The organism is Roseovarius nitratireducens (assembly GCF_002925845.1).
Classification (GTDB): Bacteria; Pseudomonadota; Alphaproteobacteria; order Rhodobacterales; family Rhodobacteraceae; genus Roseovarius; species Roseovarius nitratireducens.
Genome location: NZ_PDNI01000036.1, coordinates 1 through 54,731 on the forward strand (window position 1 = coordinate 1; position 54,731 = coordinate 54,731).

At 65.5% G+C, this 54,731-nt stretch carries 58 protein-coding genes and 1 riboswitch (1 of these 59 running past the window's edge); of the genes, 37 read left to right on the forward strand and 21 right to left on the reverse strand.

All coding sequences use genetic code 11. The features are described 5' to 3' along the window. Positions 1 to 1,286 (forward strand): adenosylhomocysteinase (gene ahcY, locus CRJ03_RS06760; protein ID WP_104018141.1); only part of this gene is annotated, 1,286 nt, incomplete at its 5' end. Between the two features lie 132 nt (positions 1,287 to 1,418). Then, positions 1,419 to 1,760, forward strand: coding sequence for a DUF2853 family protein (locus CRJ03_RS06765; protein ID WP_104018142.1), 342 nt, complete (start codon positions 1,419 to 1,421; stop codon positions 1,758 to 1,760). Between the two features lie 55 nt (positions 1,761 to 1,815). Here CRJ03_RS06765 and CRJ03_RS06770 read toward each other — a convergent pair whose 3' ends face one another. Further along, the gene (locus tag CRJ03_RS06770) at positions 1,816 to 2,292 is read right to left on the reverse strand and encodes a MarR family winged helix-turn-helix transcriptional regulator (protein ID WP_206018326.1); all 477 of its coding nucleotides are present in this window, start codon (positions 2,290 to 2,292) and stop codon (positions 1,816 to 1,818) included. A 265-nt stretch (positions 2,293 to 2,557) separates the two neighbouring features. Here CRJ03_RS06770 and ectA point away from each other — a divergent pair, with 265 nt between their 5' ends. Genes ectA through CRJ03_RS06790 form a run of 4 tightly spaced genes read left to right on the forward strand, consistent with a single transcriptional unit; the run spans position 2,558 to position 6,267 of the window. Next, positions 2,558 to 3,055 (forward strand): diaminobutyrate acetyltransferase, encoded by a 498-nt coding sequence (gene ectA, locus CRJ03_RS06775; RefSeq protein WP_240611588.1) that lies wholly within the window; start codon positions 2,558 to 2,560, stop codon positions 3,053 to 3,055. A gap of 49 nt (positions 3,056 to 3,104) precedes the next feature. Continuing rightward, a complete protein-coding gene (ectB, locus tag CRJ03_RS06780) occupies positions 3,105 to 4,397 on the forward strand; it encodes a diaminobutyrate--2-oxoglutarate transaminase (protein ID WP_104018144.1) in 1,293 nt (430 codons plus the stop codon). A 5-nt stretch (positions 4,398 to 4,402) separates the two neighbouring features. After that, positions 4,403 to 4,795, forward strand: a complete 393-nt coding sequence (locus CRJ03_RS06785) for an ectoine synthase (protein WP_104018145.1) — start codon at positions 4,403 to 4,405, stop codon at positions 4,793 to 4,795. Between the two features lie 35 nt (positions 4,796 to 4,830). After that, entirely contained in the window at positions 4,831 to 6,267 is a 1,437-nt protein-coding gene (locus tag CRJ03_RS06790; RefSeq protein ID WP_104018146.1) for an aspartate kinase, read from the forward strand. A 209-nt stretch (positions 6,268 to 6,476) separates the two neighbouring features. Here CRJ03_RS06790 and CRJ03_RS06795 read toward each other — a convergent pair whose 3' ends face one another. Beyond that, positions 6,477 to 7,187 (reverse strand): winged helix-turn-helix domain-containing protein, encoded by a 711-nt coding sequence (locus tag CRJ03_RS06795; RefSeq protein WP_104018322.1) that lies wholly within the window; start codon positions 7,185 to 7,187, stop codon positions 6,477 to 6,479. An 18-nt stretch (positions 7,188 to 7,205) separates the two neighbouring features. Further along, positions 7,206 to 7,439: a hypothetical protein gene (locus CRJ03_RS06800; RefSeq protein ID WP_104018147.1), complete on the reverse strand. Its 234-nt coding sequence runs from the start codon at positions 7,437 to 7,439 to the stop codon at positions 7,206 to 7,208. A gap of 202 nt (positions 7,440 to 7,641) precedes the next feature. Here CRJ03_RS06800 and CRJ03_RS06805 point away from each other — a divergent pair, with 202 nt between their 5' ends. From CRJ03_RS06805 to CRJ03_RS06820, 4 genes are all read left to right on the forward strand, one after another. After that, positions 7,642 to 7,995: a hypothetical protein gene (locus CRJ03_RS06805; protein WP_104018148.1), complete on the forward strand. Its 354-nt coding sequence runs from the start codon at positions 7,642 to 7,644 to the stop codon at positions 7,993 to 7,995. Positions 7,996 to 8,049: 54 nt separating this feature from the next. Further along, positions 8,050 to 8,517, forward strand: a complete 468-nt coding sequence (locus CRJ03_RS06810) for a hypothetical protein (RefSeq protein ID WP_104018149.1) — start codon at positions 8,050 to 8,052, stop codon at positions 8,515 to 8,517. A gap of 85 nt (positions 8,518 to 8,602) precedes the next feature. Further along, positions 8,603 to 9,223 (forward strand): ribonuclease HII, encoded by a 621-nt coding sequence (rnhB, locus tag CRJ03_RS06815; protein WP_104018150.1) that lies wholly within the window; start codon positions 8,603 to 8,605, stop codon positions 9,221 to 9,223. A gap of 101 nt (positions 9,224 to 9,324) precedes the next feature. Beyond that, positions 9,325 to 10,440, forward strand: a complete 1,116-nt coding sequence (locus CRJ03_RS06820; RefSeq protein ID WP_104018151.1) for a site-specific DNA-methyltransferase — start codon at positions 9,325 to 9,327, stop codon at positions 10,438 to 10,440. Between the two features lie 84 nt (positions 10,441 to 10,524). Here CRJ03_RS06820 and CRJ03_RS06825 read toward each other — a convergent pair whose 3' ends face one another. Continuing rightward, positions 10,525 to 11,496: a D-2-hydroxyacid dehydrogenase gene (locus CRJ03_RS06825; protein ID WP_104018152.1), complete on the reverse strand. Its 972-nt coding sequence runs from the start codon at positions 11,494 to 11,496 to the stop codon at positions 10,525 to 10,527. Next, complete coding sequence (locus tag CRJ03_RS06830; protein WP_104018153.1) at positions 11,493 to 12,860, reverse strand: MmgE/PrpD family protein; 1,368 nt, start codon at positions 12,858 to 12,860, stop codon at positions 11,493 to 11,495. The genes CRJ03_RS06825 and CRJ03_RS06830 overlap by 4 nt, the downstream gene beginning before the upstream one ends. Before the next feature lie 129 nt (positions 12,861 to 12,989). Beyond that, positions 12,990 to 13,094, forward strand: a riboswitch (TPP riboswitch). Between the two features lie 46 nt (positions 13,095 to 13,140). Here CRJ03_RS06830 and thiD point away from each other — a divergent pair. The 11 genes from thiD to CRJ03_RS06885 all read left to right on the forward strand — a co-directional run bounded on the left by thiD (position 13,141) and on the right by CRJ03_RS06885 (position 23,090). Continuing rightward, positions 13,141 to 13,935: a bifunctional hydroxymethylpyrimidine kinase/phosphomethylpyrimidine kinase gene (gene thiD, locus CRJ03_RS06835; RefSeq protein WP_104018154.1), complete on the forward strand. Its 795-nt coding sequence runs from the start codon at positions 13,141 to 13,143 to the stop codon at positions 13,933 to 13,935. Then, the gene (locus tag CRJ03_RS06840) at positions 13,932 to 14,918 is read left to right on the forward strand and encodes an FAD-dependent oxidoreductase (protein WP_104018155.1); all 987 of its coding nucleotides are present in this window, start codon (positions 13,932 to 13,934) and stop codon (positions 14,916 to 14,918) included. The genes thiD and CRJ03_RS06840 overlap by 4 nt, the downstream gene beginning before the upstream one ends. Then, a complete protein-coding gene (gene thiS, locus CRJ03_RS06845; RefSeq protein ID WP_104018156.1) occupies positions 14,902 to 15,099 on the forward strand; it encodes a sulfur carrier protein ThiS in 198 nt (65 codons plus the stop codon). The genes CRJ03_RS06840 and thiS overlap by 17 nt, the downstream gene beginning before the upstream one ends. Before the next feature lies 1 nt (position 15,100). Then, entirely contained in the window at positions 15,101 to 15,871 is a 771-nt protein-coding gene (locus CRJ03_RS06850; protein ID WP_104018157.1) for a thiazole synthase, read from the forward strand. Further along, positions 15,871 to 16,467 carry a thiamine phosphate synthase gene (locus tag CRJ03_RS06855; RefSeq protein WP_104018158.1) on the forward strand — a complete coding sequence of 199 codons (597 nt, stop codon included), beginning with the start codon at positions 15,871 to 15,873 and terminating at the stop codon, positions 16,465 to 16,467. Before CRJ03_RS06850 ends, CRJ03_RS06855 begins: the two co-directional genes overlap by 1 nt. Continuing rightward, positions 16,464 to 17,441, forward strand: coding sequence for a HesA/MoeB/ThiF family protein (locus CRJ03_RS06860; RefSeq protein ID WP_104018159.1), 978 nt, complete (start codon positions 16,464 to 16,466; stop codon positions 17,439 to 17,441). Before CRJ03_RS06855 ends, CRJ03_RS06860 begins: the two co-directional genes overlap by 4 nt. Continuing rightward, on the forward strand, positions 17,438 to 18,370 hold the full coding sequence (locus CRJ03_RS06865) for an ABC transporter substrate-binding protein (protein WP_104018160.1): 933 nt from the start codon (positions 17,438 to 17,440) through the stop codon (positions 18,368 to 18,370). The genes CRJ03_RS06860 and CRJ03_RS06865 overlap by 4 nt, the downstream gene beginning before the upstream one ends. Continuing rightward, positions 18,367 to 19,053 (forward strand): thiaminase II, encoded by a 687-nt coding sequence (gene tenA, locus CRJ03_RS06870; RefSeq protein WP_104018161.1) that lies wholly within the window; start codon positions 18,367 to 18,369, stop codon positions 19,051 to 19,053. The genes CRJ03_RS06865 and tenA overlap by 4 nt, the downstream gene beginning before the upstream one ends. Positions 19,054 to 19,118: 65 nt before the next feature. After that, on the forward strand, positions 19,119 to 20,633 hold the full coding sequence (gene gatB / locus CRJ03_RS06875; protein ID WP_104018162.1) for an Asp-tRNA(Asn)/Glu-tRNA(Gln) amidotransferase subunit GatB: 1,515 nt from the start codon (positions 19,119 to 19,121) through the stop codon (positions 20,631 to 20,633). A 151-nt stretch (positions 20,634 to 20,784) separates the two neighbouring features. Then, on the forward strand, positions 20,785 to 22,089 hold the full coding sequence (locus CRJ03_RS06880) for a UDP-glucose dehydrogenase family protein (protein ID WP_104018163.1): 1,305 nt from the start codon (positions 20,785 to 20,787) through the stop codon (positions 22,087 to 22,089). Next, positions 22,089 to 23,090: an NAD-dependent epimerase/dehydratase family protein gene (locus CRJ03_RS06885; protein WP_165375274.1), complete on the forward strand. Its 1,002-nt coding sequence runs from the start codon at positions 22,089 to 22,091 to the stop codon at positions 23,088 to 23,090. Before CRJ03_RS06880 ends, CRJ03_RS06885 begins: the two co-directional genes overlap by 1 nt. 14 nt (positions 23,091 to 23,104) lie before the next feature. Here the strand turns inward: CRJ03_RS06885 and CRJ03_RS06890 are convergent, their stop codons facing one another. From CRJ03_RS06890 to CRJ03_RS06930, 9 genes are all read right to left on the reverse strand, one after another. Continuing rightward, the gene (locus CRJ03_RS06890; RefSeq protein WP_104018165.1) at positions 23,105 to 24,001 is read right to left on the reverse strand and encodes an MBL fold metallo-hydrolase; all 897 of its coding nucleotides are present in this window, start codon (positions 23,999 to 24,001) and stop codon (positions 23,105 to 23,107) included. A 27-nt stretch (positions 24,002 to 24,028) separates the two neighbouring features. Beyond that, a complete protein-coding gene (locus tag CRJ03_RS06895; RefSeq protein WP_104018166.1) occupies positions 24,029 to 24,574 on the reverse strand; it encodes a carboxymuconolactone decarboxylase family protein in 546 nt (181 codons plus the stop codon). A 52-nt stretch (positions 24,575 to 24,626) separates the two neighbouring features. Beyond that, complete coding sequence (locus CRJ03_RS06900; protein ID WP_240611589.1) at positions 24,627 to 25,835, reverse strand: ABC transporter substrate-binding protein; 1,209 nt, start codon at positions 25,833 to 25,835, stop codon at positions 24,627 to 24,629. A gap of 47 nt (positions 25,836 to 25,882) precedes the next feature. Continuing rightward, positions 25,883 to 26,785, reverse strand: a complete 903-nt coding sequence (locus CRJ03_RS06905; protein WP_104018167.1) for a branched-chain amino acid ABC transporter permease — start codon at positions 26,783 to 26,785, stop codon at positions 25,883 to 25,885. Next, positions 26,782 to 27,645 carry a branched-chain amino acid ABC transporter permease gene (locus CRJ03_RS06910; protein ID WP_104018168.1) on the reverse strand — a complete coding sequence of 288 codons (864 nt, stop codon included), beginning with the start codon at positions 27,643 to 27,645 and terminating at the stop codon, positions 26,782 to 26,784. Before CRJ03_RS06910 ends, CRJ03_RS06905 begins: the two co-directional genes overlap by 4 nt. Next, complete coding sequence (locus CRJ03_RS06915) at positions 27,642 to 28,358, reverse strand: ABC transporter ATP-binding protein (RefSeq protein ID WP_104018169.1); 717 nt, start codon at positions 28,356 to 28,358, stop codon at positions 27,642 to 27,644. Before CRJ03_RS06915 ends, CRJ03_RS06910 begins: the two co-directional genes overlap by 4 nt. Beyond that, positions 28,351 to 29,124 carry an ABC transporter ATP-binding protein gene (locus CRJ03_RS06920; protein ID WP_104018170.1) on the reverse strand — a complete coding sequence of 258 codons (774 nt, stop codon included), beginning with the start codon at positions 29,122 to 29,124 and terminating at the stop codon, positions 28,351 to 28,353. Before CRJ03_RS06920 ends, CRJ03_RS06915 begins: the two co-directional genes overlap by 8 nt. Further along, on the reverse strand, positions 29,121 to 29,774 hold the full coding sequence (locus CRJ03_RS06925) for a TetR/AcrR family transcriptional regulator (protein ID WP_165375275.1): 654 nt from the start codon (positions 29,772 to 29,774) through the stop codon (positions 29,121 to 29,123). Before CRJ03_RS06925 ends, CRJ03_RS06920 begins: the two co-directional genes overlap by 4 nt. Positions 29,775 to 29,892: 118 nt before the next feature. After that, positions 29,893 to 30,843 (reverse strand): GlxA family transcriptional regulator, encoded by a 951-nt coding sequence (locus CRJ03_RS06930; protein WP_104018172.1) that lies wholly within the window; start codon positions 30,841 to 30,843, stop codon positions 29,893 to 29,895. 127 nt (positions 30,844 to 30,970) lie between these two features. Between CRJ03_RS06930 and CRJ03_RS06935 the strand changes: the two genes are divergently transcribed. The 4 genes from CRJ03_RS06935 to CRJ03_RS06950 are packed head-to-tail and all read left to right on the forward strand — an operon-like array spanning position 30,971 to position 35,438. Beyond that, positions 30,971 to 31,675 carry a GntR family transcriptional regulator gene (locus tag CRJ03_RS06935; protein WP_104018173.1) on the forward strand — a complete coding sequence of 235 codons (705 nt, stop codon included), beginning with the start codon at positions 30,971 to 30,973 and terminating at the stop codon, positions 31,673 to 31,675. Between the two features lie 8 nt (positions 31,676 to 31,683). Continuing rightward, positions 31,684 to 32,601, forward strand: coding sequence for a dihydrodipicolinate synthase family protein (locus CRJ03_RS06940; RefSeq protein ID WP_104018174.1), 918 nt, complete (start codon positions 31,684 to 31,686; stop codon positions 32,599 to 32,601). Between the two features lie 3 nt (positions 32,602 to 32,604). Continuing rightward, on the forward strand, positions 32,605 to 34,101 hold the full coding sequence (locus CRJ03_RS06945) for an aldehyde dehydrogenase (RefSeq protein WP_104018175.1): 1,497 nt from the start codon (positions 32,605 to 32,607) through the stop codon (positions 34,099 to 34,101). Then, entirely contained in the window at positions 34,098 to 35,438 is a 1,341-nt protein-coding gene (locus CRJ03_RS06950) for an NAD(P)/FAD-dependent oxidoreductase (RefSeq protein ID WP_104018176.1), read from the forward strand. The genes CRJ03_RS06945 and CRJ03_RS06950 overlap by 4 nt, the downstream gene beginning before the upstream one ends. Before the next feature lie 114 nt (positions 35,439 to 35,552). Here CRJ03_RS06950 and CRJ03_RS06955 read toward each other — a convergent pair whose 3' ends face one another. Then, positions 35,553 to 37,106, reverse strand: coding sequence for a trimethylamine methyltransferase family protein (locus CRJ03_RS06955; protein WP_104018177.1), 1,554 nt, complete (start codon positions 37,104 to 37,106; stop codon positions 35,553 to 35,555). Positions 37,107 to 37,334: 228 nt separating this feature from the next. Here CRJ03_RS06955 and CRJ03_RS06960 point away from each other — a divergent pair, with 228 nt between their 5' ends. The 3 genes from CRJ03_RS06960 to CRJ03_RS06970 all read left to right on the forward strand — a co-directional run bounded on the left by CRJ03_RS06960 (position 37,335) and on the right by CRJ03_RS06970 (position 39,399). Beyond that, positions 37,335 to 37,760 carry a DUF1489 family protein gene (locus CRJ03_RS06960; RefSeq protein WP_240611590.1) on the forward strand — a complete coding sequence of 142 codons (426 nt, stop codon included), beginning with the start codon at positions 37,335 to 37,337 and terminating at the stop codon, positions 37,758 to 37,760. Positions 37,761 to 37,873: 113 nt separating this feature from the next. Next, positions 37,874 to 38,533 (forward strand): outer membrane protein, encoded by a 660-nt coding sequence (locus tag CRJ03_RS06965; RefSeq protein WP_104018178.1) that lies wholly within the window; start codon positions 37,874 to 37,876, stop codon positions 38,531 to 38,533. A 275-nt stretch (positions 38,534 to 38,808) separates the two neighbouring features. Next, the gene (locus CRJ03_RS06970) at positions 38,809 to 39,399 is read left to right on the forward strand and encodes an outer membrane protein (RefSeq protein WP_104018179.1); all 591 of its coding nucleotides are present in this window, start codon (positions 38,809 to 38,811) and stop codon (positions 39,397 to 39,399) included. A gap of 61 nt (positions 39,400 to 39,460) precedes the next feature. Here CRJ03_RS06970 and hisG read toward each other — a convergent pair whose 3' ends face one another. From hisG to hisS, 3 genes are read right to left on the reverse strand one after another with little or no spacing between them, the layout of a single operon-like run. Next, a complete protein-coding gene (hisG, locus tag CRJ03_RS06975) occupies positions 39,461 to 40,156 on the reverse strand; it encodes an ATP phosphoribosyltransferase (RefSeq protein ID WP_104018180.1) in 696 nt (231 codons plus the stop codon). Continuing rightward, complete coding sequence (locus CRJ03_RS06980) at positions 40,153 to 41,238, reverse strand: ATP phosphoribosyltransferase regulatory subunit (protein WP_104018181.1); 1,086 nt, start codon at positions 41,236 to 41,238, stop codon at positions 40,153 to 40,155. The genes hisG and CRJ03_RS06980 overlap by 4 nt, the downstream gene beginning before the upstream one ends. After that, on the reverse strand, positions 41,238 to 42,866 hold the full coding sequence (hisS, locus tag CRJ03_RS06985; RefSeq protein ID WP_104018182.1) for a histidine--tRNA ligase: 1,629 nt from the start codon (positions 42,864 to 42,866) through the stop codon (positions 41,238 to 41,240). The genes CRJ03_RS06980 and hisS overlap by 1 nt, the downstream gene beginning before the upstream one ends. A 100-nt stretch (positions 42,867 to 42,966) precedes the next feature. Here hisS and CRJ03_RS06990 point away from each other — a divergent pair, with 100 nt between their 5' ends. From CRJ03_RS06990 to CRJ03_RS07030, 9 genes are all read left to right on the forward strand, one after another. Beyond that, a complete protein-coding gene (locus CRJ03_RS06990; protein WP_104018183.1) occupies positions 42,967 to 43,161 on the forward strand; it encodes a SlyX family protein in 195 nt (64 codons plus the stop codon). 110 nt (positions 43,162 to 43,271) lie between these two features. Further along, positions 43,272 to 45,455: a NosR/NirI family protein gene (locus CRJ03_RS06995; RefSeq protein WP_104018184.1), complete on the forward strand. Its 2,184-nt coding sequence runs from the start codon at positions 43,272 to 43,274 to the stop codon at positions 45,453 to 45,455. Beyond that, entirely contained in the window at positions 45,455 to 47,362 is a 1,908-nt protein-coding gene (gene nosZ, locus CRJ03_RS07000) for a TAT-dependent nitrous-oxide reductase (protein ID WP_104018185.1), read from the forward strand. Before CRJ03_RS06995 ends, nosZ begins: the two co-directional genes overlap by 1 nt. 3 nt (positions 47,363 to 47,365) lie before the next feature. Further along, a complete protein-coding gene (locus tag CRJ03_RS07005; protein WP_104018186.1) occupies positions 47,366 to 48,646 on the forward strand; it encodes a nitrous oxide reductase family maturation protein NosD in 1,281 nt (426 codons plus the stop codon). Beyond that, complete coding sequence (locus CRJ03_RS07010; RefSeq protein ID WP_104018187.1) at positions 48,633 to 49,538, forward strand: ABC transporter ATP-binding protein; 906 nt, start codon at positions 48,633 to 48,635, stop codon at positions 49,536 to 49,538. The genes CRJ03_RS07005 and CRJ03_RS07010 overlap by 14 nt, the downstream gene beginning before the upstream one ends. After that, positions 49,538 to 50,359, forward strand: a complete 822-nt coding sequence (locus CRJ03_RS07015; protein ID WP_104018325.1) for an ABC transporter permease — start codon at positions 49,538 to 49,540, stop codon at positions 50,357 to 50,359. The genes CRJ03_RS07010 and CRJ03_RS07015 overlap by 1 nt, the downstream gene beginning before the upstream one ends. After that, positions 50,356 to 50,868 (forward strand): nitrous oxide reductase accessory protein NosL, encoded by a 513-nt coding sequence (locus CRJ03_RS07020; RefSeq protein ID WP_104018188.1) that lies wholly within the window; start codon positions 50,356 to 50,358, stop codon positions 50,866 to 50,868. Before CRJ03_RS07015 ends, CRJ03_RS07020 begins: the two co-directional genes overlap by 4 nt. Continuing rightward, complete coding sequence (locus CRJ03_RS07025) at positions 50,865 to 51,752, forward strand: FAD:protein FMN transferase (RefSeq protein WP_104018189.1); 888 nt, start codon at positions 50,865 to 50,867, stop codon at positions 51,750 to 51,752. The genes CRJ03_RS07020 and CRJ03_RS07025 overlap by 4 nt, the downstream gene beginning before the upstream one ends. Before the next feature lie 30 nt (positions 51,753 to 51,782). Continuing rightward, complete coding sequence (locus CRJ03_RS07030; RefSeq protein ID WP_104018190.1) at positions 51,783 to 52,160, forward strand: c-type cytochrome; 378 nt, start codon at positions 51,783 to 51,785, stop codon at positions 52,158 to 52,160. Between the two features lie 53 nt (positions 52,161 to 52,213). Here the strand turns inward: CRJ03_RS07030 and CRJ03_RS07035 are convergent, their stop codons facing one another. The 3 genes in view from CRJ03_RS07035 to nirJ are tightly spaced (at most 7 nt apart) and all read right to left on the reverse strand, a layout consistent with a single transcriptional unit that may run on beyond the window. Beyond that, positions 52,214 to 52,447, reverse strand: coding sequence for a hypothetical protein (locus CRJ03_RS07035; protein ID WP_104018191.1), 234 nt, complete (start codon positions 52,445 to 52,447; stop codon positions 52,214 to 52,216). 7 nt (positions 52,448 to 52,454) lie between these two features. Next, on the reverse strand, positions 52,455 to 54,002 hold the full coding sequence (locus CRJ03_RS07040) for a nitrite reductase (RefSeq protein WP_104018192.1): 1,548 nt from the start codon (positions 54,000 to 54,002) through the stop codon (positions 52,455 to 52,457). Continuing rightward, positions 53,977 to 54,731, reverse strand: the 3' portion of a protein-coding gene (nirJ, locus tag CRJ03_RS07045; RefSeq protein WP_104018193.1) for a heme d1 biosynthesis radical SAM protein NirJ. 463 nt of this gene lie beyond the right edge of the window; 755 of the gene's 1,218 nt are visible here — the last part of the coding sequence; the start codon falls outside the window, past its right edge; the stop codon is at positions 53,977 to 53,979. The genes CRJ03_RS07040 and nirJ overlap by 26 nt, the downstream gene beginning before the upstream one ends.

The window sequence follows — 54,731 nt, forward strand, 5'->3', positions numbered from 1 at the left end:
ACGGCGAGGACAAGCCGCTCAAGGGCGCGCGGATCGCCGGCAGCCTGCACATGACCATTCAGACCGCCGTGCTGATCGAGACGCTGGTGGAGCTGGGCGCGAGCGTGCGCTGGGCGTCGTGCAACATCTTCTCCACCCAGGATCACGCCGCGGCGGCGATCGCCGAGGGCGGCACGCCGGTCTTTGCCATCAAGGGCGAAAGCCTCGAGGAATACTGGGATTACTGCGACCGGATCTTCCGGTTTCCCGAGGGTGGCGCCAACTTGATCCTCGACGATGGCGGCGATGCCACGCTCTATATCCTGATGGGGGCCCGCGTCGAGGAGGGCGAGACCGACCTGATCGAGACGCCCACCTCGGAAGAGGAAGAGGCGCTATTCGCGCAGATTCGCAAACGCATGGCCGAAAGCCCCGGCTGGTTCGTGAAGCAGCGCCACATGATCAAGGGTGTCTCGGAAGAGACCACCACCGGCGTGCACCGGCTCTACAAGATGATGGAGAAGGGGCACCTGCCGTTCCCGGCGATCAACGTCAATGACAGCGTCACCAAGTCGAAATTCGACAACAAGTATGGCTGCAAGGAAAGCCTCGTCGACGGCATCCGCCGTGCCACCGACACGATGATGGCGGGCAAGGTTGCCGTCGTCTGCGGCTATGGCGATGTCGGCAAGGGGTCTGCCGCGAGCCTGCGCGGGGCCGGCGCGCGGGTCAAGGTGACCGAGGTCGATCCGATCTGCGCGCTTCAGGCGGCGATGGACGGCTTCGAGGTGACGGTGCTGGAAGACGTGGTCGACAGCGCCGACATCTTCATCACCACCACCGGCAACAAGGACGTGATCCGCATCGAGCACATGCGCGCGATGAAGGACATGGCGATCGTCGGCAATATTGGCCATTTCGACAATGAAATTCAGGTGGCGACGCTCAAGAACCACAAGTGGACCAACATCAAGGACCAGGTGGACATGATCGAGATGCCCTCGGGCAACCGGATCATCCTGTTGTCGGAGGGGCGGCTTCTGAACCTCGGCAACGCCACCGGGCACCCGTCCTTCGTGATGTCGGCCTCGTTCACCAACCAGGTCCTGGCGCAGATCGAGCTTTGGACCAGGGGCGAGAATTACGGCAACGAGGTCTATGTCCTGCCCAAGCACCTCGATGAAAAGGTGGCGCGCCTGCACCTGGACCGCATCGGCGTCAAACTGACCGAACTGCGCCCCGACCAGGCGGAGTATATCGGCGTGACGCCGGAAGGGCCGTTCAAGCCCGAGCATTACCGGTATTGAGACGCGCCGCCAAGCGCGGAGAACTTTCCCTTTGTGCGCGCAAGATCAGCCGCTATCGTTCGCCAAGCGCCATTTTCGGGGCTTGGTGAAACGAGGTGCCGGTGCATCGGCCGGGTATTTGGGAGATTCTTGATGGGAAAACGTGACGATCTGATTGCACGCTATGCGGACGATCTGCGCAACAAGTGCGGAATGGAGCCCGACATGGACCTGCTCACCAAGGTGACAATCGGCTGCGGCCCGGCGATCTACGACGCCGATGCCGCGACAGTGGCGGCAGGGCAGCCCGGGGAGCTCGAAACCGTGAAGAACAATTTTCTCGTCAAGAAGCTGGGCCTCTCCGACACGCCTGCGCTGATGGACGCGATCAACCAGGTGCTGGAGACCTATGGTCGCTCCGAGCGCAACAAGTATCGCGCCGTGGTCTACTACATGCTGACCAGGCATTTCGGCAGGGAATCGGTCTACGGCTGACCGGCTGTCATTTCGCGACAACGCCCGCCCTCGTGGCGGGCGTTTGCGTTTCGGCTCAGGACGCGCTGCGCAGGTCGCCGGTGTCGAGCACCGGCGAGGCGTCGATGTCATCGGCGTCGAGCATCGCCGCCACCCGTTCGAGCGACGCGACAAGCTGCGCCTGTTCCCAGTCCTCCAGCGTTTCGAACTTGCGCACGTAGCGTTGTTGCAGCGCGTCAGGCGCGAGGTTGATCGTGTCGTGCCCGCGCTCGGTGATGAGGATGTTGATCTGCCGCCGATCGGCCTGTGATTTCTCGCGGGTGACCATGCCGTGCTTGACCAGCTTGTCGACCAGCGAGGTAACGGTTGCCTGGCTCACGCGCATCCGCCGGGCGATTTCGGTCGCGGTGCTGTGGCCGCGCTCGGCCACGATCTGGAGCACGCGGAACTGCACGGCGGTGAGTCCGGCGGCATTGGCCAGCTTGCGCCCATAAATCTCGGTGGCGCGCAGGATGCGCCGGAGCGCGATGAGGCTCTGATCGGTGCGATCCATGCGGTCTCTCCCGTTGATGGACGCGATGGTTGCAAAGCTGTCACTCAATTGCAAATTCTTCCCTCCTTCATCTTTCTCGCCTAGTTAGTCAAAGAAAACTAATCGTTTCTTCTCGAATTCCTTGGCTTTATCGGCGACTTCAATTGAAAATTAACTATTTTACGGATCAAGGTTGATTTCATAGGCTAAGTATTATAGTTAGTCAATCGAAACAACAGAGGGCCAATGATCCATGCGCCATGCAAGGGAAATTTTCGGGAAAGCCATGCCGTCGCTGCGCAAGCCCGCAGCCGAGGACGGGGCCGATATCTGGAGGCTCGTTCGCGCCTGCAAGCCGCTCGACGAGAATTCCATGTATTGCAACCTCGTGCAGTGCGATCATTTCCGCGACACCTGCATCGTCGCAGAGATGGATGGCGAGATCGTGGGCTGGGTCTCGGGCTACAAGCTGCCCCATGACCCCGAGACGCTGTTCGTCTGGCAGGTCGCCGTGTCGGAAACGGCGCGCGGTACGGGCCTTGGCACGCTGATGCTGCGTGGCCTGCTGTCACGCGACATCTGCAAGGGCGTGACCCGCGTGCAGACCACGATCACCCGCGACAACGCCGCAAGCTGGGCGCTGTTCCGCAAGTTCACCGAGATGAGCGATGCCGCGCTGTCGAGCGCGCCCTACTTCTCGAAGGACGATCATTTCGACGAGCTTCACGACACCGAGTACATGGTGACGATCTCTCTCAAGGCGCGGATGAAGAAGGCGGCCTGAAACCGGCCGCCGCCCGCGCCCCATACCCAATCACATGAAGGAACACGTTATGCCGACTGACAAGTCAGCCGATCTCGAAATCTATGCGCGCCGTGAATCGCAGGCGCGCAGCTATTGCCGCAGCTTCCCCACGTCCTTTGTCAAGGCGCAGGGGTCCGAGCTGACGGATGCGACGGGTCGCACCTATATCGACTTTCTCGCCGGGTGTTCGTCGCTCAACTACGGGCACAACGACCCCGACATGAAGGCGGCGCTGATCGAGCATATCACCGCCGACGGGATCACCCACGGCCTTGACATGCACAGCGGGGCCAAGGCCGATTTCCTGGGTGCGTTCGAGGAGATCATCCTCAAGCCTCGCGACATGGACTACAAGGTGATGATGACCGGCCCCACCGGTACCAATGCCGTCGAGGCGGCGATGAAGCTGGCGCGCAAGATCACCGGTCGCCGCAACATCATCGCGTTCACCAACGGGTTCCACGGTATGACCATGGGCGCGCTGGCAGCGACCGGCAATGCCGGCAAGCGTGCCGGTGCCGGGCCTGTCTCGCTCCATGATGTCACGCACATGCCCTACGAGGGCGCGTTCGGCGATGGCATGGACAGCCTGAAGATCATCGAGGAGATGCTCGGCAATCCGTCGAGCGGCGTCGATGCGCCCGCTGCATTCATCATCGAGCCGGTGCAGGGCGAAGGCGGGCTCAACGCCGCCTCCACCGCCTTCATGCAGGGGGTGGCAAAGCTTGCGAAAGAGCATGGCGCGCTGTTCATTGTCGATGACATTCAGGCGGGCTGCGGCCGCACGGGGACGTTCTTCAGCTTCGAGGAGATGGGGATCGAGCCCGATCTCATCCCGATGGCCAAGAGCTTTTCGGGGATGGGCCTGCCCTTCGCCGCGCTGCTCATCAAGCCCGAGCACGATGTCTGGGGCCCGGCCGAGCATAACGGCACCTTCCGCGGCAACAACCATGCCTTTGTCACCGCGCGCGTGGCGCTGGAGAAATTCTGGAAGGACGACACGTTCCAGAAGGAGATCACCGCCAAGGCCGAGATGCTGCGCGACGCGCTCACCCGCATCGCAGACGGCATTCCCGGTTCCCGCCTCAAGGGGCGCGGCATGATGCAGGGCGTCGATGTCGGAAATGGCGATCTCGCGGGCGAGATTTGCGCGCGTGCCTTTGAAAAAGGTCTCATCATCGAGACATCGGGCGCGCATGATGAGGTGGTCAAGGTGCTTGCGCCGCTCACCACGCCCGAGGACACCTTTGCCCGCGGCCTCGACATCCTCGTCGAGGCCGTGCAGGACGTGACCGAGACACAGAAGATCGCAGCGGAGTGACAAACATGATCGTGAGAGATTTCAACAAGATCGTCGAGGAAGAGCGCGACCGCGTCGTCTCGGACGCGCAATGGTCGAGCGTGCGGATGCTCTTGGCCGATGACGGGATGGGGTTTTCGTTCCACATCACCTTCCTCGAGCCAGGGTCCGAGCACACGTTCGAGTACAAGAACCATTTCGAGAGCGTCTACTGCGTGCAGGGCAAGGGCTCGATCACCGATCTGGCCACCGGCGAGACGCACGAGATCAAGCCCGGCGTGATGTATGCGCTCGACAAGCACGATCGCCACATCCTGCGCGCCGAGGAAGAGCTTGTCATGGCCTGCTGCTTCAACCCGCCGGTGACCGGCAAGGAAGTCCATCAGGAAGACGGCTCCTACGCGCTGGAAGACAGCTGAGAAAGGTCTGGGGCCGCGCGCCCCGGAAAGAGAATATGAATTTTCCACAGCACACCGTCGAGAAGATCGGCGGCACATCCATGAGCCGCGTGGCCGAGTTGCTGGACACGCTATTCATCGGGAACCGCGAGGGCGCATCGCTCTATCACCGGGTCTTCGTGGTTTCGGCCTTTGGCGGGATCACCAACAAGCTGCTGGAGCACAAGAAATCCGGCACGCCCGGTGTCTATGCGCGGTTTGCGAATGACGATGACGATCACGGCTGGCTCGACGCGCTGACCGAGGTGGGCCATGCCATGCGCGAGGCGCATACCGAGATTCTCGAGCACCCTGGCGATCGCACCATGGCCGACGAGTTCGTGCGCGAGCGGATCGAGGGCGCGCGCTCGTGCCTGTTCGACCTTCAGCGGCTGTGTTCCTACGGGCATTTCCGGCTGGCCGATCACATGCTGGTCATCCGCGAATTGCTCTCGGGGCTGGGCGAGGCGCATTCCGCCTTCGTCACCACGCTGCTGTTGCAGCGCGCGGGCGTCAATGCGCGGTTCATCGACCTCAGCGGCTGGCGCGACGAGGCCGAGCACACCCTGTCTGAGCGCATCGCGCAGGGGCTGGGCGATGTGGATCTTGCCACCGAGCTGCCCATCGTCACCGGCTATGCGCAATGCACCGAGGGGCTGATGCGCGAATTCGACCGCGGCTATTCCGAGGTGACATTCGCCCGCATCGCCGCCTGGACGGGCGCATCCGAGGCGATCATCCACAAGGAATTCCATCTGTCCTCCGCCGATCCGAACCTCGTGGGCGAGGGTGCCGTGCGCAAGCTGGGGCACACCAATTACGACGTGGCCGATCAGCTCTCGAATCTCGGGATGGAGGCGATCCACCCCAAGGCAGCCAAGACCCTGCGCCAGGCCGAGGTACCGCTGCGCGTGACCAACGCCTTCGACCCCGGCGATCCCGGCACGCTGATCGACGATCAGCCAGCCGACGAGGCGAATGTCGAGATCGTGACCGGGCTCAAGGTCGTGGCGCTGGAGCTGTTCGAGCAGGACATGGTGGGCGTAAAGGGCTATGACGCGGCCATTCTCGACGCGCTCAAGCGGCACAATGTCTGGATCGTGTCCAAGACCTCCAACGCCAACACGATCACCCACTATGTGCACGCCTCGCTCAAGACGGTGCGGCGCGTGGCGCGCGATCTCGAAGAGGTGTTCCCCTCGGCCAAGGTCTCGGCGCGCACGCTGTCGGTGGTGTCACCCATCGGTCGCAACCTTCAAGGGCTCAAGGTCCTGAGCCGCGGGTTGTCGGCGCTGGAGGAAGCGGGCATCGAAGTGATCGCCGCGCACCAGACCCCGCGCGGCGTGGACGTGCAATTCGTTCTCGGCTCCAGGGACATGGAACCGGCGATCACCGCGTTGCACCGGGTGCTGATCGAGGGCGCGGTGGCGCAATTCCCTAAAAAGGCCGCCTGAGCGCGGCAACCCATCAATTTGAAACGAATGCGCGGCACTCCGGGTTTGGAGGGGCCGCGCGTTTGCGGTAAGGTCATCTTGTCAGGGCCAGGATGGCCGGGACCTTCCAAAGAGTTACACGTGTGGTGCGTAGGGAGCACGTGGGGTAGCGGGGGGTGTCGGCCAAAGGGGTAGGCGTCCCCCGTTTGGGTTGCGCCGCCGGGGGCTCGTCACTGCACCCGGATCACCGACTTGTCCACCAGCAGCACATAGCCGCGCCGCGCGATGTTCTTGACCAGCATCTCGCTCACAAGCTGATTGCCGAGCGCGTCGCGCAGCCGCTTGATCCGCGTGGCACCGGCGGCCTCTTCGCAGTCCTCGGGCCGCCGCCCCGAGATCATCGCCTCGATTTCGGCCCCGCTGAGCACATCGCCGTCGAGCCGCGCCTCGGCCAGAATGCTCAGCGTCTCGAGCGCGGCGTCGGTCAACTTGAAGCCCATGTCGTTGAGATAGACGGTCCGCTCGTCGCGGCTGATAAGCAGCGACGAGACCTGTATGCCCGTCCGCTCGATCTGTGCCATGCGGCGGTTGAGCGTGACCAGCATCACCAGGAACACCAGCGACGCCACCAGCAGCGCCGTGGAAAACACCAGCAACACAAAGATCACCATCCGGTAACTGACAAGTGTCTCGGAAAAGGCCGTGCCCGATAGCGCGAGGATCTCCAGCAGCTTGATCTCGCCCTCGCCGGTCAGCGCGTCATTCTCGACGAAGATGCGCTCGACCCGCGCGTTGAACGCGTTGGCGTCGGGCAGGCTGAGAAACAGGAACACGGCGGCAAGCGTCAGGATCGCGACAATGACAATCACGCCGATCACCACGACGCGGGTGGCCGACCGACGCATGTCTGCGGCGGATGTGCCCTGTCCGCGCGGCGTCATCATGCTCGCATGGTCACGTTATTTTTCCTTTTTCGACATGACCTTGAGCAAGGTCAGACCCTGTTTCGCCAGTTGCGCCCTCAGCGCCGCCTCGGCTGCCGGACAGGGTGCGTTGACCGTGGTTACGTCATAGAAAAGCTCGAACGGGTTTTCCCGCTTGGCCTTGTACTCGATCTGGCAGGCCGCCACCGCCGCCTCTGCAACGAGCGTGAAAGCGAGGGCCGGAGCGAGGGTGTGAATGATCCGTGTCATGGAGCCAAGATGCGCCAGCGCACACGGCTATTCAATATCCCGTGACGCGAAATGACCCTGAAAACGCGCGTTATCGGATATCATGGGGGCGATATTGTCTGTCCCTCGGGACCGGGCACATCCTTCGGGGCACGACCTGCGGTCATGGCGGTCTGACACACCTCTCGCACCGCGCTGCCACGTAAACCTGAAAGGAGACACCATGTTTCGCAAGCTTCTCGTTCTCGCCTTCGGCATGGCCCTTGGTGTTGGCGGCGCGCAGGCGGCCACCGCCACCCCGGCCTTGCAGGGCGCCCCGGCCATCGGTGCAGAGGTGATGCTCGTCGGCCACCGCGCCCACCGCGGCCATGATGCCCGCGGATACTGGCGCGGCTATCGAGACGCGCGGCCCCGCTATCGCGGGCGCGGCTACCAACGCCCCCGGCATGGATACTACCGGGCTTATCGGCACGGCTATCGCGGACGGTATCCGGTCTTTGGCCAACATGACAGCTATCGGCGCGGTCACGGATACGACGCGCGGCAGAACTACCTGCGCGACCGCTACGGCAAGTGACGGCTCCCGGGGCGCCCCGACAACTCGGTCCAAGTTAGGGAAAGGATCAAACCCATGTTCACCAAGTTCACTGCAACCCTCATGGCCGGCGCGCTAGCGCTCGCCTCTGCGGCCACCCCGACGGAGGTGCGCGCCGGGAACGACACCGGCAAGATTGTCGCGGGCATCGCCGTCGGTGCGATCATCGGTGCGGCTATCGCCAGCAACAACAAGAAGCGGAGAAACAACGACGGCTATGTCTCGCGTCGGAGCCACGACACCTATGGGCGTGTGCAGAACCGGGGCCGTCACCGCGGATACGACCGCGGATACAAGCGCCATGATGGCTACGGCCAACGGCGCGTCAACCTGCCCGGCGCTTGCCGCGTCCAAAACGGCCACCGGTCTGGCTATTCCGGGCGCTGCCTGAGCGGCTACAACTACGGCTATGCCGCGCTGCCCTCGGCCTGTGCCGTCCGTGTGGGCGGGCGTCACGGGACGATCTATCGCGACCGGTGCCTCAATCGGTACGGATACCACTGAACCGCAGGCCATCGAGCAGGCACGCGGGGAGGGGCCATTGAGCCCCTCCCTTTGCATTCGTGGGAGGCCCGTGCCATCAGGGCGCATGACAGGCCCCGATTTCACGTACGAGAGCGCCGCGCGCGCCCTCGGTCATGCCCGCATCGCCGGGGTGGACGAGGTTGGGCGCGGCCCGCTCGCCGGGCCGGTGACAGCGGCGGCGGTAATCCTCGATCCGGGGGCCATCCCGGAGGGGCTGAACGATTCCAAGAAGCTGAGTGCGGCGCGCCGCGAGGCGCTGACCGAGGCGATCCTCGCCTCGGCGCAGGTGTCGATTGCCCACGCTACCGTCGCCGAGATCGACGAGATCAACATCCTGCGCGCCGCGCATCTCGCGATGGAGCGGGCGGTCGCCGCGCTCGATCCTTCCCCCGACATGGCGCTTATCGACGGCAACATGCTGCCGCACGGCCTGGCGCTCCCGGCGCGGGCCATCGTGAGGGGCGATGCCGTCTCGCTGTCGATCGCGGCCGCGTCGATCGTGGCAAAAACCTGCCGTGATCGTCTCATGCGGGATTTGGCGCAACAGTTTCCCGGCTATGGATGGGAGCGCAACGCCGGCTATCCGTCAAAGGCGCATCGCGCCGCGCTCCTAAATCTCGGGGTCACCCCTCACCATAGGCGTTCTTTCAAACCGGTGCACAATATCTTGTATCAAGAAAAATAACTAACCCCCTGATTCAAAAAAGAAATTGACCGCGAATCGGCTTTGACTCATTCTTTTGCCAATGAGCAGAGCGCCAAAGGCGCCGGGAACAGAGGCAGAAAATGACAACCAAGACCAAGACCGGGCGCCCCGCCGCGCTCCCTCTCAACACGATTCTTGCCGGGGATTGTATCGAGGTGATGAATGGCCTGCCCGAGGCCAGCATCGACCTGATCTTTGCCGACCCGCCCTATAACCTGCAACTGCGCGGCGATCTCCACCGTCCCGACAACAGCCAGGTCGATGCGGTGGACGACGCGTGGGACAGCTTTGCCAGCTTCGCCGCCTATGACCGCTTCACGCAGCAATGGCTGGCGGCGGCGCGGCGCATCCTCAAGCCCAACGGCGCGATCTGGGTGATCGGCTCGTATCACAACATCTTTCGCGTCGGCGCCGCGTTGCAGGATGCGGGCTTCTGGATCCTCAACGACGTGGTGTGGCGCAAGTCCAACCCGATGCCGAATTTCCGCGGCAAGCGGCTGACCAACGCGCACGAGACGATGATCTGGGCCAGCCGCGAGGAGGGCGCGAAATACACCTTCAATTACGAGGCGCTGAAATCGCTCAATGACGGTATCCAGATGCGCTCTGACTGGGTGCTGCCCCTCTGCACCGGGCATGAGCGGCTCAAGGACGAGAACGGAGACAAGGCGCACCCCACGCAAAAGCCCGAGAGCTTGCTGCACCGCGTGCTCGTCGGCACCACCAGCCCCGGCGACGTGGTGCTCGACCCGTTCTTCGGCACCGGCACGACCGGGGCGGTGGCCCGGATGCTGGGCCGCGATTACATCGGGATCGAGCGCGAAGAGAGCTATCGCCGCGTGGCCGAGAAACGGCTCGCCAATATCCGCAAGTACGACCGTGACGCGCTCCAGGTTTCCACGTCCAAGCGCGCCGAGCCGCGCGTGCCCTTTGGCCAGCTTGTCGAGAGGGGGATGCTGCGCCCCGGCGAGGTCCTGACCTCGATGAACGGCAAATCCGCCGCCAAGGTGCGCGCCGACGGCACGCTGGTGGCCGACGGGATCAACGGCTCGATCCACAAGGTGGGCGCGCATCTCGAGGGCGCGCCGTCCTGCAACGGCTGGACCTACTGGTGTTTTCGCCGCGAGGGCAAGACCGTGCCCATCGACGTGCTGCGCCAGCAGATCCGCGCCGAGATGGCCGACCGCCCGAACTGACACCCATACCGCCGGTGCCCGGGGCCTGACTTGGCCGGGCGCCCTTGCCTTGCCCCGCCCCTCGTGGCGGGGCGTTTTTCGGTCTCAATAGCCGCGTTCCGGATCGACGACGTTGAAAAGCGGCTCGCCCCGCCGCCAGTGCCCGAGATTGTCAAGAAACAGCTCGAAGGACCGCATCGCCCAGCCCTCCCAGACCGCCGAGCAATGCGGTGACAGGATCACCCGGTCCAGACCCCAGAGCGGGTGATCGCCGGGCAGCGGCTCGGTCTCGAACACGTCAAGCGCGGCGCCGCGCAGATGCCCTGCGCGCATGGTATTCACGAGCGCCGCCCCGTCGAGCACGCCGCCGCGCGACACGTCCACGAGGATCGCATCCGGCTTCATCGCCATCAGCGACCGCGCGTTCACAAGGCCCCGCGTCCCGGGCACAAGCGGCACCGACAGCACCACGATATCCGCTTTGCCCCACAGATCGGGCAACGCATCGGCGGGATGTACCTCGTCCACGTTCTCCATCGGTTTCGGTCGGGCACGGGTGCCAATCACGTTGAGACCGAACGCCTTGGCCCGCGCCGCCACCGCCTGACCGGTATGGCCCAGCCCCACGATCAGGAGGGTCTTGCCCTGAAGCGGCGTCATCAGCCGCGTGCTGTCCCAGTGCCGCGCTGTGCGGTCGGCGGCCATCCCGTCGATGTCGAGCGTGAAATGCAGCACCGACCCGAATACGTATTCGGCGATCATCGGCGCGGCGACCCCGGCGGCGTTGCTGACCGTCACGGTGCCCGTGTCCCACGGCGTCAGATGATCCACCCCGGCCCCGCCCACGGCGATCCAGCGCGGCCCGCGCGGGCCGAGCAGCGCCTCGCGCGGATAACCCCCGCGCCCGTGGAAGGCGACGGAATAGGCGATATCGGGTCGGAACTCCGCCAGCACCCGATCAAGGTCCTCATAGCCATCATGTCCGCGCGCCTCGATCTCCGGGGCGACCTCGGCCAGCCGCGCCAGCATCGGGGCGGGGTCGCTGGTGTGGACGAGGATACGGGGGGCGTCGGTCATGGCCTGTCCGGTTCGGGGTATACGAGCCCGGCAAGCTGCGAGAATTTGGCACCATGGTCAAGCAGCCGCTCGTGCATTTCCCATAGAGCGCCGATCCGCGCCTCCGAGAGCGCGCCCCCGGCCATCACCGACAGCTTGGCGCGGATATCGGCCTCGGGCATCGGTGCCTCCGGCCCGCCGCGCGCGTTGCAATCGCCCGAACGGACTACGCGCCCGTCGCGCAGCCGCACGGTCACGTCAGACCAGCGCCCCTCGGGAAAGCGCGCGGAATGGCGCGGCTCCTCGCGCACGGTGATCCCGGCGTGCATTTCCGCCACGCGCGGATCGCGTAACGCGGCCCCGGTTATTTCCGTCGGGCCGAGTCGGCCATGCACGAGGTAGGCCGCCAGCGCGAAGCCCAGCGAATACTGTGCCTCGCTCGTTGTCTCCGGCATCCCGGGAAAGAGGGCCGCGGATTGCGCGAAGGTGGCGACCTCCAGTGCCTCGATCTCCTCCGGTCTGACGCCCTCCTCCTCGACCAGCATCCGCAGGCATTCCAGCGCGCCATGCGCCCAGCGGCAGATCGGGTAGGGCTTGATATAATTGCGCATCACCGTCCAGTCGTGGCCCAGATCGGCCCAGACAGGCGCCACATTCGCCCCCTCCACGGTGATCGCGGGCCCGCCGGTAAAGCCACGTTCGGCCTGTAACAGGGACGAAACTCCGACAAGGGCCCCCATGCCAGAGCCGTCATGCAGCATCGTCGGGTTGGCGATCTCGCGCATCATCTGGCTACGCGGTCCGTGATACTCGGCGATGCCGAGCGCGTGGCGCAGCACATCCGCCGTATCGCCCCGCAGATGCGCCCCCAGCGCCGCCACGCCCAGCGCGTTCCACGCGCCGGAGGTGTGATAATCGCTCACCGTGGCATGCAGTGCGACGGCGGCGCGCGCGGCCACCTCGTAGCCCATCGCCAGCGCGGTGAGCGCCTGCCGCCCGGTCAGTCCGGGGCGCGCTTCGGCAAAGGCGAAAAGCGCGGGCACCAGGGCGCAGCCGATATGCCCCTTGGTGGCATTCAGCCCGTCATGCGCATCCAGATTGTCGAGCTGCGTGGCCAGCGCCCAGGCTGCCCCCGGCATGGCACAGCGCCGCCCGTCAAAGAGGAGGGTGGCGCGGTGATCCTCGCGCGCGGCCCCGTGGAAATCGTAGACGAAATCCCGCGCGATGCGGCCTGCGTCGAGCGACGCCGCCCCCGCGGCCACTCCCAGCGTGTCGATGAGCAGCACCGCTGTTCGTGCCAGCACCTCCTCGGGGACGGGCAACGCCGCATTCAGCGCGAAGCGCGCGATGGGCGCGAATTGGTCGATATTGGCGGCATAGGACATGGGCGCATCTCCGAGGGATTGGCCATGCCCCATCCTGACCCCGGGAGCCGGCGGCGTGCGGCCGGTTTGCGACATATCCTGTCCCGCTTTCCCCCCTTGCGAGCGTCCGGCGCCACTGTTACCTCTTGGGTAGCTCCGTTGGGGTGCCCGGGATGCACGGGCTGAGAGGCGATGCGCCAACCCATCGAACCTGATCCGGATGATACCGGCGTAGGGAACGGATATAAGCAAGCCCGAGCGCGCCCTGCATCCGTTCTCCGAAAACTTGAGGGAGACGCGCATGGCGGCGACCGCATTGACAATCGCAGGCTCCGACAGCGGTGGCGGCGCGGGGATCCAGGCCGATCTCAAGACGTTCTCGGCGCTGGGCGTGTATGGCGCGAGCGTGATCACCGCCGTGACCGCGCAGAACACCTGTGCCGTGACCGATGTGCACCCGGTGCCCAACGGGACTGTGGCCGCTCAGATTGCGGCTGTTTTGGGCGATATCAGGATCGATTGCATCAAGATCGGGATGCTCGGCGATGTCGGGCTGATCGAGACGGTCGCCGAGGCGCTAGCGGGCTATGACGGCCCGATTGTGCTCGACCCGGTGATGGTCGCCAAGTCCGGGGCGCGGCTCCTGCCCGAGGCGGCGCGCACGGCGCTGATCGCGCATCTGCTGCCGCGCGCTGATTTGCTGACACCCAACCTGCCCGAGGCGGCGGCGCTGTTGGGCAGTGCCGAGGCCATGAGCGATGCAGACATGCAGGCGCAGGGCACACGGTTATGCGGGATGGGCGCGGGTGCGGTGCTGATGAAGGGCGGTCATGGGCAGGGAGAGACCTGCACCGACTGGCTGATCACCGATGAGGTGACGCGCCTCGACGCGCCCCGCATCAACACGCGCAACACCCACGGCACCGGGTGCACCCTCTCTTCGGCCATCGCGGCGGGGCTGGCGCAGGGGCTGACCCTGCGCGAGGCGGTCGCGCGGGCGCATGGCTGGCTGCATCGGGCGATCCTTGCTGCCGACGGGCTAGAGATCGGGCAGGGGCATGGCCCGGTACATCATTTTCACGAGGTCTGGACATGACCGACGCAATCACCATTCGCGGTGCGGGGATCGTGGGGCTCTGTGTGGCCACTGAACTCATGGCGCGGGGCGTCCACGTTACCCTTCGCGATCCCGCACCGGAACCCGGCGCACATGGCTGCTCGTGGTGGGCGGGTGGCATGCTTGCGCCCTTCTGCGAGGGGATGACGGCGGAAGAGCCGGTGGTCCGCCTTGGCCAACAGGTCGCCGACTGGTGGGAAGCGCAGGGTGTCGAGGTAATCCGGCGCGGCTCACTCGTTGTCACGCTGCAGCGCGACCGGCGCGAGTTGGATCAGTTCGCGCGGCGCACCACCGGGCATCGGCTGGTGAGCGGTGAGGAGTTAGCTGCGTTAGAGCCGCATCTGGCCGACCGCCACGACCGCGCGCTCTATTTTCAGGACGAGGCGCATATCGACCCGCGGGCCGCGCTCATGCACCTTCGCAAACGGCTGCAAGAGGCGGGCGCGCGCTTTGAGCAAGACGCCGCCGCCCCCGATGGCCCGGTGATCGACTGTCGTGGCCTCGCGGCGCAGGACAGCCTGTCTGATCTGCGCGGCGTCAAGGGAGAGATGGTGGTGCTGCGCTCGGCGGATGTGACCCTGAATCGGCCCATACGCCTGCTGCATCCGCGCTTTCCGCTCTACATCGTGCCGCGCGGCGATGGCGTGTTCATGCTGGGCGCGACGCAGATCGAGAGCGAGGAGCGCTGGCGCGCCTCGGCGCGCTCGGTGATGGAATTGCTCTCGGCCGCCTACGCCCTGCACCCCGCCTTCGGCGAGGCCGAGGTGATGGAGATCGGGGCCGACGCGCGCCCCGCCTTTCCCGACAACCTGCCGCGCATCACGGCCAAGGGCGAGACGATCCACGTCAACGGCCTTTTCCGGCACGGCTTTCTTCTGTCGCCCGCGGTGGCACGGATGACCGCCGGGCTGGTGATGCGCGAAAATCAGAGACCGGAGTTTTACCATGAAGATCACGGTTAATGGCACCAAGCAGGAGAGCGCGGCCACCACCCTCGACGCGCTGCTGGATGAGCTGGGCTATGGCGCGGCCAAGGTGGCGACCGCGGTGAACCAGAGCTTCGTCCCGGCAGCGATGAGGCCGGAACACAGACTAGCTGATGGCGATCAGATCGAGATCGTCGCGCCACGGCAAGGGGGCTGAGATGCCACGTTACTACGACACCGAGATCACCTCGCGCCTGATGCTCGGCACCGCGCAATACCCCTCGCCCGCGATCCTCGCCGAGGCATTCAAGCGCTCCGGTGCGGGCATCGCCACCGTCTCGGTCCGCCGCGAGGCGGGGGGCGAGCGCGCGGGACAGGCGTTCTGGGACATGATCGGCGATCTGGGCGCGCACGTCCTGCCAAACACCGCTGGCTGCCACTCGGTACGCGAGGCGGTGACAACGGCGCAGATGGCGCGCGAACTTTTCGACACCGACTGGATCAAGCTCGAGGTGATCGGTCATGCCGACACCTTGCAGCCGGACCCCTTCGGACTGGTAGAGGCGGCGCGCATCCTGACCGACGAGGGGTTCAAGGTGTTTCCCTATTGCACCGAGGATCTCGTGCTTTGCGAACGGCTGGTCGAGGCCGGGTGCCGGGTGCTGATGCCCTGGGGCGCGCCGATCGGCACCGGGCTGGGGCTCAACAATGTCTACGGACTGCGCAGCTTGCGTGCCCATTTCCCTGACCTGCCGCTGGTGATCGACGCGGGGCTGGGCCTGCCCTCTCAGGCGGCCCACGCGATGGAATTGGGCTATGACGCGGTGCTGCTCAATACCGCCGTGGCCAAGGCGGGTGATCCGGTGGCGATGGCCGAGGGTTTCGCGCGTGCGCTGGAGGCCGGGCGGCTGGGGTTCGAGGCTGACCCGATGGAGCCGCGCGACATGGCCGCGCCGTCGACGCCGGTGCTGGGGAGGGCGTTCACCTGATGGCATTGCCGCGCTTTTACCCGATCTTCGATGACGCGGACTGGCTTCGCCGCACCCTGCCGCTCGGCGTGGGGCTGGTGCAGTTGCGCATCAAGGCGCTGACCGGCGAAATGCTGAAACAGCAGATTGCGCAAGCTCAGAGCCTGTGTCGGGTGAATCGCGCAATCCTCGTGGTCAACGACCACTGGGAGGTGGCCATTCAATTGGGCTGCGACTGGGTGCATCTCGGGCAGGAGGATCTCGATACCGCCGACATCCCTGCCATCCGGCGGGCGGGGATCAAGATCGGGCTCAGCACCCATGACCATGCCGAACTGGATCGAGCCTTGTCGCACGATCCCGATTACGTCGCCCTTGGCCCCGTCTATCCCACCATCCTGAAGAAAATGAAATGGCACGAACAGGGGCTTGAGAAGCTCACCGAATGGAAGCGCCTGATCGGCGACATCCCCCTCGTCGCCATTGGCGGCATGTCGGTGGAGCGCGCGCAAGGCGCGCTCAACGCGGGTGCGGATGTGGTGTCTGCGGTGACGGATATCACGCTGAACGATGACCCCGAGGCGCGGGTACGGCAATGGATCGAGGCCACCAAGTGACCCGCTATGCCCGTCAGATCGCCCTGCCCGAGTTCGGGGCAAAGGGGCAGGCGCGGCTCGGCGCGGCGCATGTGCTGGTGATAGGTGCGGGCGGGCTTGCCGCTCCGGTGCTGCAATACTTGGTGGGCGCAGGTGTGGGGCGGATCACGCTGATGGACGGCGACCGGGTCTCCTTGAGCAACCTGCATCGGCAGACGCTCTTTCGGATGGCGGATATCGGCCACCCCAAGGCGCAGACCGCCGCCGTGCATATGGCTGCGCTCAACCCGGAATGTAAGATTTCCGCCGTGTTAGAGCCGCTTGATCCACTGAACGCCCCCGATCACGTGGCCGCGGCCGACCTGGTTCTCGATTGCGCCGACAGTTTCGCGGCGAGCTACATCCTGTCCGACACCTGCCTCGCGCTAGGCACGCCGCTGATCAGCGCCTCGGTGGTGGGCACCTCCGGCTACGTTGGCGGGTTCTGCGGTGGCGCGCCGTCTTTGCGTGCGGTGTTCCCCGACCTGCCGGACCGGCTGGGCAGTTGCGATGCCGATGGCGTGCTCGGCCCCGCTGTCGGTGTCATCGGCAGTCTTCAGGCGCAGATGGCATTGACGGTTCTGGCCGGAATAGAGCCACAGCCACTCGGCCAACTGGTCACCTTCGAGGCCATCGGCCACCGCTTCGGCGGTTTCCGCTTCGACGGCGCGCCCGAGCCCGAAAGCGGCTTCGGCTTCATCACGCCTGCGCAGATCACGGATGACGACTGGCTCGTCGATCTGCGGGCGGAGGAGGAGAGCGGTCCCGCCTTGCCTGACGCCACGCGCCACAGCGTGCCTGATTTCGACACCCTCCACCCCAAAGGTACGCGCGCCGTGTTGGCCTGCCGATCCGGCCTGCGGTCGTGGCAGGCCGCGACGCGATTGCGCGGCCATTGGGACGGAGAGATTGCATTGATCGCCCTAGGCGACGTTCAACAGGAGACAGACACATGAGATACCTGACCCTGATCCTCGCGCTTCTGGCCGCCCCGGCCACGGCGCAGGACAAGATGACCCTGATCCTCGACTGGTTCGTGAACCCAGACCACGGGCCGATCATCCTCGCCGAGGAGCTTGGCTATTTCGACGAGGCCGGGCTGGAGGTCGAGGTGGTGGCCCCCTCCGATCCCTCCGACCCGCCCAAGATGGTCGCCGCCGGAAAGGCCGACCTGGCGATCGCCTATCAGCCGCAGCTTCACCTTCAGGTCGAAGAGGGTCTGCCGCTGCGCCGGGTGGGCACGCTCATCGCGACACCGCTCAACTGCCTTCTGGTGCTGGAGGATGGCCCTGTCAAATCCACCGCCGATCTCAAGGGCCGCAAGGTGGGCTTTTCCGTCGCGGGTGTCGAGGAGGCGCTGCTGTCGGCCATCCTCGCGCAGCATGACCTGACCCTCGATGACATCGAGCTCGTCAGCGTCAACTGGTCGCTCTCGCCCTCGCTGATGTCGGGACAGGTGGACGCGGTGATCGGCGCCTACCGCAATTTCGAATTGAACCAGATGGAAATCGAGGGCGTGCCGGGGCGCTGCTTCTACGTCGAGGAAGAGGGCGTGCCCTCCTATGACGAGCTTATCTACGTGGCCAATCCCGAGACGATGAACGCGGACATGATCCGCCGCTTCCTGCACGCCACCGAGCGCGCGACGCAATACATCATGAACCATCCACAGGAAAGCTGGGAGATGTTCGCGGGCACCTCGACCGAGTTGCAGGACGAGCTGAACGAAAAAGCCTGGGCCGATACCTATCCGCGCTTTGCCACCCGCCCCGCAGCGCTCGATCACGCGCGCTATCGCCGCTTCGAGCGCTTTCTGCTCGACGCAGGGATGATCGAGACCGACACGCCCGTTTCGGGCCTCGCGCTGGACCTGAACGCGCGATGACCGAGGGCTACGGCACGACCTTCCCCCGCCTGCGCGACGCGGCGGGGGCGGTCTGGCGCGACTACACAGGCCACGCCTTTGTCGAGCGGCTGCGCGAAGCGAGCCTGCCGCGCGCGGCGTTTCTCGGCTACCTCGTGCAGGACTACATATTCCTCGTCCATTTCGCGCGGGCCTGGGCGCTGGCCGTGACCAAGGCCGAAACGGTGGACGAGATGCGCACCTGCGCGGCCACCGTCGATGCGCTGGTCAATACCGAGATCGGCCTGCATGTCCGCACCTGCGCCGAAGCGGGGTTGTCGGAGGCCGACCTGTTCGAGACCGCGGAACACCCCGCCAACCTCGCCTATACCCGCTACGTGCTCGATGCCGGGCATTCGGGTGATTTTCTCGATCTGCTGGCGGCGCTGGCACCTTGCGTCATGGGCTATGGCGAGATCGGCGCGCGGCTGGGGCAGGACGTGGCCGACGGTCACCCTTATGCCGACTGGATCGCCACCTATGGTGGCAAGGAGTATCAACAGGTTTGCCGCGAGGTGGGGGCGCTCTTTGACGGGGCGGTGGCGCGCCGTCTTGGCCCGGCGCCCGAGACCACGCCGGGTTGGGACAGGCTTTGCCACCGCTTCACCACCGCGACCCGGCTGGAGGTCGGCTTCTGGGACATGGGGCTGTCCTTCGCGCGCTAGGCCCTCTTGCCCCGCCGCGGCCCGCCGCGTAGAACGCAGGCCGAGCCAAGACACGGAGCCCGAGCATGCTGGATCTCACCTATGACGCGCCGAAACCCAAGGTGATCGCCGGGGCCAAGCACGATTGGGAGCTGGTCATCGGCATGGAGGTGCACGCGCAGGTGGCCTCGCGCGCCAAGCTGTTTTCCGGCGCCTCCACCCAATTCGGGGCCGAGCCCAATTCCTGCGTCTCCTTCGTGGATGCGGCGATGCCCGGCATGCTGCCCGTCATCAACGAGTTCTGCGTCGAGCAGGCGGTGCGCACCGGGCTGGGGCTGAAGGCAAAGATCAACCTCTGGTCAGCCTTCGACCGCAAGAACTATTTCTACCCCGACCTGCCGCAGGGCTACCAGATCAGCCAGCTTTACCACCCGCTCGTGGGCGAGGGCGAGATCCTCGTGGACATGGAGCCGGGGATCGCGCGGCTTGTGCGGATCGAGCGCATCCACATGGAACAGGACGCGGGCAAGTCGATCCACGACATGGACCCGGCGATGTCCTTCGTCGATCTCAACCGCACCGGCGTCTGCCTGATGGAGATCGTCAGCCGCCCCGACATCCGCGGCCCCGAAGAGGCCGCCGCCTATGTCACCAAGCTGCGCCAGATTCTGCGCTACCTGGGCACCTGCGACGGAAACATGCAGAACGGCAACCTCCGGGCGGACGTCAACGTGTCCGTCTGTCGTCCGGGGCAGTATGAGAAATACCAGGAGACACAGGACTTCGCGCACCTCGGCACGCGCTGCGAGATCAAGAACATGAACTCCATGCGCTTTATCCAGATGGCCATCGACTACGAGGCGCGCCGCCAGATCGCGATTCTGGAATCGGGCGGCGAGGTGGTGCAGGAAACCCGTCTCTACGACCCGGACCGCAACGAGACCCGCTCCATGCGCTCCAAGGAAGAGGCGCATGATTACCGCTATTTCCCCGATCCCGACCTGCTGCCGCTGGAAATCGAGCAGGCTTGGGTGGACGAGATCGAGGCCAACCTGCCCGAATTGCCGGATGCCAAGAAGGCGCGGTTCGTGCTGGAGTTTGGGCTTTCGGAATACGACGCCAGCGTGCTGACCGCCGATCTCGCCAATGCCGGGTATTTCGAGGCGGTGGCGGCGGGCGCGGGCGATGGCAAGCTGGCCGCGAATTGGGTCATCAACGAACTCTTTGGCAGGCTCAAGAAAGAGGATCATTCCATCGAGGAGAGCCCCGTCAGCCCGGCGCAACTCGCGGCCATCGTGCGGCTCATCAAGTCCGACGCCATTTCCGGCAAGATCGCCAAGGACCTCTTCGAGATCGTCTATACCGAGGGCGGTGACCCCGAAGAGATCGTCGAGGTGCGCGGCCTTCGCCAAGTGACGGATACCGGTGCCATCGAGCAGGCGGTGGACGAGATCATCGCCGCCAACCCCGCGCAGGTGGAAAAGGCACAAGCCAACCCCAAGCTTGCGGGCTGGTTCGTAGGCCAGGTGATGAAGGCGACCGGCGGCAAGGCCAACCCCAAGGCAGTGAACCAGATCGTGACGGCAAAGCTCGGTCTCTGATACGCCCCCGGGGCGCTTGGCGACCGCATTTGTCTCGGTCCGCACCGCCTCCTGCCTTCTCAAGCCCGAAGCGGATGTGTAAGACACGGGGGTACGAGCGATAGTGTAGCGGGCCTTACCGGGCAGGTGCGGACATCGGGGAGACAGGATTGTGAGAATCGCGATGATCGGCACGGGCTATGTCGGGCTCGTCTCCGGGGTGTGTTTTTCGGATTTCGGGCATGACGTGATCTGCGTCGACAAGCAGCCCGAAAAGATCGCGATGCTCGAACGCGGCGAGGTGCCGATCTACGAGCCGGGGCTCGACGCGCTGATGGCCCGGAATGTCGAGGCGGGGCGGCTCTCCTTCACCACCGACCTCGCGGCGGCGGTGGACGGGGCCGACGCGGTCTTCATCGCGGTGGGCACGCCCACGCGCCGCGGCGACGGGCACGCCGATCTTACCTACGTCATGTCCGCCGCCGAAGAGGTGGCCCGCGCGCTGACCGGTTATGCCGTGATCGTCACGAAATCGACCGTTCCCGTGGGTACCAACCGCAAGGTCAAGCAGGCGGTGGCCAAGGCCAACCCGAAGGCCGAGTTCGACGTGGCGTCGAACCCCGAGTTCCTGCGCGAGGGTGCGGCGATCGAGGATTTCATGAAGCCCGACCGCGTGGTGGTGGGCGTGCAATCGAGCCGCGCGCAGGAGGTGATGGCCGATGTCTACCGCCCGCTGTTCCTGCGCGAGTTTCCCATCGTCTACACCGATCTGGAATCGGCGGAGATGATCAAGTACGCGGCCAACGCCTTCCTCGCCACCAAGGTCAGCTTCGTCAACGAGATCGCCGCGCTGTGCGAGCGGGTGGGCGCGGATGTCAAGGAAGTGGCGAGAGGCATGGGCCTCGACGGGCGCATCGGCAACAAGTTCCTGCACGCGGGCCCCGGCTATGGCGGATCGTGCTTTCCCAAGGACACCTCGGCGCTCGCGCGCATCGGGCAGGAGCACGCGGTGCCGCAAACCATCGTCGAGACGGTGATCCGCGTCAACGCGGGCGTCAAGGCGCGGATGATCGAGAAGCTGCGCGACCTCGTCGATGACAGCTTCAACGGCAAGGTGGTCGCCGTGCTGGGCGTGACCTTCAAGCCCAACACCGACGATATGCGCGACGCGCCCAGCCTGACCATCGTGCCCGCACTGGTGGGTGGTGGGGCCAAGGTGCGCGTGGTCGATCCACAGGGCCGCCGCGAGGGCGAGGCGCTGCTGCCCGGGGTGGTCTGGTCGGTAGATCCCTACAAGGCCGCCAACAACGCCGATCTGCTGGTGATCCTCACCGAGTGGAACGAGTTCCGCGCGCTCGACCTGAAAAAGCTGGCAAAGAAGATGGCCACGCCCCGCATGGCCGATTTTCGCAACATCTATTCCGCGCGGGATGCCCGCCGCGCCGGGTTCGAGCGGTATGAGGGGGTGGGGCGCTGATGCGCGTCTTCATCACCGGCACCGCTGGCTTCATCGGCTTTCACCTTGCCCGGCTGCTTCTGGCCGAGGGGCACCGGGTGGCCGGCTTTGACGGGATGACGGATTACTACGATGTCCGCCTGAAACAGCGTCGCCACGCGATGCTGCACCAGACCCCCGGCTTTACCGCCACCGAGGCGATGCTCGAGGACGAGGCGGCGCTCGGCGCAGCGGTTTCGGCCTTTGCCCCCGATGTGATCGTGCATCTCGCCGCGCAGGCGGGCGTGCGCTACAGCCTTGAAAACCCGCGTGCCTATGTCGATTCCAATGTCGTCGGCACGCTCAACGTGATGGAGGCCGCGCGCGTGGCAGACGTGCGGCACCTTCTGATGGCCTCGACCTCCTCGGTGTATGGTGCCAACGAGGACATGCCCTTTGACGAGCGGCAGAAGGCCGACACGCAACTTACCATCTACGCCGCCACCAAGAAGGCGAACGAATCGATGGGCCATGCCTGGGCGCATATCCACGGCCTGCCGGTCACGATGTTTCGATTCTTCACCGTTTATGGCCCCTGGGGCCGTCCCGACATGGCGCTGTTCAAGTTCACCAAGGGCATTCTCGAGGGCACGCCCATCGACATCTACAACAACGGCGAGATGTGGCGCGACTTCACCTATGTCGACGATCTCGTGCGCGCCATACGGCTGCTTGTCGATGTCGTGCCCGGCGGTCCCGAGACGGCGGTGGAGGGCGACAGCCTAAGCTCCGCCGCCCCGTTCCGCGTGATCAATATCGGCAATTCCGACACGGTGCGCCTGCTGGATTTCATCGACGCCATCGAGGCCGAAACCGGGCGCGCGGCGATCCGCAACTACATGCCCATGCAGACAGGCGACGTGCCCGCCACATGGGCCGACGCGACGCTGTTGCAAACCCTCACCGGTTACCGGCCCCAGACACCGTTTCGCGAGGGTGTGCGCCGGTTTGTCGAATGGTATCGCGACTATCACGACATCTGAGACCCGCAGCGCGGTCAGGCGCCGTCATGCCGGTCGCTCGCGCGCGCCGGATCGGGCGGGTCAAAGCTCACCCGGTCGCCGAAACACAGCGCCAGATCGGTTTGCTGCATCACCCAATCGGTTTCGAGCGTGATCTCGGCGTCGTCGGTCCAGACCGCATTGCCCTGCCGTGCCATCCATTCGCCCGGCGGTCCGAGCGTCGAGGCGCGATGCGTGACGTTCCAGATGAAGTAATGGTGCGGCACAATCACCTTGGGCTGCAGGCGCTCGCGCAGCGTCTCGATCTGCTCGTACCCCAGCACGTGCTGCGAGCCGTCGATGGGCAGAAGCGCCACATCGACATGGCCCAGCCGGTCCCATACCTCGGGCGGTGGATCAGGGCGGTTGTCGCCCCAGTGCAGGATACGCAACCCCCCCGTCTCGATCAGCAGCAGCGTGTTGTCGAACGAGCGCCAGTTATCAGGCGGCAGCGTCTCCATCGGGGTGAGCTTGCGGGTAAGCCCGGCCCAGTCCACATCCGCGTGAGAGGTGTCCGAGACGTGCTTGTCGGCAATGCCGGTGATCGCCACGTCGGCGAATTCATAGCGCCCGATGAGCCGGTCGAGAAGCGTGCTCGCGTGCAGGCGGTGCAGGCAGTCATGATCGAAATGGGCGTGTGTCGACAGGCCGATATCGACCTCTACCTCGGGAAACTCGCACAGGTACCAGTTCCACGTGCCCCAGGGCGGGTTGCGCCACGGGTCGATCATCAGCGTAAGCCCCGAGGGCGCGGTAATGCGAAAGGCCGAGCCGCCGAAATACGCCAGCCGCACCGGCCTCCCGGCGGGTGCATCGCGTTGCAGGTCGATCATGCGGTTGTTGTTCTCGCTCTGCTTCCACGCCCAGAGCCCGTCGTTCAGCCGCTCGGTCATCGCGGTCCTCCCTGTTGCCGCCGCCGTTCAGGCGAGCATCTGCTCGACGCCGTCCTCCGTTTCGATCTGGAGCGAATCGTTGACCCGGTTGAAGAACCCGCACAGCGCGATGCGCAACGTCAGCTCCACGATCTGCTCCTCGGTGAAGTGGCGCTTCAGTTCGTCGAAAATCGCGTCCTTCATGTAGTTGAAATTGCTGGTCACTTGCACGGCATAGTCGCGCACGAGGATATCGACCGCGTCGAACCCCTCGGGGCTGTCGACAAGAATATCCTCCACCGCCGCCGCGCTCAGCCCGTGCGACACGGCGCGCGGCGCGTGGTGGCCGATGCAATACTCGCAGGCGTTGATGGTCGAGACGGTCACCAGCGCGATTTCCAGGTAGCGCTTGGGCAGCACCGCCTCGTCATGCAGCTCCAGCAACAGCCCCATGATGTGCTTGACCGCCGGGGGGCGATGGGCAAACACCTTCACCTGGTTGAGAAACGGGCCGTATTCGCGCGCGTAACGCTCGTAAACGGGCCGAACCTCCTCGGGAACCTCGTCGATCCCGACATCTCTGACACGGGCCATGTTACCTCCGATCTGGCTGTGAGAGGGGGCCTTGGCCCCCTCCCGTTGGGTTTCAGAATTCGAGACGTTGCAGGACCACGTCCTGCCCGTCCCGGATTTCCGAGAGCTGGAAATCGCGCCCGAGCACCATGCCCTCCTCGTTGAATTCGAGGCTGCCGGACGCACCCGAATAGTTGATCTCCTCGCCCGCGCGCAGCGCCGCGAGCCCGTCGGCGACGTTGTAAACGGTGGTCTTGCCCTCGCCGGTGGTTACGTCCCAGATGGCCTGCGCCACGGCGGCGCTGTCGGTCGTGCCGGCCTTCTCGATGGCCAGCAAAAGCGCCGACATCTGGTCGCGTCCGGCGGTGCCGAACGGGTGCTGCACCGAGCCGGTATCCTCCAGCCCCACCTCATCCAGATATTGCTTGTAGGCGGGTGAGGAAAGTGCCGGGACCGGGAAGCCGTGAATCACCCCGTCGCCCGCCGCGCCCACGGTGTCCTTGAACTGCGTTCCCGTGGACAGCGAGGTGGTGATGACGACGCCTTCGTATCCCTGCCGGTAAAGCTCTTTATAAACGGCGGTAAAATCGCTGACATAGGACGGAATGAACACCGCCTCAGGCGATTTTTCGATCAGCTGCGTCACCTCCGAGCGGTAGGAGGATTGCCCGGCATTGTAGTAGAACGGCTCCTGCACGATCGCGTCCTGCCCCACCTTCTCGATGAAGCCGTCCATCATCGAGCGAGTGAAGTCGTTGTTGAGCGCCATCAGTGCATAACTGTCGATGCCACGGCTCAGCACCAGGTCGGCGATGGCGCGGCCCCAGATCGGCGACAGCGGCTGAAAGTTGAACACAAGCCCCTTCTCGTCGGCCACCGGGATGTCAGAGCTTGACGAGGTGCACATCTGGATCACCCCCGCGCTCTGGCACTTGGGCATGATCCCCAGCGTCACCGAGGATGACCATGTACCGATGATCCCCAGCACCCCGTTGACGTTGATGAGCTTGTCCGCGGCGCGCACCGCCGTTTCCGGGTTGGTCTCGGAGTTCTCCTGGTAGAGCCGGATCTGCCGGCCGAGAACGCCACCTGCGGCGTTCACCGCTTCGGCCACCCGCTTGTGCGAGGCGGTGATGTTGGGGCCGAACGGGCCGCCGCCGCCGGTGTTGGGCGTCAGCGATCCGATGGCGATATCGCCCTCCTGCGCGCGCAGGATCGACGGCGCGGCAAGCGTCGCCACGCCGCTGGCGAGAAGCGTGCGTCTGGTCATCAGGGTCTTCATGGCAGTCTCCTTGTTGGTTTGAGGTCGGGCGCCTTCTGTCGGGCGCTTCAGTCGGAAGGGGCCTTGAATTTCCGTTCCGGCAGCAATCCGCGCGGGCGCAGCCGTAGCGTCACGATGAGCAAGAGGCCGATGGCGATGATCCGCAGCGCCGACATCTTCTCGGCGTCGAGCGCATCGGTGAAATCACCGACGAAGCGGGTTCCTTCCAGGAACACCATCACCGCCCCCGCGCCGAGCAATATGCCGCGATTGTTGCCCGCACCGCCGACGATCACGGACATCCAGATGAACATCGCCACCACGGGCATGAACACCTCGGGGCTGATATTCTGCACGTAATGAGCATAAAGCGCCCCGGCGAGGCCCATGAAGAACCCGCCCACCGCAAAGATCTGCACCCGGTGCAACAGAACGTTCTTGCCCAGCACCTCGGCCACCACGTCATCCTCGCGGATCGCGCGCAGCGTGCGGCCCATCGGCGCGCGCCTGATCGCCTCGCAGACCGCATAAGTCAGCAGCACGCAGGCCGCGACGAGGCCGAGATAAAAGAGCGGGTAGAGGTCGGGGCCGATCATTTCGCCGAAAGGCCGCGCCTCGATCCGCAATCCGCGCGGGCCTTCGGTGATCTGATCCTCGTTGAGCACGATCAGCCGGATCACCTCGCCCACGCCCAGCGTCACGATGGCGAGGAAATCCTCGCGCAATCGCACCGACAACAGCGCCACCGCCGCCCCCATGACCAGCCCCGCAAGGCAGGCCGCCGGAATCGCGAGGCCCACCGGGACGCCCAGCTTTGCCGACAAGAGCCCCGAGGTATAGGCCCCCAGCGCATAGAACCCGGCAATGCCGAAATTGACCATCCCGGTGATCCCCCATTGCAGGTTGAGCGCCAGTGCGAGGATCATAAAGAACCCAACGAACGTGCCCATCGAGACGAGATACGCGCTCATTTCTTGATCTCCGCCGTCCCGAACAGCCCTTGCGGGCGCACCAGCAGCAGCACCGCGATGATGACGAAGCCCACCGCGATCTTGTAGGTCGAGGGCAGCACGAGGATCGTGGCCTCCTCCGCCAGACCTACCAGCAACGCGCCCAGGATCGCGCCGTAGGGCGAGCCGATGCCGCCGAGGATCGCGGCCGCGAAAATCGGGATCGTGAGGTTCCAGCCCACCAGCGGCTCGATCACCAGATCGAGCCCGGCAAACACCCCGGTCAGCCCGAACAGCGCCCCGCAGATGGCGGTGGTAAAGGCCGTGACGCGGCCTGCGTTCACCCCCCGGATCGCCGCCAGCATCGGGTTGTCCGCCACCGCCCGCATCGCCCGCCCGATGCGGGTATGCGCCAGCAGCAGGTGCAGCATGACACCGATGGCCAGGCTCCAGCCGATGATCTCCACCTGTTCGGGGGTGATGTGCGCGCCGAATACCTTCCACGGGCGTTGCAGCGGGATGTCAAAGCCGCGCACATCCGCCGAATAAAACAGCCGGATCACGTTCTCTAGGATCAGCGTCACCGCGATCGACACCACCAGAAGCGTGATCGCAGACTGTCCCTCCATCGGTCGGAACACCAGCACATGCGCACCCCAGACCACCAGCGCGGTCACCGCCATCGCCCCCGCCGCCGCCAGCGGCAAGGGCAGGCCCAGCGGGACGTTGAGCGTGAAGGCGGCAAAGGCCCCCACCGTGATGTAGCCGCCGATCGCGAAATTCGGAAAGCGCAGGATCCCGAACAGCAGCGAAAAGGCCATCGCTGGCGGCGCGATGAGGGCAGCATTGACCAGCGCGTTGACGATCATCTGAAGGCTCATGCCCGCGTCCCCAGGTAAAGTTCCGATACTTCGCTCGAGTCCAGCAGCGCCCCGGCCGTCCCTTCAAGCGCGACGCGCCCCGCTGCCATCACGATCCCGCGATGCGCGACTCGCAGCCCCTCGATGGCGTTCTGTTCCACCATCAGGATCGCCACACCGTCGGCGTTGACGCGGCGCACGATGTCGAACATATGCCGCACCATCAGCGGCGACAGCCCCGCCGACGGCTCGTCGAGCAACAGCACCCGCGGCTCCAGCATCATCGCCATGCCAAAGGCCACCATCTGCCGCTGCCCGCCTGACAGATTGCCCGCGCGCACCCGGCGCAGCGGCTTTAGATCCGGGAACATCCCGTAGACCCGCGCGCAGGCGGCCTCGGCCCGGCCCGGATCGGTCCATGCACCCATGGTCAGGTTCTCGTGCGTGGTGAGTTGGCGGAAGACGTTGGCCTCTTGCGGCACATAGGCCATACCCGATCGCGCGATGCGCGGCGCAGGAAGTCCGGCGATCTCGCGCCCGGCGATCCGAACGCTTCCCGACATGGGGCGTACCACTCCGGCAATGGTCTTGAGCAGGGTCGATTTCCCCGCGCCGTTCGGCCCGATCACGCAGGTGATCTCGCCTTCGGCCAGTGCGAGCGACACGTCCTGGCAGATCACCGCCTTGCCATAGCCTGACGTCAGGCTCTCTGCTGCAAGCACCGTTTCAGGCATCGGCGACCCTCCCGAGATAGGCCTCGATCACCTCTGGGTGGCGGCGCAACTCGTCGAAACTGCCCTTGGTCAGCAGGCTGCCCTGCGTCATCACCACCACCGGGTCGCAAAGCTGCGCGATCATGTCCATGTCATGCTCGACAATGAGAAAGGTCTTTCCGTGCTCGCGGTTGAGCCGACGGATCATCTCGGTCAGCGTGTTCATCAGCGCCGGGTTCACCCCCGCCCCCGGCTCGTCGAGCAGGATCAGGTCGCAGTCGATCATCAGCGTTCGGGCGAGTTCCAGCAGCTTCTTCTGCCCGCCGGACAGGTCGCCGGCATAATCGTCGCGCAGATGCGTCAGCGTGGCGATTTCCATCACCTCGCAGGCGCGGCGATACACCTCCGCCTCCTGCGCGCGCACCGCGCCGGGGCGCAGGAAGATCGGCCAGAACCGCTCGCCAAGCTGCGCCTGCGGTGCCAGCATCAAGTTTTCCAGCACGGTCATGCGCTGAAACTCGCGGGCAAGCTGGAACGTGCGGATCAGGCCCAGCCGCGCCCGCCGCCACGGGGCCAGCCGGGTGATGTCCTGCCCCTTCAGGCGCACCTCGCCCGCATCCGCGCGGATGACGCCGCTCAGCAGGTTGAACAGGGTCGATTTCCCCGCGCCGTTGGGGCCGATGAGGCCGGTGATCGTGCCCCGTTCCACGTCGAGCGACATGTCGCGCACGGCCTGCACGCCGCCAAAGCTGCGGCTCATGCCGCGCGCTTCGAGCAGGGGGCTCATGGGCTGAATCCCGTGCTCACGCGCGCGCGGATCACCTCGGCCAGCAGCGCCAGCGCCGCCCGCGCCCTTGCCGGGTCGGGCTCGATCATCTGCCCCACGCGCAGCCCGCGCAGCGAAGATGTCACCACCAGCATCAGCGTCTCGGCCTCCTCCGGGGTCAGCCCGGAATCGCCGAACACCTCGCGCGCGGTGCGGCGATAGCTGGAGAACATGCGCCGCATCCAGCTCTCGACATGCTGGCGCAGGTCCGCATCACCGCGCGAGGCGGTCATCATGTCGATGGTGACCGACACGTAGGTATCCGTCATCAACCCCGTCCAGGAGCGCTCGATGAACTCTTCCGCCGTCAGCCCCCCGGCGCGATGATCGGCCCGAATCGCGGCTGCGGCCTCCACCACCGAGGCCCACATCCCGCCGGTTGCCCGCTTCACGAGGTCGGCGCGCGTGTCGAAATGGTGCAGGATCGCCCCGCGCGATATTTCCGCACGCCGCGCGATCATCGTCGTGGTGAGGTTGGCATAGCCCACTTCGGCGATGAGCGAGATGGTGGCGTTGCACAGCTTCTCTATGGTGGCGGCAGAGCGCTCGTCCTGCGTCCGGCGGCGTGGCGTCCCGGTGCCCTCGGTCTCGGTGTTGTCGTGCTGTCCCATCATCACATACCCCTTGACCCGAGCACAGCACAGGTAAGCCACTTTGGCAACAAACAATCATGACTGTATGTAAATTTCCTCCACCAATCCGACAACACCTGCCCGGCTTCAGGGCACCTTACGTCAGCCGCCCGCGCTGCTGCGTCGGGGCCACGCCATAGGCGGCCCGGTAGACCCGCGAGAAATGGCCCGAGCTTTCGAATCCACAGGCGAGCGCGATATCGATCACCGGCGCCTCGGTCTGGATGAGCAGGTTCCGCGCGCGGTCGAGCCGCATATCCATGAAGTACTTTTTGGGCGAGGTATTGAGAAACTTCCCGAAGAGCCGCTCCAACTGACGCGTTGAAATGCCGATCTCCGCGGCGATCTGCGCAGGGCTCATCGGCTCCTCGATCGTCTCGCGCATTCGTTCGATGGCACGGGTGAGATGTGCATTGCGAATACCGTTGCGCGATTGCAGTGACACGCGCTGTGCCGCCGTCGCCTCACGCGCCGCGCTATAGACCATCTGGTCGGCCACCGCCATCGACAGGTCATGGCCGTGGTCGCGCTCGATCAGGTGTAGTATCAGGTCCGCCGTTGCCGTCCCGCCAGAGGCGGTGAGATGCCGCTCGTCCGCGACGAACACGTTGCGCACGAGGTTCACCTCGGGAAACCGCTCCATGAAGCTGTCATGAAATTCCCAGTGGATCGCCGCCTTCATCCCGTTGAGAAACCCGTCCTCGGCCAGCACCCACGCCCCCGAACACAGCGCCCCGATGGGCGTGCCGTGCCGCGCCTCGCGCCGCAGCATGTTCAGCAGCGGGCGGGTGACGTGCTGTCGCATGTTGATCCCCGACAGGATGAACAGCCGGTCGCACACGGGCAGCTTGTCGAGCCCGTGATGCACCAGCGTCACCGACCGGTTGGAGCAGGTCGCGCTCTGCCCGTCCTCGGAGGCGAAGGACCAGCGATAGAGCGTTTCGCCGCTCAGCAGGTTGGCGATGCGCAACGGCTCGACCGCGCAGGCGAACGCGAGGTGCGAAAAGTCCTCGACGAGGACAAAGACGAAGTGCTGCGGCTTCTTCATGGCGAGTCCATCGGCGGGCGGCATCCTGATCGGTAGCAAACTAACGCGAGTCAGAATTTATCCATTGCGTATACAATCTGTATTATATAGAAGGCAAGCGATAATTCACTGTGAGGGAGGTCCGGAGATGGCCGCCAGGGACCGCAAGACCGCGCTTTCAACGCATCTCAAACACGCGATTCTCACCACCGCGTTGCGCCCCGGTGCCGATCTCGACGAGGCCGCGATCTGCGCCGAGTTCGACCTGTCGCGCACCCCCGTGCGCGAGGTGTTCCGCGAATTGGCGGGGCTGGGCTATGTCGACCTGCGCGACAATCGCGGCCCGCGGGTGTCGGACCTGTCGCACACCACCCTGCGCGATTTCTTCCTCGCCGCGCCGATGATCTACGGCGCGATCCTGCGGCTCGCGGCGCAGAACGCCACCGACATGCAAATCGCCGCCCTGCGCGCCGCGCAAGAGACGTTCCGCGCCGCGCTGCGCGCCGGCTCCACCCCCGATCGCACGCTGGCCAACAACCGCTTTCACGAGATCACCGGCGAGATGGCGGGCAACATCTACCTCTTGCCCTCCTTCCACCGCCTGCTGATCGACCACGCGCGCATTTCCATGACCTTCTACCGCGCCGATACCGCCGACATGGTCGGCAACGTGGCCGAGGCCAGCCGCCAGCACGACGCCATCATCGACGCCATCGCCGACCGTGACGAGGCCGCGGCGGCTGGGCTGGCCGAGGATCACTGGAACCTCTCGCGCCACCAGATCGAACGTTTCGTGATGCCTGCCGCCATCGACGTGCCGATGGGGCGTCTCACCCGCTCCAGCCCCGCATGAGGACCGCCATGACCCCGATCTTCCGCTTCGACGGCATCTATACCCCCGTCATCACCCCCTATCACCCTGACGGCACGGTGAATCGCGCAGCCCTCGGGCAGGTGATCGAGCACCTGATCGGCAGCGGCGTGCACGGCCTCATCACCGGCGGTTCCACCGGCGAGAACTATGCCCAGACCGTGGCCGAGCGGGTGGAGCTTGCCCGGCTGACCCACGATATGATCAAGGGCCGCGTGCCGCTGGTGATGGGCACCGGCGCGATGCTGACCAGCGATTCCATCGCCCTGGCCAAGGCCGCCCGCGAGATCGGCGCCGATGCCATCCTGCTGGCCTCGCCCCCCTACGCTGTGCCCACGGACCGCGAGAACGCGCTCAACGCGCTCGCCATCGACCGCGCGGCGGGCCTGCCGGTGATGCTCTACAACTATCCCGGCCGCACTGGCACGATGATGGGCGAGGAGTTTCTCGACCGGGTCGGTCGCAGCCGCAATTTCTGCGGCATCAAGGAAAGCTCGGGCGATATCAACCGCGTTCACCTGCTGGCCCGCGACTATCCGCATATCCAGATGGGTTGCGGCATGGACGACCAAGCCTTGGAATTCTTCGCCTGGGGCGCGCCCTTCTGGGTTTGTGGCGGCTCCAACTTCCTGCCCGCCGAGCATATCGCGCTCTACAACGCCTGCGTGGTCGAGGGTGACTTCGCCGAGGGGCGGCGCATCATGTCGGCGATGCTGCCGCTGATGCGGGTGCTGGAGCAGGGCGGCAAGTTCATCCAGACGATCAAGCACGGCGTGACCATGACCGGCATCGACGCGGGCCCCGTGCGCCCGCCCCTCAAGGGGCTGAACAAGGACGACAAGCGCGCATTGGAACAGGTGGTGCGCGTTCTGAAAACCACCATCGCAACCATTACGGCGGAGGGCTGAGACATGGGCCTACTGACACGCGACGAATATGCGGCCATTGCCGCCACGCTCGACCTGCCCACCGGCGCGTTCATCGACGGCGGCTACCGCCCGGCGATCACGGGCAAGACGTTTGCGAGCACAAACCCCGCCACCGGCGAGACGCTGGCCGAAATCGCCGCCTGCGGTGCCGACGATGTGGATTTCGCGGTGACCAAGGCGCGCGAGGCGTTTGACGATGGCCGCTGGTCGCGCCTGCACCCGTCCGCGCGCAAGGAGGTGCTCATCCGCCTCGCCAAGCTGATGACCCGCAACGCGCGGGACCTCGCGGTGATGGAAAGCCTCGATTCGGGCAAGACCATCTATGATTGCGAGACGGTGGATGTGCCCGAGACCATCCATTGCCTGAAATGGCACGCCGAGGCGATCGACAAGATCTACGATCAGGTCGCCCCCGCCTCAGACGATCACATCGCCATGATCCTGCGCGAGCCCATTGGCGTGGTGGGCCTTGTCCTGCCGTGGAATTTCCCGCTGCTGATGCTCGCGTGGAAAATCGGCCCGGCGCTGGCGGCGGGCTGTTCGGTGATCGTGAAACCGGCCGAGGAGACCTCGCTCACCGCGCTGCGCGTGGCCGAACTGGCGCATGAGGCGGGGCTGCCGCGCGGTGTGCTCAATGTGCTGCCCGGCAGCGGGCCGGAGGTGGGCGAGCCGCTGGGCCGCCACATGGACGTGGACATGGTCAGCTTCACCGGCTCCACCGTCACCGGCAAACGGTTCCTGGGCTATTCGGCTGAGACGAACGCCAAGGAAATCGTCCTCGAGATGGGCGGCAAGAACCCCGCCATCGTCATGGACGACGCCGAGAACCTCGACCGCGTCGCCGCGCATATCGTGCAGGGCGCGTTCTGGAACATGGGCGAGAACTGTTCCGCCACCTCGCGCCTCATCGTGCACCGCGACGTCAAGGAGGCGCTGCTGTCGCGCATCGAGGCCCACGCCCGCGAATGGGTGGTGGGCGACCCGCTCGATCCCGAAACCCGCGTGGGCGCGCTGGTGAGCGAGGCGCATTTCACCAAGGTCTGCGGCTATCTCGATCAGGCGGAGAGTATCGTTTTCGGCGGCAAGGCCGAAAAAGGTTTCGTCGAACCGACGGTCGTGGCGCTCCCGGGCAACGACCACCCGCTGGCGCGCGAGGAAATCTTCGGCCCCATCCTGAGCGTGATCGAGGTAAGCAGCTTCGACGAGGCCATCGCGGTGGCCAATGACACCGACTATGGCCTATGTGCCGCGCTTTTCACCGCCAATGCCAAGCGCGCACTGCGCGGCGCGCGGATGCTGCGGGCGGGCACGGTCACGGTCAACAGCTTCGGCGAGGGCGATATCTCCACGCCGTTTGGTGGCTACAAGCAGTCGGGCTTCGGTGGGCGTGACAACGGGCTGCACGCCCATGACCAGTACACCCAGCTCAAGACCATCTGGCTCGACCTGGCCGACGACGCGGACGAGGCGGTGGATTGAGCGACTACCGCGCCACAACCACCCCGAGCCACCTCGGCCCTGCGGCATGGAACGCGATCCTGCCCGCGCAGGCGGCGGCGCATCCACTCGACGGTGACGCCTCCGCCGATATCGCCGTGATCGGCGCGGGCTTCGCCGGGCTGTCGGCGGCGCGGCGGCTGACGCAGCTTGTCCCCGGTGCGCGCATTGCCCTGCTCGATGCCGGGCGCGTGGCCGAGGGCGCGGCGGGCCGCAATTCAGGCTTCATGATCGACCTGCCGCACGAGTTGACCAGCGAGGACTACGCCGGGACGGGCGATGATCGCACCATGATCGCGCTCAACCGCATGGCGCAGGAGTTCGGGCGCGCGGCGGTAGAAGAGTACGGCATCGACCCCGCGTTCTTCGATCCCTCCGGCAAGGTCAACGGCGCGGCAAGCGCCGCCGCCCATGCCCATAACGAAAGCTACGCCCGCCACCTTGCCAGCCTTGGCGAGAGGTCCGAGATGCTCGACGCGCAGGCGATGCGCGAATTGACCGGCAGCCCGCATTACCGTTCGGGCCTCTACACCCCCGGCACGGTCATGCTCCAGCCCGCCGGTTACGTGCGTGGGCTCGCCACCGGGCTGCGGCGCGAGGGCGTGGCGATCCATGAGCAGAGCCCCGTCACCGGCCTTGCCCGGCAGGGCGATACGTGGCGGGTGGAGACACCCAAGGGGCCGCTGAGCGCGGGCAAGGTGATCCTGACGGTGAACGGCCATCTCGAAAGCTTCGGCATCGCGCGCGGGCGGCTGATGCAGGTGTTTCTATTTGCCACCATGACGCCCGAACTCGACGCCGACACCCTGGGGCGCCTCGGCGGACGCCCCCGATGGGGCGTCACCCCCTCCGACCCGATGGGCACCACCATGCGCCGGATCGACAGCGCACAGGGCGGCAACCGGATCGTCACCCGCACCTGCGCGGTGCTGCGTCCGAGGATGCGCGCGACCGAGGCAGACATGGCCCGCGCCGCCCGCGTCATGCAGCGCAAGTTCGACCAGCGTTTCCCGCAGCTTGCCGGGATGCGCATGGAACACGCCTGGGCCGGGCACCTGTGCCTGAGCCTGAACGGCGTGTCGGTCATGCGCGAGATCGAGCCGGGGCTTTATTCGGCCTGCGTGCAGAACGGCCTCGGCACCGCGCGCGGTACGCTGACGGGGATGGGTGCGGCGGAACTGGCCTGCGGCACCACGAGCGCCATCACCCGCCATTTCACTGCAGAGGACCCGCCCAAACGCCTGCCGCCGCAGCCCTTTCGCGAGATCGGTGCCAACGCGGTCCTGCGCTGGAAGGAATGGCGCGCGGGTGACGAGTAAGCGGGGGCGCTGCCCCCGTCGCCCTTGCGGGCGACTCCCCCGGGATACTTGGGGCAAGATGAAGCCAAGGGAAAAGGCCCGCCGTGAAGGGCGGGCCAGGTCAGGGAGGATGTCTCAGAAGTCCTGGTTGAGCGCGTCGGCCGCCGGGATCTCGCGTTCGCGCCGCGCGATATAGTCGAGCAGCGCCTCGTTCACGCCCTCGTCGAGCCTTGGTTCCTCGTAGGCGTCGAGCATCCGGCGCGCATAGGCCAGCGCGCGCTCGGTGATCTCTTTTGATCCATCCGCCACCCATTGCCCGATCGGGTTGTTGTCGAACAGGTCCGGCATGAAGAACGCGGTCTGGAAATTCTCCTGCGTGTGCGGGTGGCCGAGGTAATGCCCGCCCGGCCCCACATCGGGGATCGCCGCGAGCGCCTGCTCGAAATCGCCCCATTGCGGACCCGAGGCCATGCGATGCGCCATCGCGCATTGCTCGGCATCCACCACGAACTTGGCGACGGAACAGTGCATCCCCGCCTCGTTCCAGCCCGCCGAGTGCCAGATATAGTTGGCCCCGGCATGGATCACCGCCGACAGCGTCGTGGCACTCTCATAGCCTGCCTGCGCATCGAAGGTCTTGGCCCCGCCGAGCGTGTTCGAGGTGCGCCACGGCACGCCGTAGAACCGCGCCATCTGGCCGATCATGAAATTCATCAGGCTGATCTCGGGTGTGCCGGCCATCGGCGCGCCGGATTTCATGCTGACGGTCGAGAGGTAGTGGCCGTAGATCGCCGGACAGCCGCGGCGGATCACCTGGGTATAGGCCAGCGCCGAGAGCGCCTCGGCGTTGAGCTGCGCCACGGTGGCGGGGACGCTCGCGGGCGTGTTGGCGCCGCCCAGCACGAAGGGAGAGCACAGCACCGGCTGGTTGCGCCGGCAAAACGCGCGCATCGCCCCCAGCATCGTTTCGTCCCAGACCAGCGGCGAGTTGCCGTTGCAATTGCCGGTGGTGACCGGGTGCTCGTCCATGAACGCCTCGCCAAAGAGGATGGCGCACATCTCCATCACGTCCTCGCCGTTCTTCGGACTCGTCGTCATGCCCATGAAGGTCTTGTCCGAGTGTTTCATCGACGAATACGTGATGCGCAGATGCCGCTGGCTGATCGGGTGGTCGTAGGGTTCCACTATGTGATGCGCGCTGGAATGCAGCGCGGGCATCATGTGGCTCAGCTTGTGAAACATCGCCAGGTCGGCGAGCGTGGGGTTTCGGCGCACGTCGTCGAGATCGCGCAAGTAGGGCGCGCCGGTCATCGGCACGAAGATCGAATGCGGCCCGCCGAGGCGCACGTTTTTCTCGGGATCGCGGGCGTGATAGGTGAAATCCGCCGGGATCGTCGCGATCAGGTCGCGCACGAGGCCACGGTCGAGATGGACACGCTCGCCCACCACCTTGGCGCCTGCGCGACGCCAATCCGCAAGGGCGATCTCGTCACGAAACACCACGCCCACGTTTTCGAGGATATCCATCGACGCCGCGTCGATCCGCGCGATCTGGTCGGGGTCCATGACCTCGCAGGTGGGCAGGGCACGGGTGAGGCCGGGCAGCATGTCGAACTTGGGCGCGCTGCGGCTGCTCCTCCGGGCGGCGCGCCCGCCCAAGCGGCTGCGGGGCTTGGTCATGGCTGTCATGGCGTGTCTCCTTCTGCCTGCCATGATGCAAAAGCGCCGCGCGCACCGCGTGCAGCTTTGCGAAACGCTTTTGCAGAAAGCGACACGGGGCATCGGAGCGTTCTTGCCCTTGTACGCTCGATGGGGGCCTCTCTTGGCGGGATGCTTCGCGGCCGGCAGCGATTGCGCCACCATCCCTTGCTCCCGGCGACCAAGGCGCTACGATATGTCGTGCAAAAGGGGATTCGCGTGGCACTGAATCTGATCAAGCTGAGCGTTGGCACCTCTTCGGTCGAGGATCTTGTCGCATGGCAGGGCTCGGCCCGTGCCAAGGGGCCGGACGGCCTCCCTCGGCATGTCACCCGCATGTGGCCCCGTCGCGCCGAGGAATTGCTCGACGGTGGTTCGATCTACTGGGTCATTCAGGGGCTCGTGCAATGCCGCCAGCGCATCCTGCGGCTTGACGAGGTGATCGGCAGCGACGGTATCCGCCGCTGCGCCATCGTGCTCGAGCCAGAGATCATCCGCACCGCCACCGCACGCAAGCGTCCGTTCCAGGGCTGGCGTTATCTGCCGCCCGGCGACACGCCCCCCGATCTCTCGCGCTCTCGCGAAAGCGACGACAGCCTGCCGCCGGAGCTTTCGAGCGCGCTCGCGGATATCGGCGTGATCTGAGCACCTCTCGCGTCGCTCACCGTCACTTGACGACGCGCGACCGCAACGTTCATTGCGGCTCCGCCCCCCTGTCCCCATCCTTTCAGAGACAAGGAAACGGAAAGGACAGGATCATGCGCTCCACCACTCTCGCGTTCGTCGCCGCCACCGCGCTTCCCCTCGCTGCCGCCCCGGCATTGGCCCAAGGCACCGATACCGCGGCCCCGCCCCCGGTTTTCGGGACGCAGCCCGACCTGAGCTTTGACGCCGGGGCCAGCGCCCCGGCGACGGGCCGCGGCTCGATCCTCTCCTCGCAGGGCACCGCGATCGGCGGGTCGGCGGACTGGACCGGCTTCTATGTCGGCGGGCAGCTTGGCTACGGTTTCGCCGATTCCGACCTCACCAGCAGCGACGAAAGTTTCATGGGCGGTGTCACGCTGGGCTATGACCGTGATTTCGGCAATTGGGTGCTGGGCGGCGCGCTCGACTACGATTTCGCCGATGCCAATGTCGCCCCCGGAACCGATCTCGAAGAGGTGTTTCGCCTCAAGGTCCGTGGCGGCCCCAAGATCGACCGCGGCCTGATCTACGGCGCGGCGGGCTGGGCCAATGCCGATACCAGCAACCTCGGCGACGATGATGGCTGGTTTATCGGCGGGGGCTACGAATACATGGTCAGTGACCAGTTCTCGGTCGGCGGCGAGGTGCTATACCACCAGTTCGACAGCTTCAACGGCACCGGCAACGACATCGACTTCACCACCCTTCAGGTGCGTGCCACGTTCCGCTTCTGATCGCGAATTGCGCCCGCCCCGCTGCCTTCAAGCGGACGGGCGCAGACATCGCCGCGCCGTTGCAAACCGGCAACACCGGCGCGCGAAAATCCGCCTAAAACCTCTGAAAAACAAGCGAAAACCCACCAATCACCGGCTCGTGAACCGTGCCTAGATCCGCACCCCTTGTCCTTACCCGGCATGGCCACGATATGCGCCGAGACGGTCAGTGTGATGACCGCCGGGCCGGGCAAGGTGCCTTCGGCCCCGAGCGAGTAACAAGGAAAGGACACGAGATGTTCAAGACGACAACGGCAATCGCGACAGTGGCCGCATTCGCGGCGATGCCCGCCTTGGCAGGCAACGTGAGCGAACCCACCTCCGAACCCGTGATCGCGGCTCCGGCCCCGATCGCCCCATCCACCCCCAACTGGACCGGCTTCTACACCGGGGGTCAGCTTGGCTGGGCCTGGGTCGATACCGATATCGCCGGCGTGGATGGTGACGATGTCATCGGCGGTCTGGTCGCGGGCTACGACTATGACTTTGGCAACTGGGTCTTGGGCGGTGGTCTCGACTATGATTTCGCCGATATCGGCCTCTCGGGCACCAACGCCAGCGTCGAAGAGATGTTCCGCGCCAAGCTGCGCGGCGGCTACAAGATTGGGCGGGGCCTCGTCTATGGCACCGGCGGCTATGCCTGGGCTGATACCGACAATATCGGCGACGGCGATGGTTGGTTCGTTGGCGGCGGCTACGAGCATCTCGTGACCGAGAACATCTCCGTTGGCGGCGAGGTGCTTTACCACGAGTTCGACAATTTCGGAAATGCTAACACCGACGTTGACGCAACGACCGCTCAGGTGCGGGTAACCTATCGGTTCTAAGCCTGAACCTGGAGGTTCGCGCGCGGGCGGCCCTGCCGGGGCCGCCCGTTTTCGCATAGGATCAGTCGACCCCGAGCCGCGCCCGCAGCTCTCCGAGCGTCGCGCGTTCAGCATCCGAAAGCGCGGCGGCGCGCGCGCGGCAGAGCGTCGCCTGGCTCTTCAGGATCAAGCCATCTTCCAGTATTTTCAAATGGTTGGCGCGCAGGGTGTCGCCGGTCGAGGTGATGTCGGCAATCGCCTCGGCGGTTTCGTTCTTGATCGTGCCCTCGGTCGCGCCCTGGCTATCGACAAGCTGGTAATCCGCCACCCCTGCCTCGCGCAGGAATTCGCGCACAAGCCGGTGGTATTTCGTGGCAATTCTCAAGCGAAATCCATGCCTTAGCCGGAATGCGGCAGCGGCGGCATCGAGGTCGTCAAGGGTGTTCACATCGACCCATGCGTGCGGAACGGCGATCACCAGATCGGCCTGCCCAAAGCCGAGCGGCGCCAGTTCTTCGACCTGCTGTTCCCACTGACCGAGCTTTTCGCGGATCAGGTCTGTGCCCGTCACGCCCAGGTGGATGCGCCCGGTGGCCAGCTCGCGCGGAATCTCTCCCGCCGACAGAAGGACCAGCTCAACACCGTCTATCCCCTTGACATACCCGGCATATTCCCGGTCCGAGCCGCTCCGGCCAAGCTCGATGCCGTGGCGTGCGAACCACTCCACCGTCTTGTCCATCAGCCGCCCCTTGGAGGGCACACCCAGCTTGAGGCTCATGACACCCCCCCGAGATCCAGCACCAGCCCCGGGCGGATCACTCCGCCCACCGCAGGTATCTCGCGCCCCTGCCCCAGGTGCCGGGTCAGCGCGTCATAGCGCCCGCCGGTCGCGACGGGCGGCAGGTCGGGGCGATTTTCTGCATGAAAACCAAAGACAAAGCCGTCGTAGTATTCCATCTGCGTGCGCCCGTAGCTCGCCTCGAAATCGAGCGCCCCGATGTCGATGCCACGCCCATCCAGTGCCTCGAGACGCCGGGCCAGCCGGTCCACCGCGCCCTGTATCGCGGCCATGTCCACCGCGATGTCGCGCAGCCGTTCCAGCGCGTTGGGCGAGGTTTCGCGCACGGCGAGAATCGCGTCCAGCAGATCAACTTCGGTTTCGGAGATCGGATCGGTCTGTGCATCCTCACGTAAAGCATTGATTCTGGATATTATTTCGTCTTCTCCGCGCAGTCCGATCAGCGGCCCTGCCCCGGCCATCGGATCACGCGCGGACAAAAGCGCCGCCCGCGTCTCGGGCACGGGCGCGCGACCCGAGAACCGCTCGATCAGCGCGCGAAACCGGCGTGGCCGCCAGATATGCCGCCGCAGCGCCGCCTTGCGTCTGTCGGTCGTGCGCAGCCCGTCGACGGCGGCCATCAGGATGCCGATATCGCCGGTCGCCGCGCGCAGGCGAAGGGGGTGCAGGATATTGAAAAACATCGAGAAAACTTCGGCATCCGCAGTCTCCGGCGCGTCACGCTCGAAGATTTCAAAGCCCACCTGAACGTATTCGTTGGGCCGCCGCGCATCCTCTTCCTGCCGGCGAAACACTTCGCCGGAATAGGTGTAGCGCGCCGGTTCCGCGCCATGCTCCATGTGCATCTGCACCACCGGCACGGTGAAATCGGGCCGCAGCATCTGCTCGCCGCGCAGGGCGTCGGAGGTCACGTAGGCGCGCGCACGGATATCCTCGCCATAGAGGTCGAGCAGCACCTCGGCGGGTTGCAGCACGGATGTTTCCACCGACTGCGCGCCCGCCGCCTCGAACAGCCCACGCAGGCGCGCGGCCTCGGCCAGGGTCGCGGCGCGCTCTGGCATCAGCCTTGCCTCGACAGGATTTCACGTACACTTTCAACGAGTTGCGCGCGCGGCACCTCGACCTGACTGGGCCGTTCCTTCCATTCTTCCAGTGTCGCGTTCTCGGCGATCTGCGCGCCGAGGATCAGGTCCTTTATCTGCACCATGTCGCGCGCAAATTCATCCTCGCCCGCGATGATCGCCACCGGGCTGCCGCGCCGGTCGGCATATTTCATCTGGTTGCCGAAATTCTTGGGGTTGCCGAGATACACCTCGGCACGGATGCCCGCGCGGCGCAGGTCGCCCACCATCGCCTGATAGTCCGCCATGCGGTCGCGATCCATGACCGTGACGACCACGGGGCCTTGCGCCTCGCCACCCGTGCGCCCCTTGTCCCGTAGCGCGGCAAGCAGCCGGTCCACCCCGATGGAAACCCCCGTCGCTGGCACCGCCTGCCCGGTGAAGCGCTTAACGAGGTCATCGTAGCGACCCCCGCCCGCGACCGAGCCGAATTGCCGGGGGCGGCCTTTTTCGTCAAGGATTTCAAAGGTCAGCTCCGCCTCGAAGACGGGGCCGGTGTAGTAGCCGAGGCCACGGACGACGGAGGGGTCGATGATAATTCTATCGGCGTGGTAATCTTGCGCCATCAAGAGATCAGAAATCTCGCGAAGTTCCTCAACGCCTTCTGCGCCTATAACGGATTTGCCGACAATTCGTTGTAAATGGTCCAACACTCTCGTGGTCCATATTGCCCGCGCTTCGACATCATTACGGATCTCTGGATCGTCCTTAAATTCGGGTGAAACTGAGTGGCGCGCCCGGTCTAGCTTCTCACCTCGTTCGCTATCCCCTTCATCGAATGCTCTAGTAGCTTCCAATGCGAGGTCACGCTGAACTTCTGAGAAGGACATCAGAAAGCCGACTACCGGCTCTATCTGCGGTTCGAGAAGCCCTACTCCATCAATGTAGGCCCCCGAGGCATCGAGGCGCCCCTTGCCCAGCAACTCTCGCACGCCGCTCTCGCCCACCTTGTCGAACTTGTCTATGGTCCGCAGCACCGCATCGCGAGTGGCGATGTCATCGACCGGAATGCCCGTCGCCTCCAAAACTCCGTTCAAAACCTTGCGGTTGTTCACCCGCACCACGTAGTCGCCGCGCTCGATTCCCACGGCCTCCAGAGTGTCGGCGAGCATCGCGCAGATTTCCGCGTCGGCGGCCATCGACGCCGTCCCCACTGTGTCCGCGTCGCATTGATAGAATTGCCGGAATCGCCCCGGTCCCGGCTTTTCGTTGCGCCAGACGGGGCCCACTGCATAGCGTCGGTAAGGTGTCGGTAAATCATTGCGGTGCTGGGCATAGACACGGGCGAGCGGCGCGGTCAGGTCATAGCGCAGCGCCAGCCATTTCTCGTCCTCGTCCTGCCAGGCAAAGACCCCCCCGCCCGGCCGATCCACGTCGGGCAGGAACTTGCCAAGCGCCTCGACCGTCTCTACCGCGCTCGATTCCAGCGCGTCAAAGCCGTAGCCGTGATAGACCCCGACAATCTTGCTGAGCATGTCTGCGCGTTCGGTCACCTCGGCGCCGAAATAATCGCGGAAGCCCTTGGGCGTTTCGGCCCTCGGGCGCGGGGTCTTACGTGGCTTGGCCATCGGTCAGCGATCCTTCGCGGGCAATTCGCGGCGGGGTCTAGCCCAAGGGGCGCGCAGGGGCAAGGTTGACCGGTGCGCGCGGGCCGCGTAAGCCCGCGCCATGACCGAGATCGAGGAACGCCTGGCCCATCTTATCCGCGCGGTGGACGACCTGTCGGACGTCATCGCCCGGCAGGATCGCGAGATCGAGCAACTGCGCGCGCAGGTGGCCTGGCTCCTGCGCCGCGAGTCGAACCGCGAGGGAGAGGGCGAGGGCAGCGTCGTGCTCGGCGCGGAACGCCCGCCGCACTACTAGCCTCTGATTGTCCCGCGCGCCGCTGTGATCTGCAACGCTTGACTTTGGTCAACGCGGTCCTCAGCCTCATCACATAGCTCCAGCCCAAGCAATCTGATCGCCGGGGTCTCATGGTCGCGCATCTCGTCTCTCGTCTTGTCCTGGCCCTCGGTCTTGTCCTGTCCGCTATGGCGGCGCAGGCGCAGGAGGGGGCACAGCTTGGCCGCTTTCTGCCTGACCTCGATCCCGCCACGTTGGTCGATGGGGCCGACGGCTTTGGCGCGCTGCGCGAAGACGTGCCCGTCGCCCCGGTATTGCGGAATGGCGAGACGGTGGCGTGGGCCTTCCTGACATCGGATTTCGCAGGCACCACCGGCTATTCGGGCAAGCCAATCCACGTCGTCGCCGCGATCGACGATGATGCGGTCGTGACCGGTGCGGCGCTGGTCGAGCATTCCGAGCCCATCGTGCTTATCGGCATCCCCGAATCCAAGATGCGCCGCGTGATCGAGGGCTATTCCGGGCTCGACCTCAAGGCCGAGGCTGCCGAATCCGGCACGGCGCATGATCTCGACATCATCTCGGGCGCCACGGTCACGGTGATGGTGATCGACGACAGCCTCGTGCGCGGCGGGCTCAAGGTGGCGCGCGCGCTGGGGCTGGGGGGCCTCTCGCCGGTGGCTAAAACGGGGCCCGCGCGCGAGTTGAGGCCCGGCGAGGGCACGGTCGAGGACTGGCAGGTGCTGGCCGGCGACGGATCGGTGAGCGGGCTGACGCTGGACGTGGGGCAAGTCAACCGCGCCTTTGCCGAGAGCGGCGATGACCGTGCTGTCGCACGGCCCGAGAAGGGCCCGGACGAGGCCACCTTCATCGACATGCGCGCCGCCTTGGTCAGCGTGCCCACCATCGGGCGCAGCCTGCTGGGCGAGAACGAATACGCCAACCTGCAAGGCTGGCTGAACGAGGGCGACCACGCGCTGCTCGTCGCCGGGCGCGGGCGCTATTCCTTCAAGGGGTCGGGGTATGTGCGCGGCGGCATCTTCGACCGGATACAGCTTATCCAGGGGGACCGGTCGGTGCGGTTCTTCGACCGCGATCACCGGCGGCTGGGCGAGATCGCGGCGGATGGCGCTCCGAGTTTCACCGAGCTCGACATATTCCGCATCCCCGCCGACAGCGGCTTTGATCCGGCAGAGCCGTGGCGCCTGCAACTGTTGGTGCAGCGGGCCGTGGGCGCGGTGGAAAAGACCTTCGTCACGTTCGACCTCGGCTACCGCCTGCCCGAGCGCTACCTCGTGCCGCTGGCCCCCGCGCCGCAGATCAACGCCCCCGATGAAGAGGCCGCCGCCAAGGCCGCGCTGTGGCAGCGCATCTGGCGCGACAAGACGCCCGAGATCGCGGTGCTGGCGGTGATGCTGACGGTGCTTACCGGTGCGTTCTTCTTCCAGATGCAGATCACCGCCCACCCGCGCGCCTACCTGTGGTTTCGCATGTCGTTCCTCACCGTCACGCTGGTGTTCCTCGGCTGGTATGCCAACGCGCAACTGTCGGTCGTGAACCTGATGGCGCTGGCAGGATCGCTGCGCGAGGGGTTTACCTGGGACGCGTTCCTGATGGACCCGCTGGTGTTCATCCAGTGGTTCGCGGTGGCCGCGGCGCTGATTTTCTGGGGACGGGGGGCCTATTGCGGCTGGCTGTGCCCATTCGGCGCGCTGCAAGAGCTGACCAACCGGGTTGCGCGGCTGCTGAAGGTGCCGCAATGGACGCTGCCCTGGGGTCTGCATGAGCGGCTCTGGCCGGTGAAGTACATGATCTTCCTCGGCCTGTTCGGCGTCTCGCTCGCCTCGATGCCGATGGCCGAGAAACTGGCCGAGGTAGAGCCCTTCAAGACCGCGATCATCCTCAAATTCGTGCGCGACTGGCCCTTCGTGGTCTTTGCCGTGGTGCTCTTGGTGATCGGGCTGTTCATCGAGCGGTTCTACTGCCGCTATCTCTGTCCGCTGGGCGCGGCGCTGGCGATCCCGGCGCGGATGCGGATGTTCGACTGGCTCAAGCGCTACCGCGAATGCGGCAGCCCGTGCCAGACCTGCGCCCATGAATGCCCGGTACAGGCGATCCACCCCACGGGCGAGATCAACCCCAACGAATGCGTCAACTGCCTGCACTGCCAGGTGCTCTACCAGTCCGACGCGAAATGCCCGGTAATCATCCGGCAACTGAAACGACGCGCGAAGGACCGCGCGTCGCAGGAGGCCGATGGAGGCGCGCTGGAGCGCCTCGTCAGCCCCAAGACAGCGGGAAAGGAGACCCACTAATGTCTGACGACAAAACACAGATGAAACTGAGCCGGCGGGGCATGCTGGGGGCCACCGCCACCGGCGCGCTCGCGGTCACCACCGGCGGTGCGGGCCTGTTCGCCAGTGCGCCGATGGCGCAGGCGGCGGGCAAGGTCAATCTCGCCCCCGGCGAGCTGGACGAGTATTACGGCTTCTGGTCCTCGGGCCAGACCGGAGAGATGCGCATCCTCGGATTTCCGTCCATGCGCGAGCTGATGCGCGTACCGGTGTTCAACCGCTGTTCGGCCACCGGCTGGGGCCAGACCAACGAGAGCCTCAAGGTACTGACCGAAGGGTTGACCGAGGAAACCAAGGCGTTCCTCGCCAAGCGCGGCAAGGTCACCTATGACAACGGCGACCTGCACCACCCGCACATGTCCTTTACCGACGGGACCTATGACGGTCGCTACCTGTTCATGAACGACAAGGCCAACACCCGCGTGGCGCGGGTGCGTTGTGACGTGATGAAATGCGACAAGATCATCGAGATCCCCAATACCGGCGACATTCACGGGCTGCGCCCGCAGAAATACCCGCGTACCGGCTATGTCTTTGCCAATGGCGAGCATGAAATGCCGATCGTCAACGATGGCACGATCCTCGATCAGCCCGAGGAATACGTGAACATCTTTACCGCCATCGACGGTGACACGATGGAAATCGCGTGGCAGGTGATGGTGTCGGGCAACCTTGATAACTGCGATGCCGATTATCAGGGCAAGTATGCCTTCTCGACCTCGTACAACTCGGAAATGGGGATGAACCTCGCCGAGATGACCGAGAGCGAGATGGACCATTGCGTGATCTTTAACATCAAGGAGATCGAGAAGGGTATCGCGGCGGGCGATTACACCGAGTACAGCGGCGTGAAGGTGATCGACGGCCGCAAGGAACGCAACAAGAACTATACCCGCTACGTGCCAGTCCCCAACAGCCCGCATGGCTGCAACACTGCGCCGGACGGGCGCCACGTGGTCATCAATGGCAAGCTGTCCCCGACCTGTTCGGTGATCGACGTGACCAAGGTCGATGCGCTTTTTACCGACAATGCCGATGAACGCTCCTGCATCGTGGCGGAACCGGAACTGGGCCTTGGGCCGCTTCATACCGCCTTCGACGACAAGGGTATGGCCTATACGACGCTGTTCCTCGACAGCCAGATCGTGAAATGGGACATCGAGAAGGCCGTGCGCGCCTATGCCGGCGAGGACGTGGATCCGATCGTGACCAAGACCGACGTGATGTACCAGCCCGGTCACAACCACACCTCGATGGGAGAGACCAAAGAGGCAGATGGCAAGTGGCTGATCTCGCTTAATAAGTTCTCCAAGGATCGGTTCATAAATGTCGGACCGCTCAAGCCTGAGAACGAGCAGCTTCTGGACATCACGCAGGATGACATGCCGGTCGTTCATGATGGCCCGACCTTTGCCGAGCCGCATGACTGCGTCATCGTGCGTCGCGATATCGTAAACCCGGTGAATGTCTGGGACCGCAACGATCCGACGTGGGAAGAGGCGCGCAAGCAGGCCGAGGCCGATGGCGTGGTGCTGGAGGACGGTCACCCCGAGCCGATCCGCGACGGCAACAAGGTGCGCATCTACATGTGGTCCATAGCCCCGACCTTCTCGATGGAGAAATTCACCGTGCGGCAGGGCGACGAGGTGACGATCTACGTCACCAATCTCGACGATATCGATGACGTGACCCACGGGCTGACCATTTCGAACTACGGGGTGGCGATGGAGGTCGCGCCGCAAGCCACCGCCTCGGTCACCTTCACCGCCGACCGTCCGGGCGTGCACTGGTTCTACTGCCAGTGGTTCTGCCACGCGCTCCATATGGAGATGCGCGGCCGGATGCTGGTCGAGCCGCAGGGGGCCTGAATCATGCTGCGCCTGCTGCTGCCGCTTCTGATCTGGTTGATCTGGGTCGCGTGGTCCCCGATGGCCCCGGCCGCGGATCGCGAGATCCCGGCAGGTGGCACGGCGCTGGCACAGGCCATTGAAAACGCCGGGGCGGGGGAGACCCTCCGCCTCGGCCCCGGTCGCCATCGGGGCGGCATAGAGATTGACAAACCGCTGACCCTCGATTGCGCGCCGGGCGCGCGGATTGACGGCGGCGGGCAGGGCTCCGTCCTCGAGGTGACGGCGCCCGACGTGACGATCACCGGCTGTGCCATCACCGGATCGGGCAACGATCACGAATCTCTCGACAGCGGTATTCGCCTGCTGAAAGGGGCGGATGAGGCCCGTGTGACGGGCAATCGCCTGACCGGCAACCTCTACGGCGTGGATATCCACGGCGCGCGCGACGCGCTGGTCGCACGCAACGTGATCGAGGGACGGCAGGACCACCGGATGAACGAACGCGGCAACGGTGTCTATGTCTGGAACGCGCCCGGTGCCCGGGTCATCGGCAACGATGTCCGCTGGGGCCGCGACGGCATCTTTGTCAACACGTCGCATTCCAACGCCTTTGTCGGAAACCGTTTCCGCGACCTGCGCTTTGCGGTGCACTATATGTATGCCAACCGCTCGGAGGTGCGCGGCAATCTCTCCATCGGCAACGGCCTTGGCTTTGCCGTGATGTATTCGCGGGGTGTGAAGATCATCGACAACGTCTCGGTGAACGATGCCGAGCACGGGGTGATGCTAAATTATACCAATGGCTCGGAGGTGCGGGACAATCTGGTTCTGGGCGGCGGTACAAAATGCCTGTTCATCTATAATGCCCACAAGAACGAGATCACCGGCAACCGGTTCGAGCGCTGCGACATCGGCGTGCATTTCACCGCCGGATCCGAGCGCAACAGGATTACCGGCAACGCCTTTGTCGGAAACCGCACGCAGGTAAAATACGTGGGCTCCACCTGGGTGGACTGGAGCGAAGGCGGGCGCGGCAATTACTGGTCTGATTTCGCGGGCTATGACCTCGACGGCGACGGCATCGCCGATGCGCCCTACCGGCCCAATGACAGCATGGATCACATCCTGTGGACGCAACCGGCGGCCAAGCTGCTATTGGGCTCGCCGGCCGTGCAACTGGTTAAATGGGCGCAATCGGCGTTTCCGGCGCTGTTGCCGGGTGGCGTGGTGGACCGTGCGCCAATGATGCAGCCGGTGGAGATTTCCATCCCGGACTGGGAGCTGAGACATGACGGATCGTGACACGGCGCTGGCCATCGCGGGGCTGGACAAGAGCTTCGGGCGCACGCAGGTGCTCGGGGGTATCACGCTCAATGTGGCCCCGGGCGAGCGGGTGGCGCTTCTGGGTCATAACGGCGCGGGCAAATCCACGCTCATCAAGATGATCCTCGGGTTGATCCGGCCCGGCGCGGGCAGCATCCGCGTGGCCGGTAATGCGCCTGGCAGCGCGGCGGCGCGCGCCGCCACCGCCTACCTGCCCGAGCAGGTGGCGTTTCACAGATCGCTGACGGGGCGCGAGCAACTGACCATGTTCGCGCGGCTGGCGGGCGAGCATCCGAAAACCGTCGCGCCGCTGCTTGAACGGGTCGGGCTGGCCCTGGCGGCCGACGGTCGCATCGGGACATATTCCAAGGGGATGCGGCAGCGGCTGGGGCTGGCACAAGCGCTTCTCGGCCGCCGACGCGTGGCGCTTTTGGACGAGCCGACGAGCGGCCTCGACCCGATCTCGCGCCACGATCTCTACGCCGTTATCGACGAGATGGCGGCGAACGGCACCGCGCTCCTGATCGCGAGCCATGCGCTCACCGAGCTGGAGGCGCGCACCGACCGCATCGCGATCATGGCCAAGGGGCGGCTGGTGGCGGATGACAGCCTTGGTAACCTCGCGCGCGCCGCCGCGCTGCCCACGCGCATCCGCCTCACGGCGCGCGAGGGCGCGGCAGAGGCGGTGCAGGCCGAGCTTGGCGGGCGGCGCGTCAATGGTCGCGCCGTTGAGTTGGACTGCACGACCGAGCAGAAGATGGCGCAGCTCGCGCGTATCTCGGGGCTGGGTGAAGCGGTGCGCGATGTCGAGATGGTGCCACCGAGCCTGGAGGACCTCTATCGACACTATTGCGGGGAGAACAGGCAATGATCACCCGGATCATGGCTATTGCGGCGACCGAATTCCGCATTCAGACGCGCAACCGCTGGCTGGCGTCGGCCACGGTGCTGATGACGCTCTTCGCGCTGGCGCTGACCTTTGCCGGATCGGCGCCCACCGGATCGCTGGGGGTGGATTTGCTGACGGTCTCGGTCGCTTCGATGACGACGCTCGCGGTATACCTCGCGCCCTTCCTCGCGCTGATGATCGCCTTCGACGCCATCGCGGGAGAGGCGGAGCGCGGCACGCTGGGCCTCACGCTCACCTACCCGCTCAGCCGCGGCGAAATGCTGCTGGGCAAGTTCGCGGCGCATCTTGCGGTGCTGGCCATCGCCATCGCGCTCGGCCTCGGCTCTGCCGGGGTGGCGGCCTGGCTCGCGGGGGGCGCGGGACCGGCGAGCGTGCAGGCGCTCGCGCGGCTCATCGCCACGGCGATCCTGCTGGGGGCCTGCTTCCTTGCGCTGGGCTATGTTGCGTCGGCGCTGTCGGGCAGCGGCGCGGGGGCCGCGGGGCTGGCGGTGGCACTGTGGCTGGTGCTGGTGGTGCTCTACGACCTCGGGTTGCTCGGCGCGCTGGTGATGGATGCGGGGGGCGGGTTTACCAAGCACGTTTTCCCATGGCTTCTGGCGCTCAACCCGGCGGATGCGTTCCGGCTGTGGAACGTCTCGGCGGCGCAGGAGGTGGCGTTGGTGTCCGGCATGGCGGGTGCGGGCGAGGCTCTGCCCGGTTGGGCCGCGCCACTGTCGCTCTTGCTGTGGCCGGTGTTGGCGCTTGCGCTGGCGCGGACGGTCTTTGAGAGGGTCGAGCCATGAGGCATCTTGCCGTGATCGCAATGCTGATCCTGGCCGCCTGCCAGGAAGAGGAGGCGCGCGCCCCCGACCCCGTCACCATGACCAGCGATGCGCTGGGCCATTTCTGCATGATGCAGCTCGACCAGCACCCCGGCCCCAAGGCGCAGATCCACCTCGCCGGATTGCCCGATCCGATTTTCTTCAGCCAGGTGCGCGATGCGCTGGCCTATCTGAAGGGGCCCGAGCGCGACGCCGAGATCCGTGCCGTCTATGTCAGCGACATGGGCCGTGCCCCGAGCTGGGACGCGCCCGGCATCGACAACTGGACCGAGGCCGCCACCGCGCATTTCGTGGTGGGCGCAGACGTTACCGGTGGCATGGGCGCGCCCGAGATCGTGCCGTTTTCGGATGTCGCAGCGGCGCGTGCGTTTGCTGCCGACAAGGGCGGCGAGGTGATGATGCTCGACGCCATCCCGCCCGAGACCGTGCTCGCCCCCGTAGACATCGTGCTGGAGGAGACCCAGACATGACCCTGACCCGTCGCCGTTTCCTGAGCATTTCCGCGGCCGCGCTGGCCGCGCCCTCTGCCGCCGTTGCAGGCCAGGGCGCCCGCTGGAATGGCGTCGCACTGGGTGCATCGGCCACGATGGTCCTCGCGGGTGTCACCTCGCTGGAGGCGCGCCCGGTCTTTGCCGCGCTGGAGGCCGAGTTGCGGCGGTTGGAGCGGATATTCAGCCTCTACCGCGACGACAGCGCGCTGGTGCGGCTCAATACGGATGGTCGCCTCGACGCGCCCCCGCCCGAGCTGTTGGAGGTGCTCGCATTGGCGGGCGCGATCCATGACGCGACCGGCGGCGCGTTTGATCCGTCGGTGCAACCGCTCTGGCAGGCGCGCGCGGTGGGCCGGGAAGAGACCGCGGCGCAGTCGCGCGTAGGCTGGCAGTCCGTGCGGTTCGACGCCGGAACCGTGCGGTTCGACCGCCCCGGCATGGCGCTTACCCTGAACGGCATCGCGCAGGGCTATGTCTCCGACCGCATCGCCGGTCTTCTGGCGGCGCGCGGTTTCGGCGACGTGCTGGTGGATATTGGCGAGGTCGTGGCGCGCGGACGGCGCGCAGACGGCGCGGCGTGGCGCGCGGGCATTGCCGACCCGGATGGCCGGGTGGTGGAGCGTGTGACGCTGCGCGACCGCGCGTTGGCCACCTCTGCGCCGATGGGCACGGTCATGCCGGGCGGGCGGGGCCATATCATCGACCCTTCTGGCCGCGCACCGCGCCATGCGCTGGTCAGCGTTTCCGCCCGTCGGGCATCTGTCGCCGATGGCCTTTCGACCGCGCTTTGCCTGCTGGATGCGGGCGCGGCGCGCCGCGCCGTGGCCCGGTTCGCAGGAGCGCGGATCGAGGTATTCACCTGAAAGATCAGCAACCAAGCAAAGGAAAACACCATGAAGAAGAAACTCGTGACCGCGATTCTCGCACTTGCCGTGGCAGCCCCGGCATGGGCCGAGGGCGACCCGGAGGCCGGCGAAAAGGTATTCCGGAAGTGCAAGGCCTGTCACATGGTCGGCGAGGGCGCCAAGAACCGCGTTGGTCCCGCGCTCAACGGTGTCGTGGGCGGGCCGGTCGCATCTGTCGAGGGGTTCAAGTATTCCGACGTGTTCCAGGAAATGGCCGCCGAGGGCGCGGTCTGGACCGAGGAGGAACTGGCTGCCTTCCTCGACAGCCCGCGTAAATATGCCAAGGGCACCAAGATGGCCTTTCCCGGCCTGCGCAAAAAAGAGGAGATCGCCGACGTGATCGCCTATCTCGCGACGTTCGAGTAAGCGCCTCGGCGCGATATACAAGGGCCGCCTCGCCACGCGCGGGGCGGCCCACCTCATTTGCGCCCTTCGGCCTCGTCGATCAGGCCCTTGACCCACAGCGTCACCCACCAGTTGGCTGGCAGGCCAAGCGGCAGACAGAGCCACAGGGCGGTCACCGGCGTCAGGGCGGGCCATCCCACCGCCTGCCACATCAGCGCCAGCATGAAGAGGTTGATCGCCACCGCCAGCGCGGTGAACGGGTAGAGCAGCAGGTAAAGCCGCAGGGGCGGGCGTTTGGGCGTGGACATGGGCGGGCTAGTGGCTGGTGCCTTCGGAGAATGTGATCTTGTTGTATACATTGTATTTTCCCGAGGGTTTGCGCATCGGAAGGCGGGTCACCTCCTCCAGCGATTCGGCATCGTAGACGATCACCGCGCCATCCTCTTCCCAGACCGAGACCAGCGCGTGGCTGCCGTCGCGGGTGAACTCCACATGTGCCACCGTGGCGCCCGGCACCGGGCGCAGGGTGCGCACGATTTCGAGGCTCTGCTTGTCGATGACGTGCATCGCGTCGCGGTTGGGGCCAAAGAACACGTCGGCCCAGAAATAGCGCGTGTTCTCGTGGCTGCGCAGGAAGAAGCCCGGGCCGTCGGTCTTGATGGTATCGGTCACGGTCCAGCTTTCGGTGTCGATGATCGAGAGCTTGCCCTCCTTCAGGTGCGGCGTGGCCATCACCCGGCGGCCGTCCCGCTCCCATGAAATGCCCGATCCCAGATGCGGCATCCCCGGCAGCGGCAGATCGGCGATCTCGCGGCCCACGTTGAGATTGACCACCACGCCGCGCCCGGTATCGCGCGCAGCCCCGATCAGGTGGCGATAATCGTCGGTAAAGAAGAAATCGTCGAGTGGTGCGCTCAGCATGATCCGCCGCCGCGCGAAAAGGCCCTGAGACGAGGGCAGCGCCTCGATCATGTCCTTGCGGCGGCTGTGAACGAAGCCCTCGTAGACGGGGTCGGCGTCGGGGTCGGTGGCGACCTCCCAGATTTCCGCCACATCCTTGAGCGCGAGGATGAAGCTGTCGCGCTGCGGCGCCTGGTAGACCGCCGAAACGCGGCTCGCCGTGCCATCCTTGCCCGTGACGGCCATCACCTTCTCGACGCTCAGGTTTTCGGTATCGAGGATCGTCAGCGTCATCGGCAGGTAATTGGCCACAGCGAGCCACTTGCCGTCCCGGCTCATCGCGATGTTGCGGCTGTTGAGGCCCGCGCGCACGCGGCCTACCTGATGCAGCGACCAGATATCGTATTTCTGCACCCAGCCATCGCGCGACATGATGAAGACATAGCGCCCGTCAGGCGAAAATTTCGGGCCGCCATGCACGGCAAAGGGCGTCTGGAATCGGTCGAGCACCTCGAACGTGTCACCATCCAGAACGCTGACATGATGGTCGCCCGTCTCCACCACCAGCGTGATGTTGAGGGGGTCGGCGTCGAATACCGGGGTCTCGGCGGGGGTGTACTCGGGGTCGAACCAGCGTGTCGCCGCGATCTCGGCCAGGCCCCATTCCGGCACCTCGGCCAGCGGTTTGCGCAACCAGTCGGTCAGCGCTGCGATCTCGCCCTCGCCAATCTGACCGGCAAAGGCGGGCATCTGCGAGGCCGCGCGCCCGCTGGAGATCACTTGGGTCAGGTCGGGACCGCGCATCCGCCCCAGGGTCTCGGGGATGAGCGCGGGCCCGAGGCCGCCCAGCCGATCCGCGCCGTGGCATGCGGCGCAATGGGCGTCGTAGGTCTCTGCCGGTTCTGCCAGTGCCATGCCGGCGGCGAGGGTCAACGCGCTAATGGAAACGATGAGCCGGATCATGTCGCTTGCCTCTGAAGGGGGTGACGGTCAGGCGGTCGCCCGCGTCGCGCACGCCGATCTCGTCGTCATCAAGGTAACAGGCCGGGTCCTCGGCCCAGGGATCGCCGGTCAGTTGCAGCGCGCGGATACGTGTGTTGCCGCCGCAGACCGACTGATGGGCGCAGGCCCCGCAGCGCCCCTTGAGCGGGCGCGGACGGCGGCGCAGTTGCGCCAGCATCGGGTCGTCGCCGGTCCACAGATCGGAGAAGCGCGCGGTCTTCACGTTCCCCACGGTGTAGTCCGACCAGTAGGTATCGGGATGCACACGTCCCAGCGTGTCGATATTGGCCACGCCGAGGCCGGAGGAATTGCCGCCCCAAGCCTCGAGATGGGCATGCAGATGCGCCACGCGGTCGGGGGTAAAGTGACGCTCGGCCCAGCGCAGCAGATAGACCGCGTCGGCATCGTTGTTGCCAGTCACGATATCGAGCGGCGCGCTGTCCGCCGCAGCCACCCAGGCGCGGTCGATCAACGCGTCGAGGGCGGCACGGGTATGGGCGTGAACGGCGTCCTCGCCCCGGTTCTTGTCACCACGCCCGGCATAGACGAGGTGCGAGAGGTAGAACTTGTCCACCCCCTCATCATCGCAAAGCTGCAGCAAGTCAGGCAATTGGGTCGCGTTGTCCCGCGTCAGCGTGAACCGCAGCCCCACCTTGATGCCGCGTTTTTTGCATTCGCGCACCCCGCGCA

Excerpts from the sequence above, each read along its gene's own strand:
- CRJ03_RS06765 (WP_104018142.1), top strand. The coding sequence starts at position 1,419 with ATGGGAAAACGTGACGATCTGATTGCACGCTATGCGGACGATCTGCGC.
- CRJ03_RS06770 (WP_206018326.1), bottom strand. The coding sequence starts at position 2,292 with ATGGATCGCACCGATCAGAGCCTCATCGCGCTCCGGCGCATCCTGCGC.
- ectA (WP_240611588.1), top strand. The coding sequence starts at position 2,558 with ATGCCGTCGCTGCGCAAGCCCGCAGCCGAGGACGGGGCCGATATCTGG.
- ectB (WP_104018144.1), top strand. The coding sequence starts at position 3,105 with ATGCCGACTGACAAGTCAGCCGATCTCGAAATCTATGCGCGCCGTGAA.
- CRJ03_RS06785 (WP_104018145.1), top strand. The coding sequence starts at position 4,403 with ATGATCGTGAGAGATTTCAACAAGATCGTCGAGGAAGAGCGCGACCGC.
- CRJ03_RS06790 (WP_104018146.1), top strand. The coding sequence starts at position 4,831 with ATGAATTTTCCACAGCACACCGTCGAGAAGATCGGCGGCACATCCATG.
- CRJ03_RS06795 (WP_104018322.1), bottom strand. The coding sequence starts at position 7,187 with ATGACGCCGCGCGGACAGGGCACATCCGCCGCAGACATGCGTCGGTCG.
- CRJ03_RS06800 (WP_104018147.1), bottom strand. The coding sequence starts at position 7,439 with ATGACACGGATCATTCACACCCTCGCTCCGGCCCTCGCTTTCACGCTC.
- CRJ03_RS06805 (WP_104018148.1), top strand. The coding sequence starts at position 7,642 with ATGTTTCGCAAGCTTCTCGTTCTCGCCTTCGGCATGGCCCTTGGTGTT.
- CRJ03_RS06810 (WP_104018149.1), top strand. The coding sequence starts at position 8,050 with ATGTTCACCAAGTTCACTGCAACCCTCATGGCCGGCGCGCTAGCGCTC.
- rnhB (WP_104018150.1), top strand. The coding sequence starts at position 8,603 with ATGACAGGCCCCGATTTCACGTACGAGAGCGCCGCGCGCGCCCTCGGT.
- CRJ03_RS06820 (WP_104018151.1), top strand. The coding sequence starts at position 9,325 with ATGACAACCAAGACCAAGACCGGGCGCCCCGCCGCGCTCCCTCTCAAC.
- CRJ03_RS06825 (WP_104018152.1), bottom strand. The coding sequence starts at position 11,496 with ATGACCGACGCCCCCCGTATCCTCGTCCACACCAGCGACCCCGCCCCG.
- CRJ03_RS06830 (WP_104018153.1), bottom strand. The coding sequence starts at position 12,860 with ATGTCCTATGCCGCCAATATCGACCAATTCGCGCCCATCGCGCGCTTC.
- thiD (WP_104018154.1), top strand. The coding sequence starts at position 13,141 with ATGGCGGCGACCGCATTGACAATCGCAGGCTCCGACAGCGGTGGCGGC.
- CRJ03_RS06840 (WP_104018155.1), top strand. The coding sequence starts at position 13,932 with ATGACCGACGCAATCACCATTCGCGGTGCGGGGATCGTGGGGCTCTGT.
- thiS (WP_104018156.1), top strand. The coding sequence starts at position 14,902 with ATGAAGATCACGGTTAATGGCACCAAGCAGGAGAGCGCGGCCACCACC.
- CRJ03_RS06850 (WP_104018157.1), top strand. The coding sequence starts at position 15,101 with ATGCCACGTTACTACGACACCGAGATCACCTCGCGCCTGATGCTCGGC.
- CRJ03_RS06855 (WP_104018158.1), top strand. The coding sequence starts at position 15,871 with ATGGCATTGCCGCGCTTTTACCCGATCTTCGATGACGCGGACTGGCTT.
- CRJ03_RS06865 (WP_104018160.1), top strand. The coding sequence starts at position 17,438 with ATGAGATACCTGACCCTGATCCTCGCGCTTCTGGCCGCCCCGGCCACG.
- tenA (WP_104018161.1), top strand. The coding sequence starts at position 18,367 with ATGACCGAGGGCTACGGCACGACCTTCCCCCGCCTGCGCGACGCGGCG.
- gatB (WP_104018162.1), top strand. The coding sequence starts at position 19,119 with ATGCTGGATCTCACCTATGACGCGCCGAAACCCAAGGTGATCGCCGGG.
- CRJ03_RS06885 (WP_165375274.1), top strand. The coding sequence starts at position 22,089 with ATGCGCGTCTTCATCACCGGCACCGCTGGCTTCATCGGCTTTCACCTT.
- CRJ03_RS06890 (WP_104018165.1), bottom strand. The coding sequence starts at position 24,001 with ATGACCGAGCGGCTGAACGACGGGCTCTGGGCGTGGAAGCAGAGCGAG.
- CRJ03_RS06895 (WP_104018166.1), bottom strand. The coding sequence starts at position 24,574 with ATGGCCCGTGTCAGAGATGTCGGGATCGACGAGGTTCCCGAGGAGGTT.
- CRJ03_RS06900 (WP_240611589.1), bottom strand. The coding sequence starts at position 25,835 with ATGAAGACCCTGATGACCAGACGCACGCTTCTCGCCAGCGGCGTGGCG.
- CRJ03_RS06905 (WP_104018167.1), bottom strand. The coding sequence starts at position 26,785 with ATGAGCGCGTATCTCGTCTCGATGGGCACGTTCGTTGGGTTCTTTATG.
- CRJ03_RS06910 (WP_104018168.1), bottom strand. The coding sequence starts at position 27,645 with ATGAGCCTTCAGATGATCGTCAACGCGCTGGTCAATGCTGCCCTCATC.
- CRJ03_RS06915 (WP_104018169.1), bottom strand. The coding sequence starts at position 28,358 with ATGCCTGAAACGGTGCTTGCAGCAGAGAGCCTGACGTCAGGCTATGGC.
- CRJ03_RS06920 (WP_104018170.1), bottom strand. The coding sequence starts at position 29,124 with ATGAGCCCCCTGCTCGAAGCGCGCGGCATGAGCCGCAGCTTTGGCGGC.
- CRJ03_RS06925 (WP_165375275.1), bottom strand. The coding sequence starts at position 29,774 with ATGGGACAGCACGACAACACCGAGACCGAGGGCACCGGGACGCCACGC.
- CRJ03_RS06930 (WP_104018172.1), bottom strand. The coding sequence starts at position 30,843 with ATGAAGAAGCCGCAGCACTTCGTCTTTGTCCTCGTCGAGGACTTTTCG.
- CRJ03_RS06935 (WP_104018173.1), top strand. The coding sequence starts at position 30,971 with ATGGCCGCCAGGGACCGCAAGACCGCGCTTTCAACGCATCTCAAACAC.
- CRJ03_RS06940 (WP_104018174.1), top strand. The coding sequence starts at position 31,684 with ATGACCCCGATCTTCCGCTTCGACGGCATCTATACCCCCGTCATCACC.
- CRJ03_RS06945 (WP_104018175.1), top strand. The coding sequence starts at position 32,605 with ATGGGCCTACTGACACGCGACGAATATGCGGCCATTGCCGCCACGCTC.
- CRJ03_RS06955 (WP_104018177.1), bottom strand. The coding sequence starts at position 37,106 with ATGACAGCCATGACCAAGCCCCGCAGCCGCTTGGGCGGGCGCGCCGCC.
- CRJ03_RS06965 (WP_104018178.1), top strand. The coding sequence starts at position 37,874 with ATGCGCTCCACCACTCTCGCGTTCGTCGCCGCCACCGCGCTTCCCCTC.
- CRJ03_RS06970 (WP_104018179.1), top strand. The coding sequence starts at position 38,809 with ATGTTCAAGACGACAACGGCAATCGCGACAGTGGCCGCATTCGCGGCG.
- hisG (WP_104018180.1), bottom strand. The coding sequence starts at position 40,156 with ATGAGCCTCAAGCTGGGTGTGCCCTCCAAGGGGCGGCTGATGGACAAG.
- CRJ03_RS06980 (WP_104018181.1), bottom strand. The coding sequence starts at position 41,238 with ATGCCAGAGCGCGCCGCGACCCTGGCCGAGGCCGCGCGCCTGCGTGGG.
- hisS (WP_104018182.1), bottom strand. The coding sequence starts at position 42,866 with ATGGCCAAGCCACGTAAGACCCCGCGCCCGAGGGCCGAAACGCCCAAG.
- CRJ03_RS06990 (WP_104018183.1), top strand. The coding sequence starts at position 42,967 with ATGACCGAGATCGAGGAACGCCTGGCCCATCTTATCCGCGCGGTGGAC.
- CRJ03_RS06995 (WP_104018184.1), top strand. The coding sequence starts at position 43,272 with ATGGTCGCGCATCTCGTCTCTCGTCTTGTCCTGGCCCTCGGTCTTGTC.
- nosZ (WP_104018185.1), top strand. The coding sequence starts at position 45,455 with ATGTCTGACGACAAAACACAGATGAAACTGAGCCGGCGGGGCATGCTG.
- CRJ03_RS07005 (WP_104018186.1), top strand. The coding sequence starts at position 47,366 with ATGCTGCGCCTGCTGCTGCCGCTTCTGATCTGGTTGATCTGGGTCGCG.
- CRJ03_RS07010 (WP_104018187.1), top strand. The coding sequence starts at position 48,633 with ATGACGGATCGTGACACGGCGCTGGCCATCGCGGGGCTGGACAAGAGC.
- CRJ03_RS07020 (WP_104018188.1), top strand. The coding sequence starts at position 50,356 with ATGAGGCATCTTGCCGTGATCGCAATGCTGATCCTGGCCGCCTGCCAG.
- CRJ03_RS07025 (WP_104018189.1), top strand. The coding sequence starts at position 50,865 with ATGACCCTGACCCGTCGCCGTTTCCTGAGCATTTCCGCGGCCGCGCTG.
- CRJ03_RS07030 (WP_104018190.1), top strand. The coding sequence starts at position 51,783 with ATGAAGAAGAAACTCGTGACCGCGATTCTCGCACTTGCCGTGGCAGCC.
- CRJ03_RS07035 (WP_104018191.1), bottom strand. The coding sequence starts at position 52,447 with ATGTCCACGCCCAAACGCCCGCCCCTGCGGCTTTACCTGCTGCTCTAC.
- CRJ03_RS07040 (WP_104018192.1), bottom strand. The coding sequence starts at position 54,002 with ATGATCCGGCTCATCGTTTCCATTAGCGCGTTGACCCTCGCCGCCGGC.